Below are 53,790 nucleotides of genomic sequence, written 5' to 3'. Positions count from 1 at the left end.
ACATTCCTGAAGGGCCTTATACGTCGCGCCGGTAGCGGCGCCCATGCGACGCCGCACGCTCATCGCGGCCGCGAGCGCGACGGGCGCCGCCCTCGCCGGCTGTACCGGCGAGGGACGGCTCTCCGACGGGACGCCGACCGGAACGACCGAGCCCTGCGAACGCGACCGGGAGCCACCGAACGACCCCGGCGGCGAACTCGACCCCCGCGAGTTGCCCGAGCGCCCCGACGAGTGGACCGAGGAGTCGGTCGAGCGGTTCGTCCGCGAGTACGAGGCCGCCTACCGGCAGCGTCGGGTACTGACCGAGGACACGACCTCGTTCGGCCACAGCGAGACGGTCGAGGTGCTACGCGAGGTCGACCGCGGCTACCGCGTCGAGATGCGAACGAACTTCTACTACAACGAGGCGACCGACGACGGCGAGGTTCACGCCGACAGCCCCGACTACGGGGTAGTCTACCTGGTCGCCGACGACCGGCTTCGTCGGGCGGCTGAAGGGGGATACGATGCCGACCCCAGTCTCGAGAACGCCCGGACGATGGAGTGCTGGTAGCCGGCGTCGGGCGAGGCGGGCGCCCGACCCGTCGTCAGGCGCCCGTCTCGAGGTCGCCGCCCTCCCGTTCCCACTCGGTGAGGCTGCCCTCGTAGAACGCGAGGTCGGGGTAGCCGAGGTGCCGGAGGACGGTGTAGGTGTGGCTGATGCGACGGGCGGTGTTGCAGTACAGCAGCACCCGCCGGTCGGGGGTGATGCCGCGCTCCTCCAGCAGCCGTCGCAGCTCCGGTTCGGGGTCGAGCCCCCGCGTATCGTCGTCGACGAGTTCCCGCCAGTCCAGCCGGACCGATCCGGGGATGTGGCCCTCCTCGTACTCCCACTCCTCGCGGGTGTCGACGATGACCGTGTCGGGGTCGTCGATGGCCGCCTCGACGGTATCGAGTTCGACGAGCGGGCCGTCGCGCTGGAACGACGCCTCGTAGTCGGCCGGTTCCGGGTCGGGCGTCTCGTCGCTCGTCTCGTGGGCCAGTTTCCAGGCCGAGAAGTCCCCGTCCAGCAGGTGGAGTTTCGCGGGGTCGTGACCGTACAGTTCCGCGGTGACGAGCAGGCGGGCCGCGAAGACGCCGTGGGTGTCGTCGTAGGCGACGAGTTCGTCGTCGGTGCCGACGCCCGCCTCGGCCATCAGTTCGGCGAAGCGGTCCGCGCCGGGGAGCATCCCCGCCTCGCCTTCGTCCTCGGCGCGGAAGCTGTCGAAGGGCACGTTCACCGCGCCGGGGACGTGCCCGATGCCGTCGTACTCCCAGGCGTCGCGGACGTCGACGACCCGGACCGCCCCGAGCCGCTCTGCCAGCCACGACGCCGGGACCACTACCTCGCTCATACGGGCCACTCGGCGCGGGGCGGCTTGAAGCTTGTAATCCGGCGCGGTCGCAGTTACCGGAGCTTATTGCCCCTTCCGGGCTCGAACGGCGGTCGTCACGCCGCCGATTCGACCCGTTTCGGCGGGGTCGGAGGTCGAAACCCGCCGACGGACTGCGACCAGTTACCGGTAACATTATCCGTAGCTCGTGAGGGCTGGCCGAACGTGCCGAGAGTCGTAGTACTATATGGGTAGTGGAGGTATACCTACCCGAACCATGAGCGACTACGCGAAAGAGGACGTACTCGTATCGGCGGACTGGGTGGAGGACCACCTGGACCACTTCCAGAGCGACGCCCCGGACTATCGACTGCTGGAGGTCGACGTCGACACCGAGGTCTACGACGAGGAGGGCCACGCACCCGGCGCCATCGGTCTCGACTGGGAGAAGGACCTCCGCGACCAGGTCCAGCGCGACCTGCTCTCGAAGGACGCCTTCGAGGCGCTGATGGAGGACCTCGGCATCACCGAGGACACCACCGTCGTCCTGTACGGCGACAACGCAAACTGGTTTGCGGCCTACACCTACTGGGAGTTCAAGTACTACGGCCACGACGACGTCCGACTGCTGGACGGCGGCCGCGACTACTGGGTGGCCAACGACTACCCGCTGACCGACGAGGTGCCGGAGTTCCCCTCGACGGAGTACGAGGCCAGCGGTCCCCACGAGTCCATCCGCGCCTACCGCGAGGACGTCGAGAAGGCCATCGACCGCGGCCTGCCGCTCGTGGACGTCCGCTCGCCCGAGGAGTTCAGCGGCGAGATCCTCGCCCCGCCGGGACTCCAGGAGACCGCCCAGCGCGGCGGCCACGTCCCCGGCGCCAAGAACATCTCGTGGGCCGACGTGACCAACGACGACGGCACGTTCAAGACCCGCGACGAACTCGAGGAGCTGTACGCCGGACACGGCATCGAGGGCGAGGAGACCACCATCGCCTACTGCCGCATCGCCGAGCGCTCCTCGGTCGCGTGGTTCGCGCTCCACGAACTGCTTGGCTACGAGGACACCTCCAACTACGACGGCTCCTGGACGGAGTGGGGCAACCTCGTCGGCGCGCCCATCGAACGCGGCAGCGGCGACTGACCACTCTCCACCGATAACTTCTCCGTTCTTTCGACCGGGCAGCGTTGCCGCCGACCGCTGGTTACAAGCGCGCGGCGGGCCTACCGACGCCCATGACACCCGAGGAGTTCCTCGAAGAGGTTCGCGAGGCGAACAAGACCGCTCTCTCGCGGCTCGGGTCCTCGAAGGCGCTGTACGCCGACACGATGGGCGAGATGGACGCCGGGGAGGTGCTGACCGCGGCTGCGACGGCCGAACACCACGCTGCCGAGACCTACGCGGCGTGGGCCGGATTCTCGGAGGACGAGGTCGCGGCGGCCTTCGAGACGACCGCCGACGAGGAGCGGGACCACTACGAGACGGTCGCCGGCGAACTCGACGACCACGACCCGGGCGAGGTGCCGGCCATCCAGGCGTACCTGCGGGACCTGGAGGGCGACGTCGAGCGCGTCGGCGGGTTCGTCGGCCGGACGCTGGCTGCCGAGAAGTCCAAGGAACAGGTGACAGGCTTCTTCGTCGGCGATGCCGACCCACAGACCGCACGGCTGTTCCGCGGGATGGGCGACGACCTCGACGCCCAGCTCGAACGCGCGACCGACCTGCTCGAGTCGCTGTGCGGGGACAACGACGAGTGCTGGGAGCGAGCGGAGACGGCCGCAAGCGGCGCCATCCAGGCCGCCTACGCGGAGTACACCGAACGGCTCGAGGGGATGGGCGTCAACCCGAAGCCGGTCTGTTGAGGAAGGTTCGAACCGCTGGCCTCGAACCGGAAGACGGATCGAGGCACGATCTCGGAGGGTCGTTTCTCGTCCGCCGATCCGAATGGTTTCCGGAATCGTCCCCGGGATCCTGCCGCTGTACCACTACCGGCTCGATCCGGACGTCCGATCGTTCAGTCGATCCGTGAGCGTGCCGACGATGTCGGTGAGGTAGGCGGTCCCCCAGACGGCGACGATGACCGCGCCCACGGTGTCGAACACCAGGTCCATCATCGTGTCGCCGAGTCCGTACTGTGTCAGGACGGCCCGGCTGCCGGTGAGTGCAGCCACCTCGCCGATAGCGAACTCGATGACCTCCCAGAACACACCGAACGCCAGCACGACGACGAGGATGAAGACGAACATGAACCGCGGCGGGAGGCGGACGGCATCGGAGTGTTCGTCGAACGCGCGGGCGGTGGTGTAGCCCGCCGCGGCGACGATACTCGACGAGAGGGTGTGTGTGAGGTTGTCCCACCACGGAATGGAGTTGTAGAAGGTGCCCTCGGTGCCCGGAATCCCGACCGTCCCGAGCGCGTGGAGGAAGACGGCGGTCGTGATCCACAGCGTCAGGCCGGTGTCCAGCGGGATGTCGTAGTCCCGCTCGAGGAGGGCGGGAAGCAGCGAGACGCCGAACGCGACCGCCGTGTTGACGAGGATGCCGGTGTTGCCGCGGACGAAACCGACGACGAACAGCCCGACCATAGCGACCTGCATCCCGCGTGTGAGTCGGAGCTGCCACCGTCTGCCGAGCGCGAGGCGGTCCCGGAGGCTCACGGGAACTCCTCCAGTTCGACGTCGTCGGTGATGCGGTCGTCCAGCGGGGCGTGCCGGCGGAAGTAAAACTGGAAGACGATGCCGGCGCCGACGCCGGCGACGGTCGAGGCCACGAAGTCCAGCATCAGGTTGTGCTCGATGACGGACTCCTCGACGCCCGGTTTGAGGAGAAGCGTCGTCCCGAGCAGGACGTCGGGAATCCAGCGGGCGACGGCCCAGACGCCGGCGGCCGCCATCGTCGTGAGAACGACGAACACGACGGCGAAGCGGTGGTCCATCCGGACCGGCGTGAAGACGTGCAGTTCGACGGCCACGATGAGCGCGATAGCCGCGACCGCGACGTAGTTGGCGATTCGGCCGGTTCCCAGCCCGGCGAGGACGACGAACGCCCGGCTCAGGACCGGCAGCGACGCGACCGCCAGTACCTCCCAGGGCAGCATCGCACGGACGGTCCGCAAGCCGACGGGCGGCACGAGCGCCAGGGCGACGATGGCGACCGCGAAGCCGGCAGACAGCAGTTCGCCCTCCAGGGCGCTGCCGGCGGCCAGCAGCGCGACCAGGCCCACCAGGAACCACGCGATGATCGCGTTCAGCCGCGTGTCGGTGAGTATCTGCGCGAGTACCGACTCCTCCATACCGTCTCCTTCGGGCGGCAACGTGAAGTGCTTCGGGGTCAAGTGGTTCGAGAATCGAAGATTCTCGTCATCACGAGAGAGCTCCGCTCTCTCGAACGACCCCGAGGCTTCCTGTTTCCACGACGCACTTTGCAGATTCCACGGCGGAATCCACAGGGAGCGCAGTCTCCGCAAGCGTGGATTCGGCCTCTCCCAGACCTACTTGGTGGCGACGGCGGCGCGTCCGACCGTCCGTGTTTTTGGACTTGAAGCCGGAGGCACGTTGTGCCGTCACACTCCATCATTCAGCATCTTGCAACTTAATGGCTTGTGCCATTACGTGTCGGCTTCATCCACGGGGTCAAGCCCCGTGGCATTCGCCTTGCAATTCTGTAAAAACCTACAGCCAGGTATACAGCGTCCCGTACGCCAGGAGTGCGGCCGACAGCGCGGCAAGGCCGGTCAACGCGACGCCGAGCGGCGTCAGCGGGCGACGGTCGGCGTCGGGGGTCAGCAGCCGCCACCAGTTCCGGGGGTGGACGCCGACGCCGGAGACCATCCCGACGCCAAGCGCGCCGAAGACGAAGCGGTACGGCGCCTCCAGCGACGGCGGCGGCAACAGGAGGACGGCGCCGGCGAACCCGACCCCAAGCGTCGCGTGCGGTCGGACGTGGTCGGTCAGTCGCCGGTCGGTGACGTGGAGGTACACCAGTGCGGCCGCCCACATCGTCGCTATCTCGAGGCCGAAGGCGCCGAGCAGGTGCATCGTCGGATCCGGGTGGAGGAGGAGTCGCTCGGCGACGAGCGTGACGTCGAAGGGGTACAGAAGCTCCGGCGGCGCCCCGGTGAACAGGTCGCCGAAGGGGTGAGCCAGCAGGCCGACCACGGCGGCGGCCCCGACGTGCGGCGCGTCGATTCCCCACCGGGTGCCGGCACTGGCGACGCCGAAGACGACGACGACGAAGGCGGCCATGACGACCGCCGACAGCGCGCCGTCGGTCGCGCCTACCGCGACGAGCCCGGTACCGACGGTGACTGCGAGTGCCCTGGTCGCCTTCGTCCGGGCGGCCCACAGCGCCGCCCCGACCGCTCCGAGTGCCCCGACGACGAGCGAGTGGGTCACCGCCCGGTGGACGACGTTGCCGGCGGCCCAGAAGGCTGCTTCCGCCTCCAGAAGGCCGTCGACGCCGACGAGTCCCACGGGAGCGTAGAGGATGTCCACGTCCGGCGAGAGGCCGAAGGCGCCGGCCAGCAGGCCCACAGCCAGCGCTCGCTCCCTGTCCCAGCCTGCGAGGGCGGCGAGACCGGCGACGATGGCGAACGCGACGAGGCCGTGACCGACGAACATTCGACGGTAGTTCGCGCTCGGCGGAGATAAGTCGCTCGGCCAGTCTCGGTCGATCCGGCGATTCCCAGCGATCTGGAACCGACCACAGATTACATTCTCGCGTCGAGCGACGTGAGATTATGCGTACCCTGCAGACGCTTCTGGTCGTGTCACTGGTCCTCCTTGCCGGCTGTTCGTTCGGTGCGCCAGCGACCGACGACCAGACGCCGACGACGACGTCGACACCGACCCCGACGTCAGCAACGACCTCGACGCCGACCGCGACGCCCGGCACTGGGACGGAACTCGCACCCGGCATCACCCGCGAGGGTATCACCAATCCCGTCGCGCTGATGAACGCCCACCAGCGGGTCCTACTGGAGGACGGCTTCGCCGTCGACCAGCGGGTCGTGACCACCTACGAGGGTACGGTCGAAAGCCGGCTGGCCCTGCGGACCGTCGTCGGCCCCGGCGGCGAGGTCGCTTTCCGGAACGGCACGTCGACGGCGGCCGACGCCAACGGCACCGAGGTCGTCACCAGCAACGACATCTGGCTGAACACGACCGCCCAGGTCTCCCGACACTTCGAGGGCGGAGAGGTCACCTACGACGTCCACGAGCGGCTGTCCCCACCGGAGTCGCTGGTCTGGTTCGGGACCGTCCAGCGCGACATCCAGTTCGCCGCCGACGCCTACGAGGTGACGGCCGTCGAGCGCCGCGACGGCGTCCGGTTCGTGACCCTCGCGGTCAGTTACGACCGAGTCGGCAACGACGGCGTCGACGACGCCGTCGGGACGCTGCTCGTCGACGAGCGGGGCGTCATCCACCGTGCGGAGATGAACGTCAGCTACGACGAGGGCACCGTCTACAGCACGACCTACGAGGTGATCGAACTCGGCGCCGAGCCCGAGCCTCCGGACTGGCTCGACGGCGTTCCGCCCAGCGCCGCCCTCGACGTGGGACTCGACATCTTCGAGTTCGACGCATCGAGCATCGAACTGGTCCACACCCACGGCGACGCCGCTCCGGCGGGTTCTCTCGTGACCGTCGTCTCGAACGGCACACTGTACGAGACGACTCTCGAGGCGCCGTTCGGCGACGGCAGCCGCTACCTCTGGGTCGACGCCGACGGGCGGCTCCGGGCGACCGCCGAACGGCCGGCCGACGACGCGCGGCCACTCGACACCGAGGTCACCGTCACTGTCCGCGCACCGGACGGCGGCGTGCTGTTCTCGACGAGCATCGGACGGTTGTAACCGACCCCGCCCTACTTCGCTCGGTCTTGCGACCTCGCTCGTTGAGGGAGGGGCTTTGATGTGGGACTCGCCGTCAATTGTCGCCGGGGAGGAAGGTCGTTCCTCACCCGTACCGAACGACCGTCGGGGTCAACATCCCCACCATTCGGGGGCCGGGCTACTGCGGCCCGTGATACCGGCGACGTGTGCGCAGCGGTATCACTAGGCACTGGTATGGTTGCCCCCGGAAAAAGTGTATCGGGTGGCGAGTCGAACAGCAGCAACAACGGTACCTGCTTCCCAGCGTGTCGGCTTCCTCCCCGGCCTACTCGCGTCGTCCTTCCGACTGGCGTCGGAAGTCCTCGCTTCTTGAGACCGGAGGCTCCGCCTCGAAACCGCTGAGGCCCCCACCCTCACAGCAACGCCGCCGAGAAGGAGTGTTCTCGTGGGACGTCTGGACGGTCCGCGGTCACCGGAATCTGACGTCGCATGCGGCAGGCGTCCTGGCACTACTGAACGAGGCCGGCGACGTCGTCCACGGGGAACGGCAGCCGCACCAGCGGACGCCATCGGGACTTATACACCTCCGGCGGGAAATCCGAGTATCGATGGACTCCAGTGACGCGGGCTGGTTCGCCGGGACCGACCGCGACGACATCGGCGCAGCAGCCGACGCCATCAGGAGCGGCGAGAGCGACGACCCTCGTGACTGGCCGTCCCTCGCGGTCGAGTCCGGCTTCGCCGACACCGAGGACGACTACTACGAGGCGCTCCACGCGGCGACGATGGCCGCGACCCGGCAGGCGGTCCGCGAGCGGGAACGGGCCGACGACCAGCAGTTGATTCACGCCGTGCGCGCGATGGACGACTGCCTGCGCGTCGCCAACGAACTGGCCGAACGGGTCGCCGAGTGGGCCGGCAGCAGCCGCGAGGACGCCGGCACGGGCGTCGAGTACGCCCGGGAACTGGCCGAGGCGGACGACGACGGGCCGCTGGTCTCGCTGGCCGGCCGGGTCCGGGACCTCGACGACGAGGCCGCCGACCTCCGGAGCCACGTCGAGCGGACGACCCCGGAGGTGGCGCCGAACCTCGCCGCGATGGCGGGGCCAGTACTGGCGGCGCGACTCGTCGCGCTGGCGGGCGGACTGGAGGAGTTGGCCCGCAAGCCGGCGGGGACGGTGCAGGTGCTCGGCGCCGAGGAGGCGCTGTTCGCGCACCTGCGGGGCCACGCTCCCTCCCCGAAACACGGCGTCATCTACGCCCACGAGGCGGTTCGAGGGACCCACCCCGACCACCGGGGGTCGGCCGCGCGGGCGCTGGCGGGCAAACTGACCATCGCGGTGCGAGTCGACCACTACTCCGGCGAGCGGAAGCCGGAACTGGACGCCGAACTCGAAGACCGCATCGAGCGCATCCAGGAGCGTGATGTCGAGTGAGCCTGCCCGACGGCGTCCAGCGCCGCGCCATCGACGGCGAGGAGGCGCTTGCGACCCGCGGCGAACCGGTGTACGGCGAGGGAACCGACGGCGAGTGGCGGCGGTGGGATCTCCGGCGGTCGAAGCTCGGTGCGATGCTCGAGATGGACGTCGACACCGGCCTGGCGGGCGGCGAGACGGTGCTGTACCTCGGTGCCGCGGCCGGGACGACGGTCAGCCATGTCGCCGATTTCGCGGGACCGACCTACGCCGTCGAGTTCGCCGCACGGCCGGCGCGGGACCTGCTCGACGCGGCGGAACCGCGAGGGAACCTCTTTCCGCTCCTGAAGGACGCCCGCAAGCCGGAGACGTACGCCCACGTCGTCGAGCCGGTCGACGTCGTGGTGCAGGACGTCGCCACGCGGGGCCAGGCGCGGGTGGCGCTGGCCAACCGACGGTTCCTCCGGGACGACGGCCGACTGCTGCTGTCGGTGAAGGCCAGAAGCGAGGACGTCACCGGCGACCCCGACGCGGTGTTCGACGAGGTCCTCGATTCGCTCGCCGAGGGGTACGAGGTGCTGTCGGCGCGGGGACTGGAGCCGTTCCACGACGACCACCTGGCCGTGGTCGCACGGCCGAAGTAGCGACGGCAGTGTCGGCGCCCGTCCCGGGCGGGTGTGGCGGCCCCGGACGCGTCCGCGCCCGATTCAAGTCCCTCCGCCACGAGGCCACGGACGTGACGACGACCGGAGGACCGCCGGCCCCGTCCGGCGGACACCCGCTGCTCGGCCAGACGCTCCCGTTCCTCTCGGACCCGCTCGGGTCGCTCCGTCGGTGGGGCCGGGCCGACGAGGACGTTCTCCAGGCCAGGGTAGGGGGACGGACGTTCTGTCTGGTCTCGGCGCCCGGGCCGACCGAGCGGGTGCTCACGACGGACGCCGACGCCTACCGGAAGGCCGACATCGTCCGCGAGAACCTCGAGACGCTACAGGGGGGCAGTCTGGTCCTGCTGGAGGGCGAGGAGTGGCGCGAGCGGCGACGGCTCCTCCGGTCGGGGTTCGGGGACAAGCAGGCGCGGGCCGCGGGGTCGGTGACGGCCCGGTACGCGGCGGACGCGGTCGATAGCTGGCCGGACGAGGTACGGGTCGACGAGCGGATGCGGTCGCTGTCGCTTTCGGTGCTGGCTCGCGTCCTGTTCGGACTCGACCTCCGCGGTGGCCGGACGCCGATAGACGAGGCGGCCGACGACGTCCTCGCACGGATGGACCCGCGTAGCCTCTCGGCATTCCTCCCGGAGTGGGTCCCGACACCGACGAACTACCGGTTTCGAGCCGCGGTGCGGACGCTGCACGACCGCATCGACGGCCTCGTCGCCGGGGCCGACCCCGCTCGCGACGACCTGCTCGGAACGATGCTCTCGGCCGGCGTGGCACCGGAGCGAATCCGTGACGAACTGATAGCGCTGCTGTTCGCGGGCTACGATTCCACCGCGACGGCGCTGGCGGTGACGCTCGCGCTCGTCGGTGACCACCCGGACGTGCAGGCGCGCCTCCGGGAGGAACTGGCCGAGGCGCCCGACGAGGGTGGCCCCGAGTCGATCGGTGCGGGGGACCGCCCGTATCTCGACGCCGTCGTCCGGGAGAGTCTCCGCCTGTACCCGCCGCAGTACCTCCTGTTCCGGGAACCGAGCGAGGCCGTCACGCTGGGCGGCTACCGCGTCGAGGCGGGCACGACGGTCGTGCTCTCGCCGTGGCTGTGCGGGCGGGACGGGGCCCACTGGGATGCGCCGGCGCAGTTCCGGCCGGAGCGGTGGCTCTCCGAACGGGACCGACCGAGGTTCGCGTACTTCCCGTACGGCGGCGGTCCACGGTACTGCCTCGGTCGACGGCTGGCCGAGCGGACGATTCGAACCGTGGTGTCGGTCGTCTGTCGGCGACGGGCGTTGCGACTGCCGGGCGACCTGTCGGTGAGCGCCGGGCCGACGCTCTCGCTGGACCCGCTCGAACTGCAGGCACGTCCCGACCCCGTATGACATCCTCCCCGGCGTGAACGCCGGGGTTTCCTCCGTGGGAGTCTCGGCCGGTCTACGACTCGCCGGAGGCAACATTCCTGCCACGAGGGACGGTACTCGGGTCTGTGCGCCGTTCTTTGGGACGGTGAGAGCGTGGTGACTCCGACCAGTTGTGGTCGTCCCACTCGAACCGCACGGGCCGTGCCATCGGCCTGACTGCCTTCTCTGTGTGCCGTCTCAGGAACGTTTCTGACGCCGTGAGGTCGGCGTGGCCCTCGAACCCACACGGACAGGTGAGCGTGTCCTGCTGCCGGGTGGTTCGCTCTGTTGACCCGCACTGCGGGCACTCTTGACTCGTCCACGCCTCTGACCGGACTTCGACCGAGATACCGTATTCCTCTGCCGTACAGACCAGTCGTTCGGTGAATTTCTTGAACGCCCAGAAGTTGTGCGTCTTCGCGTTGGTTTCGACCGACCAGTGCGTGTCCAGCACGTCGGTCAACCCACCGACATACACCGTATCCACGCCGTCCTCGTAAAGTCGTTCGAGCAAGTCACGACACAGTGCTTCTTGGGCGTGGTCGCGGCGACGGGTTCGCCTCCGGTACAGCCGCCGGATACGCTCGCTACTGTATCGGCCTTCTTCGAGTTTCGACTGCAACCGGGCAATTTCTCGCGTCGTCTCACGGAAGTGGTCGAACAACTCTCAGCCTTCGTACAGATATTGCTCGCCGGTCGTCGTGGTACAGGCAACGAGATTGTTCGCACCAATATCCAGAGCGGCCTTCTCGTCGGCCAGTGGAGTGTCCCGTGCATCATCAGAAACAGTCACGGGTTGCGAAGCTCGGAAGGTGCTATCAGTCTCGTCGTACCACAGGTCTAACCGGCCCTGTTTCTCGTAGTCGGGCCAATTCGGGTCGCCAGCGATTTCCAGCCGGAGACGCCCGGTGTGGTCGTATCGGTCTTTCAACTCGCGCCCGACCAGTATCTCAAGCCGGGAGCAGTCGCCCCATTCGACGGTGTACGACGTGTTGCGAATGACGGTCTTGAGTTGTCGCCCATCGTCCTCGTTGCCACGGAAGTCCGGTGGGTCCGGGTGGTCCGTAACCGACGTGTCCGACTCGTCGTAGTACTGGTCTTTCAGGCGGAAGAACGCCCGCCACGCTTCGCTGTTTTTCCGGATTACCTGCTGGGCGGTAGACGCCCCGAGGACGCCTTTGTATCGACCTTCCAGATCGCCGGTATCGGCGTCCCAGACGTCGCCCTCGAAGCCGTCTTCGTCGTTGTACCGCATGAGGCGCTGGAAGTTGACTTCGTTCCAGAGAGCGGCGGAAGCGTCCAACAGGTCCCGTAGCACCCGCTCATCGGTGTCGGTGAGCGGCCGCACGGCGAACGTGTTGGCACGCTTCATCCGAAGTATAATGAGTCTCGCTGTCTAATAAGTCTGTTGATGAGGCCAAACATCGATATTGACTGGGCAATCCACGGGCGAATCAAGGACTACGCAGAAGCAAACGGCGTGACCCTCTCGGAAGCATATTCAGAGGTGTTGGAAGCCGGTCTGGAAGCGTTGGAGACTCAAGATCAGTGATAAGGCGACGGTGCTGTTACCGGGCTTACACGATTCACGCCCGCCGTAAACGGCGGGACTCTCTCGCTGTTGAAAGGTAGCACCGGCCGAGGCGAGCGACGGGGCCGGCCTCGGTGGCGGTGTGCGTCCGGGCCGCAACAGGTCACATGCTATTTATCCACCCCCGGCCAACGTGACGGCGATGGAGTTGGGCTCCCGCGAGGCCTTCGACCGGATGGGCACGCTCGGCATCGAAGAGGAGTTCTTCGTCGTCGACGAGACCGGGCGCCCGACGGCGGGAACCGACGAACTGGTCTACGACTCGGAGCCGCCCGCGATTCTGGCGGACCGCCTGGACCACGAACTGTTCAAGTGCGTCATCGAGACGCAGACACCCACCGTCGAGTCGCTGGGGGAAGCCGAGGACGCGCTGGAGTCAGTCCGGACTGCGCTGGTCGAGCACGCCCGCGAGCACGGCTTCGACGTGGCGGCGGCGGGGCTGCACCCGGCAGCGGAGTGGCGACGGCTCGAACACGCCGAGAAGCCGCGGTACCGGGCCCAGCTGGACCGCATCCGGTACCCACAGCACCGCAACACGACGGCGGGCCTGCACGTCCACGTCGGGGTCGACGACGCCGACAAGGCGGTGTGGGTCGCCAACGAACTGCGGTGGTACCTGCCGGTCATGCTCGCGCTGTCGGCGAACTCGCCGTTCTGGAACGGCTTCGACACGGGGCTGGCCTCCGCGCGGGCCAAGATATTCGAGGGGCTGCCGAACACGGGGATGCCGACGGCCTTCGAGGACTTCGAGGCGTTCCAGCATTTCGAGCGGACGATGGTCGAGACGGACTCGATCAACGACCGCGGCGAGCTGTGGTACGACGTGCGGCCCCACTCCGAGCACGGCACCGTCGAGGTGCGGACGCCGGACGGGCAGGCCGACCCCGAGCGGGTGCTGGCGTTCGTCGAGTACACGGCCGCGCTGGTCGAGGACCTGGCGGCCCGCTACGAGGACGGCGAGACGGGCCGCGAGCACCGCCGGGAGCCGCTCGACGAGAACAAGTGGCGGGCGCTGCGGTACGGGCACGACGCCGAGCTACTGACCCCCGAGTGGGACGGGACGGTCGGGCTGGGTGAGGTCGTCGACCGGGAGGCCAGTCGCCTCGGCGTGTCGGGGATTCGGTCGCTGTACGAGGCCGAGAGCGGGACGCGACGGCAGCGCCGCCTCCTCGAGGAAGAGGGCCTGGAGGCGCTGTGTGCGGCGCTGCTGGTGGGCAGCGAGGTGCCGTGAGTTTTATTTGCCGGTATTCCATGTGTCCGGCTGAAGAGCACCTATGTCTACGGACGAAAAGGCGGACGACGGGTCGGGAGAGCCCGTCGACACGGAGGAGGGGAGCGTACGGGGCAAACTGGAACAGGAGGCGGGAAAGGCAGCCGAGCAGTTCGACGAGAGCATCGTCGACCTGCTCTCGTGGGTGCTGGACACCGAGACGCGGGCCAGAATCTACGTCTATCTGCGACAGAACCCCGGCAGCACGAGCGAGGAGATAGCCGAGGGGACGGGGCTGTACCCCAGCACCGTCCGGGAGGCGCTGGCCGAGTTGAACGACGAGGAGAAGGTCGGGCGCCGCAAGCGGGAGGCCAGCGGTGCCGGCAACAACCCCTACGAGTACACCGCGATGGCGCCCAGCGACCTCGTCGGCGACATCGTCGGCGAGGTGCAGGACGAACTGAACACCGTCTTCAACCTGGATTCGCACCTCGGCGTCCGGTCGGACGACGAACGGGAGCCGGTGAATATCACGGTCGGGACCGACAACTCCGACGACGGCGACGAGTGACACGGCAGCGTCCCGCATCACAGGAGCTAAATCGGGGCCCCGCCTTTCGGCCCGCATGAACGTCGTACTGGGCGGGACCTTCGACCCGGTCCACGACGGCCACCGGGCGCTGTTCGAGCGTGCCTTCGAGCTGGGGGACCTGACCGTCGGCCTGACCAGCGACGACCTCGCCCCGAAGACCCGCAACGTGGACCGCTACGTCCGCCCGTTCGACGAGCGGAAGGCCGACCTCGAGCGGGAGCTCGCGGCGCTGGCGGCCGACCACGACCGCGAGTTCGAGGTGCGGCGACTCGAGGAACCGACCGGCGTCGCCGACGAACCGGGCTTCGACGTACTCATCGCCTCTCCCGAGACCGTCGAGGGCGCCGAGCAGGTCAACGAGAAACGCGAGCGGAAGGGACTCGATCCGCTGGAAATCGAGGTCGTCGACCACGTCTACGCCGAGGACGGCGACGTGATCTCCTCGACCCGCATCGTCGCCGGCGAAATCGACGACCACGGCAACCTCACGCCCGAACGGGACGGCCGGCCGGCCAGCCGGGACTGACCCTCACCACGCCGGCGGCTCCAGCCCCGCCTCCTCCATCAGGTCCTTCCAGCGCTTCTGGACGGTCAGCCGGGCGACGCCGACCGCATCGGCGACCGCCGACTGCGAGCGGCGCTCGCCGGCGATGAGCGCGCCCGCGTAGAGACTGGCGGCCACCGTCGCCCGCTTCGAGCGCTCGGAATCGGGCACCGTCGACAGGAAGAGGTCGACCGCCCGCGACTTCGCGTCGCTGCCCAAATCGAGCCGCTCGGCCGCGTCGTCGATGGCGGCCAGCCACTCCTCGTTTTCGACCTGATCGGTGGCCCGGTACACGCCACAGGGTCGGTGGGCCAGAAACTTAAACAGTCGGCAGCGGAGCTAAACCGCCGGCGCCCCCAGGGACGGTATGCGCCTGGAAGCCATCTTCGTCGCCGAGGCCGGCGGCGAGCCGATGGAGACCCGCGAGTCCGTCGAGGCCGTCCACGGCGGACTGGCGGGGGACCGTTACTGCACCGGCCGCGGCTACTACTCGCCGTTCGACGTCTGCGAGACCACGTTCGTGCAGGCTGAGGCCATCGAGGAGATACGCGAGACGACCGGCATCGACCTCGCGGACGGTCGCCACCGCCGCAACCTCGTCGTCCGGGGCGGCGACGTCCACGACCTCTTGAACTGCCGGTTCGAACTCGGGGCGGCGACGTTCGAGGGGACCCGTCCCCGGCCGCCCTGCCGGCACGTCGAGGAGGTGGCGGGCGAGGACGGCGTCGCCCGCGCGCTCGGGGACGGCCGCGGCGGCATCTGTGCCCGGGTGGCCGACCCCGGCGAGTTGCGCGTCGGCGACGAGGTTGGCGACGTCGAGGAGATGGGGAACTTCGAGGGGCTGGTCGCCAGCATCCGGGACCGGGTCGGTCGGTAGCGACAGGTATTTTTTGGCGACGGCGGTACGACTCGGTGCGCGCGGGTTGCCGAGCCAGGCCAAAGGCGCAGCGCTTAGGACGCTGTCCCGTAGGGGTCCGCCGGTTCGAATCCGGTCCCGCGCACTGACTGAGTTTTCGAGCGAAGCGAGAAAACGAAGGAAGGAGCAGGACCGATTCGAACCCTGGAAGACGAGCGGTAGCGAGTCTTCCTCCGGTTCGAATCCGGTCCCGCGCACGAGCGACCGAGGCCGCCCGGTTCGAATCCGGTCCCGCACATGAGCAAGCGTAGCGAGCGAAGAGCAGGACCGGATTCGAGCCCTACCAGACGCGCGCAGCGGAGCGAGCACGTCTGGGTCCGGTTCGAATCCGACCCCGCGCACCGATTCTCCAGCAGTGCCAAAACTGAACAGGGCGGGAGCCGTCCCCGAGAACGATGACGGACGTCGACGAGGGGGAGGTACCGACGCTCTCGCTGCGGGCGTACGACGAGCGGGACGCCGGGGCGGTGTGGCGGTTGCACGAACTGGCGTTCCGTGACATCGAGACGGACCCGGCGGACATCCCGGGGACCGACGACCTCCGGGACGTGCGGGGGACCTACATCGAGTCGGGCGGTGGCTTCCTGGTAGGCACAGTCCCGTCGGCGCCCCCGGAGGTGCCGCGGGTCCACGACGGCGCGCTGGTGGCGATGGGCGGGTTCCTGCCGAGCGGGGCGGGTCACGACGACGAGCGGCACGTCGAGGGGGCGGCGGAACTGCACCGGATGCGGGTCGCGCCCGCCTGTCAGCGCCGCGGCTACGGCCGGCGGTTGCTCGGGGCGCTGGAGGCGGCCGTCGAGGCGGCCGGCTACGACCCGGTGCTGGCGACGACCGCCCGCAGACAGCGAGCGGCCGTCGAGTTCTACGCCGACGCGGGCTACACGGTGGTCGGCGAGTCGACGGCGGTCGAGTACGAGCTCGTACACTTCGAGAAACGGCTGGGCTGAGACGGGTGGCGCTCGACGCCGCCGGTGCGGGTGCGGTCGAACTCGCGGAACGCCAGCGGTTTCAGTGCAGGTCGACCCTCCCGGCGGCCGGACCCGGTGGGGTCGACGGCGACCGGCGGGACGCTCAGTAGGGGCCGATCACGGCCGTTCGACGCCGGTGATCTCGAATCGGGCGCCGCCGTCGGCGCTCTCCGTCGCGGTCACGCTCCAGCCGTGGGCGGTGGCTATCTCCTCGACGATGGCGAGGCCGAACCCGGTTCCCGACTCGGCGGTGGTGAACCCGCTCTCGAAGACGGCCTCGCCGTCGTCGGCGGGGATGCCGGGACCGTCGTCTTCGACGTAGAAGCCGCGGTCGAGGTCACCGACGGTGATGGTCACGTCCTCGCCGGCGTGCTCAACCGCGTTCCGAAAGAGGTTCTCGAGCAGTTGCTTCAGGCGGCCGGCGTCGGCCCGGAGCGCGCTCGTCTCCCCGACGACCAGTTCGGCGTCGGCGGTTTCGACGGTTTCGAAGCAGTCGGTACTGACCCGTGCGAGGTCGACGGCCTCGATTTCGGCGGCCGACTCGCCGTCCCGTGCCAGGGCGAGCAGGTCGTCGACGAGCGCCTCCATGCGTTCCAGCGCCTCGGCGACCGCCGCGAGGTCCTCGCTGTCGGCTTCCTCGCGGGCCAACTCGAGGTGGCCGTCGGCGACCGTCAGGGGGTTCCGGAGGTCGTGGGAGACGACGCTTGCGAACTCCTCGAGGCGCTCGTTGGTCCGCTTTAGCTCCGCCGTCCGCTGGGTTCGCTCCAGTTCGTAGCTCATCCACTTGCTCGTCACGCGAACCAGCATCCGGGCGGCGTCGCTGAACGGCTCCTCGCGGGGCTCGGTCGCGGCGAAGCAGAGCGTCCCGTAGAGGTCACCGTCGACGACGACCTTCCCGCCGATGTAGGCGCCGAGTTCGAACGTCCGATAGGCGGGGTCGTCCTCGAAGCCGGCGGCGACGGCGTCCTGGATGGCCAGCAGACCGTCGGTCTCGATGGCGCGACGGCAGTACGCCTCCGAGAGCGGGCAGGACTCCTCGGACTGGAGCAGCGGGTGGTCGCCGCAGGCGTGGACGATGGTCTGTCGCCCGTCGCCGGTCTCGTCGGTATCGACGCGAGAGAGGAAGCCGTAGGGCAGTTCGAGCCGTTCGCAGCCGAGTTCCAGCGTGCGGTCGATCTTCTCCTCGAAGGCCAGTTCCGGATCGGTCGTCACGTCGTACAGTTCCCGGAGGCTCTCGAGGGTGGCCTCCCGGCGCCGCTCGCGTCGCTTCCGGTCGCTGATGTCCCGAACCGTGGCGGTGAACCGATGGGCGCCGCCGACCTCGGCCTCGCCGAAGGAGATGCCCAGCGGTACCTCGTGGCCGTCCCTGTGGAGGCCGGGCAGTTCGATCCAGTCCCACTCGAGGCTTCGCTCGCCCGTCTCCAGGTAGCGGTCGATGGCCGCCTCGTGGGCGTCGTGGAACCGCTCGGGGACGAGCGTCAGCAGCGACCGACCGACGAGTTCGTCGGGCGCGTAGCCGAACACCGCTTCTGTCGCCTCGTTTGCGTACCGGACGACGCTGTCGTCGTCGATGGTGAGGACGACCTGATCGGTGTTGCTCGTCAGGGCGCTGAACCGGGCTCGCGTGGCCTCGAGTGCCCGGGTTCGCTCCCGGCGGTCGGTGACGTCCCGGAGGTACATCGAGAGGCCACCGTCGTCGGGATACGCCCGAAGTTCGAACCACGCGTCCCGGTCGGGGAGGGGCGCCTCCCGGGAGACCGCCTCGCTGTCGGCCATCGCACGCCGGAGCGCCTCGGCGAACGGTGTCCCCTCGATTTCGGGGAAGGCTTCCCAGAGCCGGCTGCCGGACAGTTCCGCAGCCGGTCGGTCGAGCAGGCGGGCGGCGGCGTTGCTCCGCGTGAGACGCCACTCGTCGTCCACCGCGAGATACGCCTCGTTCGTCGCGTAATCGGACTCCTCGCTCATCGTGAACCCACGCCGGCCGCCGCCGGTCGGCCGTCGCCGCCCCGGGTCGAACGGGACGGGAGGACGGCGGCCGTCGAGGAACGAGTCGACGCGCCGTCGCCGGCGAACGGGTGCATACGCGTCGTAGTGTCTCCCGAGGTATAAATGGGGGTTTCGGAACGGCCGCCGGAACGGCGGCTTCCGGCCCGCTCGTCGGGAACCGTGCGGGTTATCTTCTCGAATCCCCTAGCTCGGTCGTGAGCGATTCGACGCCGGAATCAGTCCGTGACGGCGCCGGTCTGACCAGCAGCGGCTACCGCATCTCCGTCGACGAGGGGCGCGACTCGTTTTACGCGCTCTGCATCGAGGACCCCGACGACGAGGACCGGTGGCTCATGTCCGACACCGTCCGGTCGCTGCGGGACGCCAGGTAACGCCCCCGAAATTGGGTGAGAGTCCGAACCAGGTCTGAAAAACCTACTTCAGCGGTTTCGAGGCGGAGCCTCCGGCCTCAAGAAGCGAGGACTTCCGACACCAGTCGGAAGGACGACGCGAGTAGGCCGGGGAGGAAGCCGACACGCTGGGAAGCAGGTGCCGTTGTTGCTGCTGTTCGACTCGCCACCCGATACACTTTTTCGGGGGGCAACCATACCAGTGCCTAGTGATACCGCTGCGCACACGTCGCCGGTATCACGGGCCGCAGTAGCCCGGCCCCCGAATGGTGGGGATGTTGACCCCGACGGTCGTTCGGTACGGGTGAGGAACGACCTTCCTCCCCGGCGACAACTGACGGCGAGTCCCACATCAAAGCCCCTCCCTCAACGAGCGAGGTCGCAAGACCGAGCGAAGTAGGGCGGGGTCGGTTACTGGGTAGCGACACCTAACGGTATGTCACGGGCGAACCGCTCCATCGACGCCGACGGCGCACGGTCGGCCCCGCTGGCCGCCGTCGTCGGCCGCGGGCTCAGACGACTCCTCGAAGGCGCGGGCTTCTGGAGTGCGGTCGTCCTGCCGTTCGTCGCGGTTCTCCTGCTCATCGTCCAGCCCACCGGCTGGGTGCCGCTCGCGGGCGGCGTCTTCCTGGCCAACGTCCTCGGGATACTCGCCGGGCACTGCTACGGCCGGGAGTGCTGACGGCGACGAACTGTCGGTGTCGTCGACGAGCGCCTCGACGTCGTCGACGCCTCGGAGTGAGGCTGCCGGACGACGCCCCCTCGCCACCGAACGAGCTATTCTTCGGTTTCGTCAGCGTCGTCGGCTTTCGTGGAAATCGTCACGGTCTCGAAATCGGCTGCCGCCTCCGCGGGACCGAACAGGGTCCTGAAGAGGAGGTTCGCGGGACTGCCGGGGTGATCGCGGTCGGTCGCCCGCGTCAGGTCGGTCAGGTCGACGGGCTCCGTCGCACCCAGTTCCGAGAGCCCCAAGAGCGGCCCGACGAACCGGCGCTCGAACTCGCCGAGGCTCGAGGGATCCGTGGCGTCGGTGGCGACGTACCCCTCGAGGTGGGCCGCGAGCGGCGAGAAATCGAACGCCTCGGCGCCGGGCCAGCCGAGTTCCTCCCGGACCAGGTCGGTCGCCTCCTCGATGGCGCCGACGGACCCGAGGTGGCCGGCGCCGATGACGGCCTTGACGGCCTTCGCGAGGTCGCCGCTGACGACGGCTGGCCCGACCTCGGCGACGGCGCCGTTGCCGACGCTGACGACCCAGCCGGCCTCCTCGTACCGGTAGGCGTCGAATCGCGGGTCCTCGTCGGTCTCGTCGGTGACGCGGGCGGCGTTGACCACGCGCAGCAGGTTCGAGGCGGCGGTCCTGGCCTCCCGGACGGCCGTCTGTGCGCTGGCGGGGACCTCGGCGCCGGCCTCGTCGACGACGGCCGCGGCGTCGCCGACGACGAAGGTGGCCTCGCCGACCCGGAGGTCGCCGCCGGTCCGCTGTCGTTCGCCGTCCAGCGCCGCCGGCCCGCGGATGCCCCCCGCCCACACGAACACGTCGTGGGGGAACGTCCGACCGTCCCCGAGGGTGACCGCCTCGTCGTCGGCTGACTCGACGGTCGCGCCCGTCTCGACGGCCACCTCTCTGGCCTCGAGTTCCTCACGGATCGCCCCGGCGAACGTCCCGTCGAACCCCGGCGCGATGCGGTCGGCCATCTCCAGCACCGTCACCCCGAGATCGAGGTCCTCCGCCGCGGAGAGTTCGGCCAGTTCGCCGGCGACTTGGACCCCAGAGAGACCCGCCCCGCCGACGACGGCGTCGCCACCGGGGGCGGCCATCGCATCGGCCCGAATCGCCTCGGCGTGGGGGAGTCGCTTCAGCGGCGTGGCGTGTTCCTCGACGCCGGGCAGGTCGTAGAAGGCCGTCTCGGCGCCCAGACAGACCGCCGCCGCGTCGTAGTCCAGTTCCTCGGTTCCGGCGCCATCGACGGGCGAAAGCGTCGCAACGCCGGCCTCGGCGTCGACGTCCGTGACCCGTGCTTGCCTGAGGTCCGCACGCGAGAGCACCTCCGAGAGCGGGACCGTGATGGTCTCGGCGAGGTCGGGAAACCGGACGACGCGGTGGAGTTCGTGCTGGACGAGGTGGTCCTCGGACTCGTCGACGACGACCAACTCGACGTCGTCGGGGAGTCGCCGTTCGAGACGGCGGGCGACCGTCAGTCCGGCGTAACCGGCACCGAGTACTGCGACGCGCATACACGTCCTTCGGTCGGTGTTCGTATAGTCCCTCCGGGGCGGTCGAACGGAGGTCCGGGCCGCGAGAAGCGACACCGGGACACCGTCGACTCTTTTTCCGATTCGGTGGGGGTTTAATACGAGGAGAGGCCCAGGGGAGTTCAGACTATGGGTGGGCGCGACCGGGGGCAGTCGCAGGTGCTGGGGAGGGTCCTCCTCATCGGACTCGTCTTGAGCGGCGCCTCGGCCGTCGTCCTCGTTGGCGGGCCCGCGCTGTCGGGTGTTCAGGGTGACGCCGAAACCTCCCGGATAGAGGCCGAGTTGACGTACATCGATTCGCAGGCGGCACACGTCGCGCTGGGCGATAGCGACTCGCAGGTCGTGAACCTCGAGGAGACCTACAGTGGGGACATGAGCGTGACCGACGCCGGACAGGTCTGGCTCGTCACGGACGACGGAACGGAGATACTGAACGAGTCGCTCGGTGCCGTCGTCTACGAGGGCGACCGGACCACCATCGCCTACCAGGGCGGCGGCGTCTGGCGAGGGACGGGCACCGAGACACGGGCCGTCTCCCGGCCGGAGATCCACTTCCGGGAGGGCACGCTCACGTTCCCCCTGATAACGGTCGTCGACGGCGGCGAGTCGGCGTCGCCCGGCAAGATTCGGCTGGAGACGGGGAACAGGGAGTTCGACCTCGGTCCGGGGTTCGTCGAGGGCACCCAGGTGTCGCTGGTCGTCCACAGCGAGTTCTACCAGGGGTGGGCCGACTACATGGAGTCCCGTGCCGAGGGGTCGGTGACCGAACTGGACCACGACGAAAACGTCGCCGTCATCGACCTCGGCCAGCTCACCATCGACGGGGACTTCGACACCGGCATCGTCGCACAGGGGGACGTCGACGCCAGCCACCCGGCGGCGACCACCGACACCGACGTCCTGACGAGCGGTACGGCGTCGGGCGACTTCGACGACGTCGAGGAGAACGCGGACATCGACCTGAACGAACTCGACAGCGGGCTCGAGCGACTCGTGAACAACTCCGAGGACGACGACCCCCACGTCGACCTCACGACCGGTGGGACGCTCGGTCCGGGGAGCTACTACGCCGAGAAGATACACCTGGACGGCGGCACCCTGACCGTCGATGTCAGCGGGGGGAACGTGACCATCTTCGTCGAGGGGAACATCGGCATCGAGGGCAACGGCGGCATCGAGGTCGTCGGCGACGCCAGCGGGAACGCCCTGCAGATATACACCCTCGGGGACTTCGCGCTGGCGAACGGCAACGGCGAGATCTCGACGTCCGACGACGCGACCGGCGTCCAGATTTACGGCACCTCGGAGATGCACTTCGGTATCGGCCAGGGCGACTTCACCGGCGGCGTCTACGCGCCCCGCGACGAACCCGCCGAGGGCGACAACGAGGCCGTCGACATGATAAGCGCCAGCAGCATCAACTGTGCCGCCGACGTCGACGTCTGTCTCGGAACCGGCAACCCGTCGATAACGGGCGCCATCATCGCCGGACCGGTCGAGGTCGCCCAGAGCGCCGACTTTTCGTACGATGCGGACCTCGCGGCCGTCGACCCGTCGCTGCCCCCGGAGGTCGACCTCCCGCCGCCGCTGACGTATCTCCACGTCTCCGTGAACGAACTGCGGGTGAGCGGCCCCCCGGCCAGCGAGAGCTCGACGACCGATGTCGACGTGGACGACTACGTGAGCGGCAGTACCGGAACCCCGACCCCGACGCCGACCGGCCCGACACCGACGCCCACGACGCCGACACCGACCCCGGGGGGACCGACGGCAACGCCGACGTCGTCGGTGTCGGCCTCCCTCACGATCACGAAAAGCGACGCAGGCGGCGGGAAGACCGAATACACCTTCGATGCCTCCGGGTCGACCCCCGACGGGGACATCGACGAGTACAGGTGGGACTTCGACGACGACGGGACGATAGACGAAACCACGCCGGCCGACACCACGAGCTTCACATGCAAGGGCAACCCCTCCGACCCGAGCTACTGTGGCGCGAGCGAGGGGAGCGTGACGGCGGTCGATACCGACGCCGGCGAGTCCGACGAGGCGACGGCGACCTGGCCCTAGTACACGTCCCCGAGGAACGCCCGGATGGCCTCGTTGACCGGCTCGGGGTTCTCGAGGTTCGATGAGTGGCCCGCGTCGGAAACCATCTCCCGGCGGGCGTCCAGTTCCGCGACGAGCGAGTCCGAGCGCTCGGGCTCCAGGGCGACGTCCTCCTCGCCGTGGACGACGAGGGCGGGAACGTCGATGCCCGCGAGTTCGTCGGTGAAGTCCGGGCGCTCCAGCCAGGAGTCGACCTCGTAGTAGACGGCGTCGCCGGGGTAGGTGAGCCACCGGTCGACCCACGAGTCGACGAGGTCGGGCCGCTGTTCGATGGTGGTCTCGCCGAAGAGGATGTGCTTGACGACGCCGGCCAGCTGTTCGGGGACCTCCCCCTCGGCGCGGGTCGTCTCTATCATCTCGCCGTAGCGTTCGATTTCGGCCTCCTGGTGGGGGCCAGCGGTCGTGTCGACGAGTACGAGACCGTCGACGCGGTCGGGGTACCGTTCGGCGAACCGGAGCGCCATGAACCCGCCCATCGACATCCCGCCGAGGACGCAGGAGTCGATGCCCTTCGCGTCCAGAAGCGCCGCACAGTCGTCGGCGAGGTTGTAGAGGTCGTAGGGCCCGACGTAGCGGTCGGTCCGTGCCCGGGTGTCGTAGGCGACGACGCGGTAGTCGTCGGCCAGGGCCTCGACCTGCGGGGCGAACATCGTCCGGTCCATCAGCGTCCCGTGACAGAGGACCAGCGGCGGGCCCGACCCCCGGTCGGTCGCCACGGTGTCGGGCCGAGCACGGTACCGCTGCACCGAGCGATCGTCGGATGGTGCCATGCCACGTCCGGGGGACCCCAGCGACTTATAGCTGCGGCCCTGGAGAGACGTGTCCGATACGTGATAGTCGTCAGTCGCCCGTACGACCCTCCACAAACCTTTTTCGTGTCTGTTGTGATAGACGAACGATGAGCGAACTCGGGGACCTCCTGGACGACATCGTCGCCGACGTCGATAGCGTGTTTCTCTTCTCCCCGAGCGCCTCGCTTCACGAGTCGTTCGCAGAGGCCGACGTGCCGGTCGTCGTCGTCGCGCCCGAAAACTCCGTCGACGCCGAGCAGTACGTGGAGTTGCCCCTGGAGTTCCAGAGCCTCCGGGAGCGCATCCGGTTCGGGGTCGAGGGCGGTCTCGACAGCGACTACCTCGAGGAGGGCGACCAGGTCGCCTGTGCGGCGAAACTGTTCGCCGACGACATCGACACGGTGACGCGGGTCCGGGCCGGCGACTTCGACCGCTCCGGCGTCTACGACCTCTTCGTCAACAGCCGCGCCGAACCGGAGGTCATCCGGAACGTCCTCGAGGTGGCCATCGAACTCGGCAAGAAGGGTCAGAAGGGCAAGCGCGTCGGCGCGCTGTTCGTCGTCGGTGACGCCGGCAAGGTGATGAACAAGTCCCGGCCGCTGTCGTACAACCCCTTCGAGAAGAGCCACGTCCACGTCGGCGACCCCATCGTGAACGTGATGCTCAAGGAGTTCTCCCGGCTGGACGGCGCCTTCGTCATCAGCGACTCGGGGAAGATCGTCTCCGCCTACCGGTACCTCGAACCCTCCGCGGAGGGCGTCGACATCCCGAAGGGGCTGGGCACCCGCCACATGGCCGCCGGCGCCATCACGCGGGACACGAACGCCGTCGCGGTGGTGCTGTCCGAGTCCGACGGACTCATCCGGGCGTTCTCGGGCGGTGAGATAGTCCTCGAACTCGACCCGGAGGAGTACTGAGATGCAGGTAATCCGGGAGTGGTTCGACGGTCTCGCAGCGGGCGAGCAGAACTTCGTCGTCGCCGTCGCCCTCGTCGTCGTCGGGCTGATACTCGGCGGCGTCACCGCCTGGCTCATCCGCCGGGTCCTGCTGGCCTTCGACGTCAACGAGGTAGTAGAGGGGACGGCCTTCGAACGCACCGCACGGAGCCTCGGCACGTCGACGGTCGGACTCCTCTCGCAGCTTTTCGGGTTCTTCGTCTTCCTCATCGCGGCGCTGTACGCCTTCGAGACCCTGGAGTTCGTCCCCTCCGAGCAGGTCGTCCGCGGGATAAGCGAGTTCCTCCCCCAGCTTTTCGTCGCGGTGCTCGTCGTCATCGTCGGCGTCCTCCTCGGCGACAAAGCCGAGATCGTCGTCGGCGAGCGCCTCCGGAGCATCAAACTCCCCGAGGTGACCGTGATTCCGCGGCTCGTGAAGTACTCGATCCTCTACGTGGCGACCCTGATCGCGCTGTCGCAACTGGGTGTGGCGACCGGCGCGCTCCTGATCCTGCTTGCGGCGTACGCCTTCGGGCTCTTCTTTCTCGGCGGGCTGGCGTTCAAGGACCTCCTCTCGTCGGCCGCCGGTGGTATCTACCTCCTGTTGACCGAGCCGTACAGCATCGGCGACGAAGTCGAAATCGACGGCAAACGCGGTATCGTTCAGGAGATGGACGTCTTCGTCACGCACGTCGAGAGCGACGGCGAGGAGTACGTGATCCCGAACCGGATCGTCCTCCGGGACGGCGCGATGCGAGTCCGGAACTGACCGCCTGGAAGCGTGAAATGTCGTCGGAGCATACAGTCTTATGAGCGTCCGGTCGCACATGGTCGTATGACCGAGCCAGACAACACTGTCGAGGAGCTGATGACCGCTCCCGTGGAGACTGTGTCGCCGGACGCGACGCTGGCGGCGGCCGCTCGAACCCTCAACGCGAAGGGTATCGGCTCGCTCGTCGTCGGAGAGGACCGCCTGGACGGCATCATCACCGAGTCCGACGTCGTCGCCGCGGTCGGCGAGGAACTGGACCCCTCGACACCGGTCTCGGCGCTCATGACCGATCCGGTCGTGACGATTCGCCGAACCGAGACGCTCCGGGCGGCCGCAGAACGGATGGGCCACAACGGCGTCAAGAAGCTCCCCGTCGTCGAGGACGGCGCCGCAATCGGTATCATCACGACCACCGACCTCGCGCTGCACCTGCCGAACTTCCAGGTCAACATGGCCCATCAGGCCGAACCCGACATCGTCGACGGCGAGTGGGAGTGACACCTCGACACCGGGGGGACACACGAGCCACGCCGCGGGAACGTCTCCCGAGCGCCGGGGCTATCGCAGGTACCGCCACGCGGTGTACGCCAGCACGCCGAAGAGCGCGACGAGAGCGGCGAGAAGGAGTTGCTGGACGACCAAGGCGCCGTAGAGGAGGACGCCGACGACGAATACGGCGGTGAGAGCGAGCGCGATTCGGTCGCTCGTCCCGTCGGAAGGCATACTTCACCTTCGCTTTTTATATTACAACTGCTCTTCGAAATCTCGCACGTCGCATCCCACACGCCGAGCTAGCCGTTCGGTACGGTTTCGACGGGGCCGCGAGCGGACGCCAGCCCCACGAGGGCGCCGAGCGGACGCCGTCTGACCGCGAGGGGCGGTCCGAAGCACACCCTTTAGGCTGCGCCGGCGTCTACCCCCGTCGATGCGAACGCTCGTACAGGACGACGTCACGCGGGCGGCGTCGTTCTTCGTCCTCGCCTTCGGCGTCTCGACGGTCGGGGGGTTCGTGCTGGGCGACCTCCGCCTTGGCATCCAGTGGGGGGTCCCGCTCGGAGTCGCGTTCGGCGTCTTCGCGTACTTCTTTCTCGTCCCGACGGCCGGAGCAGACGGCGGGGACCCGCCGTCCGACGGGGAGTGAACCCCCACCGGAACGTCGGACGGTCGCCTATCCCTGCAACAGGTTCATCACCTCGTCGACGACGTCGGGTTCGACGGCGACGAGATACCGGCTTCCGGCCGCGAGTTCGGTGTCCGGCCGGGAGATGCTGTTGCCCTCCTCGTCGGAGATGACGAGCGTTCCGGCGGGGAACCGCACCTCGGTGAGTTGCTTCCCGGCGGCCGGCGCGCCCTCGGCGACCCGGACGAGCATGATGTCGAGGTCGCCCGTCGTGTCCGCCAGGGTCTGGACGTCGCTGCCGATTATCTGGTTTGCGGCCAGGCGCGCGCCGGCGCGCTCGGGGAACAGGACCGCATCGACGAACCGCGTGTACGCCTCGTCCGACGCGCTGTCGATTCGGGCGACCGTCCGTATCTCGGGGTTCAGTTCCGCGGCCGCCAGACACACCGCGAGGTTCAGGCCGCTCTCGCCGGTGAGCGCCGCGACCACGTCGGCCCGCTCGATGCCCGCCTGTTCGACGATGCCGGGGTCGGTCGCGTCGCCCTCGATGACCGTCGCGACCCACTCGTCGGCTATCCCGTCGACGACCCGCTCGTCGCGCTCGACGATGGTCACGTCGTGGCCCCGGTCCGCCAGTATCGTCGCCGTCTGGAAGCCGACTCGCCCGCCGCCAGCGATGATTACGTCGAGATCACTGGGCATGGGTCAGTCTTCACCCCCTGGCGTCATTTCGCTACCGGTCGACGGCCCCGGCTCGGGGCGGTTGCCCGCGCGGTCCAGCAGGAGGTAGGCGACGCCGCCGAGCAGTATCCAGCCGACGCTGAGTCCCAGCGCCAGCGGGTCCGTCCGAATCAGGTACTCGACGAGTACCACCGTCAGGACGAGGTTCAGCCCGATGCCGACCAGCGGCGGGACGGGGTACAGCGGCATCTCGTAGGGGCGATTCATGTCCGGCCGCTCCCGGCGGAGGCGGATGACGGCCACGTTGACGATGACGAACGACAGGAGGAAGAACAGACTCGACATGTTGCCGGCGCTCTGGGTCGGTAGCGCCACGGAGCCGAGCATGACGACGGCGCTGGCGAGAATCGCGACGAACGGCGTCCCGTAGCGGTGGTGTAGCTGTCCAAAGGAGGGCAGCAACTGCTCCTCGCGGCCCATCGAGAACGCGACGCGCGAGGAGGCGATGACCACGGCGTTGAGCGCGGTCAGCGTCGAGAAGACGGCGCCGAAGACGATGAGTGCGCCGCCGTTCCGGATGACGGGGAGCCCGGTCGGCATGAAGGAGGTTGCCGCGGCGGCGATGCCCGCCTCGCCGGCGTCGGCCAGGCCCTCGGCGCCGAGGGTGCCGATGGCGACGGTGACCACCGCCAGGTAGACGACCACCGTCGCGGCGAGGCTGATGAAGATGGCCTTCGGGATGTTCTCGCGGGGGTTCTGGACCTCCTCGGTGACCGTCGTGATGAGGTCGTACCCCTCGAAGGCGATGAACGTGAGTCCCATCGCCGGGAGCACCGCCGCGGCGCCGCCGGCCTCGGAGAACAGCGGCTGGAACTCCGCACCGGAGAACATCGGCGACGTCAGCCCGAAAGCGACGAACACGACCAGGATGGACACCTTGACGATGGTGAACACCGTCTCGGCGCTGCCGCTCGCGGCCGTCGACACCGCGTTGAGCGCCACCAGCGCGAGCACGGCGACGAACGCGAGGAGGAACGCGACCGGCACGGCGGCGTCGACGACCGGCACGGCGAGCGCGCCCACCTGGTCCGGCGGGGCGACGACCCCGTAGACGTGGAGCAACTCCAGGAAGTTCGGCGCGAAGCCCAGCGCGTACAGCGCGCCGGCTATCATGTAGGCGAACCAGAGCATCCACCCCATGATGAACGACGAGAGGTCGTCGAATATCTCGCGGACGAAGGCGTAGCCGCCCCCGCTCTTGGGAATCGAGGCGGCGAGTTCGGCGTACGACAGCCCCGTGAAGGCGGTGACGACGCCGTTCAACGCGAAGACGACGATGGCCGCCGGGCCGGCGATCTGGGCCGCCAGCCCCGTCAGCACGAAGATGCCGGCCCCTATCATCGCGCCCATGCCGATCATCGTCGCGTCCAGCAGTCCGAGTTCGGCGTTCGGAGAACGGGTCTGGCTGCTCACGCTATCGGTTGAGGGAGGGTTCCCAATTAGTTCCACCCCCCTCGTGTAAACTGACTGTCCGGCCGGCCGCCGGTTGCCCACCGTATAAGCCCCCGCGGTGCGAACGCCGGCACATGAAGATATACACCGGCCGCGGCGACGAGGGGAGGACCGACCTGCGGGACATGTCGCGCGTCTCGAAGACCAGCCCGCGAATCGAGGCCTACGGGACCGTCGACGAGGTCAACAGCCTCGTCGGGCGGGTCCGGCCGTCGGGCTACGACGACGTCGACGAGAAACTGGCCGCCGTCCAGAACCACCTCCACATCATCCAGGCGGACTTCGCCAATCCCGACAAAGACGACGAGGACAGCCCCCACGTCCGGGCGGAACACGTCGAACGGCTCGAGGAGTGGATGGACGCCTTCGACGACGAACTCGACCCGCTGGAGAACTTCATCCTGCCCGGCGGCAGCGACGTCGGGTCGAAACTCCACCACGCCCGGTCGGTCTGCCGGCGGGCCGAGCGCCGCGCGGTCGCGCTGGCCTCCGACGAACCAGTCAACGACGCCGCCGTCGCCTACCTGAACCGCCTGTCGGACGCGCTGTTCGTGTGGGCCCGCGTCGTCAACAAGCGCGAGGGCGTCCGCGAGGAACCCCCGGAGTACTGACGCGGCGCGGGCGACGGCGACTGCCGTCGGACGCGGCGACCGGAACGGGTCAACCGATTTAAGCCCCGCGGGGTCCCGAACGCCTGTATGCAACAGGTAGACGTCGCCATCGTCGGTGGCGGGCCGGCCGGCGCCTCGGCCGGTCACGCGGCCGCCAGCGAGGGTGCCGACGCCGTCGTCGTCGAGAAGGGCGTCCCGCGGGCCGACCGGGAGGAACTCGGCCCGGACTCGACGGATGCCGCCGGAATCCTCGACTACTGGGTCGACCTGATGAACCTCGACGAACCCATCCCCGAGCGGGTCAAACATCAGGAACTGGACGCCGCCGAGTTCGTCAGTCCAAACGCGACCCTGGAGTTGACGAACACGAACATGGAGTCGTCGTACCCGAACTTCGGGTTCACCGTCCACCGGGCCCGCTTCGACGACTGGCTCCGGGAACGCGCCGAGCGAGCGGGTGCCGAGTATCGCGTCGGCACCGCCGTCGCCGACGTCGAGACGGACCTGACGGGCGCGCCGACGCACGTCCTCACCCTCCGTGACGGCACCGAAATCGAGACCGACCACCTGGTGCTGGCCGACGGTCCCCAGCGCACCGTCACCGGAACCGTCCTCGAGAACTGGCTGCCCGAGGAGGCGATGGACCGCCTCGCCTCCCGCCGGGCCAACCACATCGCCTACCAGGAGTACCGCCGGATGCCAGAGGAACTGTTCGAGGGCGACCGCATCAAGTTCTGGTGGGGGTACATGCCCGGCCACACCGCCTACCCGTGGGTGTTCCCGAACGACGACCCCGTCGCCCGGATCGGGCTGACGATGCCCATCGGGATGGATCTGGAGGCGGTCGAGAACCGCGATGCCTACGGCCTGCTCCGCCCGGAGGACGAGCGGGTCCCCCAGGGGTCGACCTACATCCGGCGGCTCCTCGAGGAGGTCTACGACGGCTACGACCTCGCGGACTTCCCCCTGCTCGAGGACCGCGGCAAGTCCGGCGGCACCGAGACGTACCCCATCTCCTCGACGCGCCCCATCGAGTCGCCGACGGCCGCAAACGTCGCCGTCGTCGGCGGCGCGATGGGCGCGACGTCGGCGTTCCACGAGGGCGGCGACCACGTCGCGATCCGGACGGGCCAGATCGCCGGCCGGTTGGCGGCCCGCGACCGCCTCTCCGCGTACAACGCCGAGTGGCAGGCCGCCGTCGGCGACGAGATCCGACGGAACTGCGTCTTCGCCGACGTCGTCCGCGGCTACGAACCGGACGACTGGGACACCGTCTTCGGGCTGGTCAACCGCGTCAAGGGCCGGGACGGATTCGAACCGTACCAGACCGTCTACGCCGGACTCACCGGCGCGAAGTTGTTCGGCGAGTACCTCTGGCGGAAGTTCGGCTACCGGAACGGCGGCTACGCGCAGGTCCGGGAATCCGAGTACGCGGACCTCGCCCGCTGACCCCCGGGGCGAGCCGAAAGAGGATTAGCCGTCGCCGCCCTACCACCGCCCACGCACCTTCAGTCCCCGCCCGAGTCGCCCGTCAGGGCAGCGATGACCGCGCGGAGAACCCGGGTGCGTCAGACATCGGTTCGACGGCTCGCGCCGTCTCGGCACTCGGGGCCGCACGACGGCCCCCGCCCGGCACGAGGGTTAGCCGACCGACCACGGCACGCCGCCTGGAGTGAGGTCGGACGTTAGTGTTCCGGGCGCCCATTCCGACTCATCGCAGATACGTCTCCACTACCCCGTCGACGGACGGCCGGTGACTCGACCCCGCGACGGGGCGAGCGAATCGACCGGGAAGGACGACTGCTCCCCGATTCCCCGACTCCGGGAACTGCCCTCCTCGTTTTAGGGAGGTCGGTGCGTCTCACCCGGTATGAGCGAACTCGAAACCGAAGCCGAGAAGACCCGGGCCGAAGTCGCCACGTACCTGCGCGGACTGGCCGACCAGCTGGACGGCGACGGGGAGGTGACGCTCGACCTCGCGGGTCGGGAGGTGCGGCTGACCCCGACCGACCCGGTGACGTTGAAACTGGAGGGCGAGTCCGACTGGTCGGAGGGGGACACCGAGGCCAAACAGAGCATCGAACTCGAGTTGGTGTGGCGGCGCGAGGCCGAGACCCCGGAGGAGGGACGACTGGACGTCGGTCCCGAGGGAGCGTAACGGCCCCGTTCGCCCGTGCTCCGCATGTACGACAGCATCCTCTTTCCCACCGACGGGAGTGAGCCGGCGGGGTCAGTCCTCGAGTACGCCGTCGACGTGGCGTCGGAACACGGGGCGACGCTCCACGTCCTCAGCGTCGCGGACGCGAGTCGGGAGGACGTCGGACGGGCCGGTGAGGAGGCGATGGACGCGCCGAGACTGGCAGCCCAGGAGATCGTCGACGATGCCGCCAGTCGTGCGAGAGAGGGCGGCGTCTCCGTCGTCTCTGCGGTGCGGGAGGGCGACCCGTCGGCCGCTATCGTCGAGTACGGCGACGCCTCCGGCGTCGAGTTGGTCGTGATGCCGACCCACGGCCGACACGGCCTGAAGCGGTTCCTGCTCGGCAGCGTCACCGAGCGCGTCATCAACACCGCCGACGTGCCGGTCGTCGCGGTCAACCCCGACCGGGAGCGCCCGCTGCGGTACCCGCCGGCGAACGTCCTCGTGCCGACCGACGGCAGCGCGGGCGCCGAGCGCGCGCTGTCGGAAGCCATCGCGGTGACGAGGGCGACCGGGGCGACGCTGCACCTGCTGCACGTCGTCGAGACGGGGCGACTCGGACCCGACGCCCGCGCCGTCCTGGACGAAGCGGCACTCACGGAACGGGCCGACGAGATCGTGGCCGGAGCGGTCGAAGCGGCGCGGGCCGAATCGCTCGACGCCGTCGAGAGCGCCGTCGAGTTCGGCGTGCCCTCGAAGGAGATACGGCGCTACAGCGAGGCCAACGCCATCGACCTCGCCGTCCTCGGGACGCAGGGAGAGACCGATTTCAGCCGCTACGTGATGGGCGGCGTGAGCGCGAAGATCGTCCGAACGTCGCCGGTGCCGGTGATGTGGGTTCGTTGAAAGGTTCCGACGGCCGCGCCCCTGGCTGTCGACTCACTCCGATTGCCGAACCGTCATCACGGGGACCGGCGACGTCCGAACCGTCTTCTCAGCGACGCTGCCGAGGAGGTACCGCTCGATACCGCTCCGGCCGTGGGTGCCCATCACGACCAGGTCCACGCCGTGGTCCTCGACGTAGGAGCGGATCGCTCGATAGGGGCTTCCGTGCTCTATCGCGGTTTCGACGCCGGGAACGGACGCCTCGGTCGCGCGCTCGTCGACGAGTTCCACCGCCGCCCGTGCCGACTCCTCGAGCGCGTCGAGGATGGCGCTGGAACGAACGTCCACGCCCATCGACATCGTGTCGATGACCGAGAGTGCGTGCACGCGGGCGCCGTACGCGCTGGCGACGGCGACGGCCGGGGCGACGGCCGCCTCCGCGCCCGCGCTGCCGTCGGTCGGCACCAGGACGTCGTCGTAGGGGTACGTGACCCCGCCGTCGTCCGTCGCCTTCACCGTCAGGACCGGCACGTCCGACAGTCGGACGACCTTCTCGGTGACGCTGCCGAGGAGATACCGTTCGACGCCGGTCCGCCCGTGGGTGCCCATCACGACCAGATCGATTCCGTGTTCGGTCGCGTACTGCAGGATCGCCTCGTGGGGAACGTCGGTCCTGACAGCCGATTCGGCCGCGATACCCTCGGCGAGTTCCTCGCAGGTTCGCTCGACCAGTTCCGTGCGGTCCGCTTTGAGTTGGTCGTACCGTGGGGCGTTCTCCAGGGACCTGGAATCGACGACACACAGCGCGTGTACCCTCGCGTCGAATCGGGAGGCCAGGTTCTCGGCGTAGTCGACGGCCGCCCGTGCGGACTCGCTGTCGTCGGTCGGGACGAGGATATCGTCGAACATCTGGCGTAGAGATTCGTCGCGCAGTCACATCAAGGTGGGCGCCGATTCCCGCCCGGCAGTAGCCCGGTGCCGTCTCGCTGCCGTCCCGGGGAGGACGCCGACCGTCCTCGCGCGTCGGTCCGACGGCGATACCGCGGCAGAACGGGGGATGGAATCGCGGAACGACGTGGCCGGCGATGCGTAGCACAACATTCAATTGGGTGTGTGTTTCACCTTTGCATGCAATGGTCGACAAAGAAGACCTCCGCGAGCAGTTCACCGAAGCGTTCGAAGGCGCCGACTACCCCGTCAACAGCCCGATGGACCTGGTCCCGGCGCTGCCGCAGGGTCCCGGCACGACGTTCGAGTCGGGTGACTTCTCGATGACCGCGATGGAGCTCAACACCAAGGCCGGCGGGGAGCAGGAGTTCCCCTACGAGGACGTCGACGACCTCGTCGACGACATCATGAACGGCCTCGAGGACCAGGACTACATCTAGTCGGTCCCGGAAACACGCTTTTATTCGCGGGGGACGGAGCGACCAGCGACGGCTGATGCGACGAAACACCTTCGGCAAACTCGCCGTGCTCGCGCTGGGGCTGGTACTCTTCAGCTTCGTGCTCATGGGGCTGTCGCGGCTGGTCGTGTCGGCGGATACGGCGCGGCTCCTCTCGGCGCCGACGATGCTGACCGCCGGCGTGCTCGTCGTCTTCCTCACCGGGCAGTCGGTGCTGGCCGTCACCGGCGTCCGCCCGCTCGAAGAGTAAAACCGGCGTTTCACATTACACAACGGCTATCGTGTGGGGCCCGCTACCGACGGGTAATGAGTCTGTTACCGAGCCGTCTGGACGTGTCGCCGTCGCCCGACGAACCGCGCGTCCTCGACATCGACGGGGAGGACGCCGACGCCGCATTCGACGCGCTCGGCTCCGACACCGCCCGCCACGTCCTCGGCGCCACCTACGAGGAGCCCCGGACGCCCGCCGAGATACGCGAGGAGGTCGGCACCTCCCTGCAGAACGTCCACTACCACCTCGACAACCTCGAGAGCGCGGGCCTCATCGAACCGGCCGGCACCGGCTACTCGGAGAAGGGCAACGAGGTGACCGTCTACGCGCCCGCGAGCGAGGCCGTCGTGCTCTTCGCCGGCGAGGAGGGCGACGGGTCGCGGCTGCGCGAACGGCTGAAGAGTCTCTTCGGACTCGCCCTCGTCGTCGGACTGGCGACGGCCGTCTTCTCGGTCGTGACCGACTGGCTGGCACCCTCGTCCGGGCCGGAGACGACCGACGACGTCGGAATGCGGACGGCCGACGCGCCCGCCCAGAGCGCCGCCGACGCCGCGGCCGCAGTCGACCCCGTGGTCGCGTTCTTCCTCGGGGGCTGTGCGGTGGTGGCGGTACTGGCCGTCTGGTGGCTGCTCAGGCCTCGGCTTCGGTCGCTGGCGCCGTCTCGATGATACCGGCTATCTCCTCGGGCAGGCCCTGTTCGCCGGCCGGCGTCTCGACGGTCACCAGACCGAACGGCGCTATCTCCAGCACCTCCAGTTCGACGCCGGGTTCGATGCCCGCCTTCGAGAGGTAGCGTAGCTCCTCGTCGCCCTGGTGGCGGATGCGCTGGACGACCACGCGGTCGCCCTCCTCGGCCATCGAGAGCCGCGCCGTCGACCCCGAGTCCGGCAACTCCAGGTCGGCGTCCGGGATCGGGTCGCCGTGCGGGTCGACGCCGGGGTTGTCCAGCGTCTCCGCGATGCGCTCGGTGAGTTCCTCGGAGACGTGGTGTTCGAGGCGGTCGGCCTCCTCGTGGACGTCGGCCCAGTCGTAGTCGAGATGTTCCGTCAGAAACGCCTCCAAGAGTCGGTGGTGCCGCAGAATCTCGAGGGCGACGACCTCGCCCTCCTCGGTGAGGGTGACGCCGCGGTACTCCTCGCGGTCGATGAGGCCGCGCTCCTCGAGTTTGTTCAGCATGCTCGAAACCGTCGGGGAGGTCACGTCCAGGTAGTCGGCCAGTTCCGAGGTGGCCACTCGCTCGTCGCCCTCGTCCTGAATGGAGTATATCGCCTTGATGTAATCCTCCATGACGGCGCTCAGCATCGTTCGAAGCAAGGCGTCCCCCGGGCATATGGTTTTCCGTCGGAGGTCCCCCCGGATGTCGTGTCCCGAGACCCGTTCAGATGGCGTCGTCGGGCGCGTGCCGCTCGGCCGTCCGCCGGGCGGCGTCGGCGTAGTACTCCCGGTCGCTCTCGGGCGTCCGGCCGAGGTCACCGGGGTCAACGTCGAGGGCCGCCGTCGTCTCGCGGGCCGGGCCGGTGAAACTCGTCAGGGCCCGCTCCTTCCGGAAGTACCGTTCGCCGTCGAGCGTCGCGTACGTGATGATGACGAGGTTGAGTTCGTCGTCGCCGTACGTCCGCTCGACGAGCCACACGCGGACCTCGTCGGCGTCGGAGTCGTCCATACGGCGACCAGGCCGCGCCGGGGGATGAGCGTGTCGCCGATGGAAACCGCTTTTGTCGACGCGACCGACACCCGAGACATGAACGTCAGCACCGTCGCGGACCTCACGCCCGACGAGCGGGCCGCGCTGTTCGAGCGGGACGCCGGCGTCGGCGCGGTCCGCGAGGACGTCGCGGACATCGTCGACCGGGTCCGCACCGAGGGCGACGTCGCGCTCCGGGACTTCGCCAGCGAGTTCGACGACGTCGAGGTCGGCAACCTCGACATCACCGACGAGGCCGAGCGGGCGTACGGGACCGTCGACGACGACGTTCGAGAGGCCATCGAGACGGCCGCCGAGAACGTCCGCGCCTTCCACGAGCGGCAGGTCCCCGACGACTGGCGCGAGCGCTTCGACGGGCGAGAACTCGGTCGCCGGTTCCGCCCGCTGGAGCGGGTCGGCGTCTACGCGCCCGGCGGGACCGCGGCGTACCCCTCCAGTGCGCTGATGGGCGTCGTCCCGGCGAAGGTCGCGGGCGTCGACCACGTCGCCGTCGCCACGCCGCCAGCCGAGGAGTTGAACGAGGCAACGCTCGCGGCCATCCACGTCGCGGGCGCCGACGCCGTCTACCAGGTCGGCGGTGCCCAGGCGGTCGCGGCGCTCGCCTACGGCACCGAGACGGTCTCGGCGGTCCAGAAGGTGGTCGGCCCCGGCAACCGCTGGGTCACCGCGGCGAAGGCGGCGGTCCGCGGCGACGTGGAGATCGACTTCCTGGCCGGACCGTCGGAGTTGCTCGTCGTCTGTGACGACACCGCCGACCCCGAACTCGTCGCCGCCGACATGGTCGCCCAGGCCGAACACGACACGAACGCGGCCGTCGCCTGCGTCACCGACGACGAGGCGACCGCCGAGGCGGTCGCCGACGCCTGCGACCGCCAGGCGGGAAAGCGAGAACGGGAGGACATCATCCGGGCGGCGCTCGATCAGGACGCCTCCGGCGTCTTCCTCGCGCGCTCGATTTCGGAGGCCGTCCTGTTCGCCGAGGAGTACGCCGCAGAGCACCTCTCCATCGTCACCGACGACGACGAGGCCGTCCTGGACCGCATCGACTCGGCGGGCAGCGTCTTCCTTGGCGCGCACTCGCCGGTCGCCGCCGGCGACTACGCCAGCGGCCCGAACCACGTCCTGCCGACGGGCGGGCTGGCACGGGTCGCCGGCGGCCTCTCGGTGGACCACTTCCTCCGGTCGAGTACGGTCCAGCGACTCGACGCCGGGGCGCTGGCTGACCTCCGGGAGACGGTGACGACGCTGGCCCGCGCGGAGGGGCTGGAGGCCCACGCCGAGAGCGTCGAGCGCCGCTTCGACGACGGCGAGTGATCGTCCGAGTCACCCGGGCTTAATAGCTCCCGCCACGTCGCCGGAGCTATGTCCGATTACCGTACCATCGACGTGCGTCGGGAGGGTTCCGTCGCTCGACTCGCCTTCGATCGGCCCGACGCGCACAACGCGCTGAACGAGCGGATGGCCGAGGAGATCGCCACAGCGGCCCAGAAACTGGCCAGCGACGACGACGTGCGGTGCATCGCGGTCACAGCCAACGGCCCAGTCTTCAACAGCGGCGCGGATCTGACCGCGCTTGCGGGCGACGGCAGCGACGAACCTCGGTTGCGTTCGCTCACCGCCGACCTCCACGAGTTCGTGAGCCAGCTCGTGCGCGCGCCGAAGCCGGTCGTCACGGGTGTCAACGGCGTCGCCGCCGGCGGCGGGCTCGGACCCGCGATCTGTGGCGACATCGTACTCGTCGCCGAGTCGGCCCGCTTCGAGTTCGCCTACCCGCGGATCGGGCTATCGGGCGACGGCGGGTCGACGTACCTCTTGCCCCGACTGGTCGGCCTCCGGCGCGCCCAGGAGCTGACCTTCCGCGACGAGCCGGTCGACGCCGAGGCGGCCGTCGAGATGGGCCTGGCGACCGAAGTCGTCGACGACGACGCCCTCGACGAGCGACTCACCGCGGAGGCCGAGCGGCTGGCAGACGGGCCGACGCGAGCCTACGCCGCGACCAAACGGCTCCTCGTCGAGAGCTTCGACAACTCGCTGGACGGCCACCTCGGCGCCGAGGCGGAGGCCATCTCCGAGCTGACGAACAGCGAGGACTTCGCGCGCGGCCACGCGGCCTTCGGCGGCGGCGACGAGCCCGACTTCGTCGGCGAGTGAGTGACGCTCACCCCTCGATGACGACCCGCATCCGCTCGGTGTCGTAGGTCTCGACGAGCCCCCACGCGACCAGCCCCGCCGCGAGGAACCCGACGAGACTCGCGGCCGCGAAGGCGAGTTCGTAGCTGGTCAGCGTCGCCAGCCCGCCAACGGCCGCCGGTCCCACGACACCGCCGACGCCCTTGGCCGTCTCCCGGATGCCCATCAGCTCCGACTCGCGGTCGGCCGGCGCCACGTCGCTTATGAACGCCAGGCCGCCGATGGTCATCGCCGAGAACGAGCCCCCGAGCACGACGAAGGTGGCGACGCCGAAGCCGAGGCGGAGCGGCCCCGGTGGGGCGACCGTGAGGCCGGCGGCCATCACCGCGAAGATGGCGCTGCCGACCATCCCGACGACGACGAGCGGCTTGCGGCCGACCCGGTCGGCGACGACGCCGAGGGCGTACATGAAAACGACCTGCGAACCGTGGTTGAAAGCGAGCAACACGCCCATGAGGAGTTGCGTGACGCCGACGACCGAAACAAGGAACGGCGCCATGATGGCCATGATGCCGAGTACCGCCACGTTGCGGAGCGCGACGGCGACGTAGAGCCACAGCAGACCGTTCGTCGTGAGGTGACCTCGGTCGTCGGGCGCCGGAAACAGCCGCCGGCGGGTCTCCGCCAGCACCTCCCGGACGGTCGGCTCGCTGTCGGGCGTCGGCGTCGGGTCGGCGACGGCGACGACCGCGACCGTCGAGAGGAAGGTCAGCCCCGCGACGGCCCAGTAGATGTCGACAGGGGTGACGTACTCGAGTAGCCCGCCCGCGACGACGTAGCCGACCGCGAACCCGCCGGAGCGGGCGCTGTTGAAGATGCCGATGGAGCGACCACGGCCCGTGGTTCCGCCGTGGTGGCTGGCGATGGCGAGCGCGACCGGCGCGAACCCGGCGAGGAAGGCGGCGTACAGCCCCCGAGACCCGACGGCGACCGGGACCGTGTCGGCGACGACAAGCGGCAGCGCCGCCAGCACGCCGCCGATACCCGTCACGAGCAACACCAGACGCCGACGGCCGGTGATGTCGGCGAGTGCGCCCCAGAACGGTGAGAGGAACATCAGCCCGGCGTAGTAGGCCGTGCCGACCACGCCGGCCGCGAAGGCCGAGGTCCGCGACTCGACGACGACCGCCAGCGCCGTCCCCATGAGGATGGCGCCGGCGAACCGCGTGAAGGTCGCGAGACTCAGGGCAGCCCACTGCCGACGACTCGTCATACCGGACGGTCGGTAGCGTCGTCCGTAAGGGCCGCGGTTCGGCCCGGCCACGGGGCTGCCCTGATCGGCGCCAGCCCGGTGGCGTGAGAGTGCCACACACACGACGGTTGAATAGCCCCCGCATCGAAGGGCGGACATGGAACTGCTCGTCTTGCGGGACGGAGTCCACAGACTTCCCACGGCGGAATACGCCGACGCTTTGCGGGAACGACTCCCCGAACACACGGTCGTCCACGCCCGCACGCCGGCCGAGGAGCGCGAACACGTCCGCACCGCCGACGTGGTCACCGGGCCACGGATCGACGCCTCGCTACTGGAGGACGCAGAGGAAATCCGGCTGTTCGCCTGCGCGTACGCCGGTTACGGACACCTCCCGGTGGACGAACTGGCGGAGGCCGACATCGCCGTGACGAGCGCGACGGGCGTCCACGCGCCGAACGCCGCCGAACACGCCGTCGGTGCTATCCTGTCGTTTTCGCGGCGGTTCCACGAGGCCGCACGCGCCGACCGATGGCAGCCCGTCGACCCCGGAGAGCTCGCCGGGTCGACCGTCACGGTGGTCGGCCTCGGTGCCATCGGAACGGCGATAGCCGAACGGCTGGAGCCGTTCGACGTGACGACGCTCGGCGTTCGACGGCACCCCTCCGAAGGCGGGCCGACCGACGAGGTGTTCGGGCCCGAGGAGTTCCACGACGCGCTCGCACGCACGGACTTTCTCGTCCTCTGTTGTCCGCTGACCGAGGACACGCGCGGACTCGTCGGGGACCGCGAGTTCGGCACTTTACCCCCGGAGGCCGTCCTCGTCAACGTCGCTCGCGGGGCCGTGGTCGACACCGACGCACTCGTCCGGACGCTCCGGCGTGGACGGCTCGGCGGGGCGGTGCTGGACGTCACCGACCCGGAACCGCTACCGGACGACCACCCCATCTGGGGCCTTGACGACGTGGTCGTGACGCCACACACCGCGGGTGCGACCCCCGAATACTACGAACGGCTCGCCGACATCGTCGCGGACAACGTCCGTCGGCTCGCCGACGACCGACCGCTCAGGAACCTGGCAGTCCCGGCCGAAAGCGATTAACCACAGGTCGCCAATGGCGAGACGATGACCCGGTATCTCGTGGCGACGGCCTCGGCCGCGACGACCGAGGCGGCCTGCGAGTACCTCAACGAGAAGCTCGACGACGACGATTCGGTCTACGTGCTGACCGTGGACGTCCCCGACGAGCGCGACGACAGCCAGGCCGCACTGGACACCGCACAGGTCAGCCTCGCCGACGTGGGAGAGGTACGGACCATCCGCCGGTCGGGGACGCCGGGGCGGGAGATCGTCGCGTTCGTCCGGGAGAACGAAATCGAGGAGATAATCATGGGACCGGCCAGAGGCGGTGGTATCTCGACCATCGGTTCGACCACCAGGGAGGTCCTCACCAACGTCGACAAGCCGGTGTTCGTGCTACCGGCGGACCGGCCCTGAGCGAGGTGGCGCGGCGGCTCCGCGACGGGGGTCGGCGCTCGTACCGCTCAGATGAGCATCGCTACCGCGAGACAGCCGGCACCGACGACGAGGGAGGCGACGACGAGTCCGAGCGACGACGCCTGCGACGGTGGCGGCGGCAACTCGGCCGTGCGGGCGTCCCGGCGATGCTTCTCCGTGGCGGCGAGGAAGCCGAGTCCGCCGACCAGGAACCCGACGCCAGCGGTCCCGACAGCGCCGGCGAACACGTCGGGGACCGACCCTTCGATGACCCTCGCACCGAACCGTCCGGCAGCGGGAATCGTCCCCGTCGTCCAGGCGGCGACGAGGCTCCCGTTGAGGTAGGCGACCACGTACGCAAGGAGGAGTCCCCCGAGGAGGCCGATCCCGGCGTAGCCCGCGAAGACGGCGGGCGACAGCGGGCCGACGAGCCGAACGCGGGCCGCCTCGACGCCGACGGCGAGTAGCGACAGCCCGACGGCCAAACCCGCAACGTAGGCCGTGAACCTGGGGCGCCGGCCGAGGAGATGTTCGCGCATACGCCCAGGTTCGCGTCGGTACATACGTGGCTTGTGGTGTGGCACGCGCCGCTGGTGGTATGGCGAGCAGGCGGCACGCCACGCAGTCGACGGTCCGTCTGCCGCGCACCCGCCTCGGCGGACCGCCGGCGTCGCTCAGCGCACACGACCGGTGGTCCCGTTCCGGTACTTGAACCCTCGGACACGCCTCAGATGTAGCCTTCTTCGAGCAGCAACTCGCCGTTGAGGACGCTCGCGCCGGCGGCCCCGCGGATGGTGTTGTGCGCGAGACAGTTGTACTGAACGCCGTTCGGCGTCGACTCGATGCCGCCCGCCGCGACGGCCATCCCGTCGCCCAGCATCCGGTCCATCCGCGGCTGTGGGCGGTCCGGCGCCTCGAACACCTCGATGAGCGGGTCCGGCGAGGAGTGTAGATCGAGGCTCGGGAACTCCCCCATTGCGGCCGCGACCTCCTCGGGCGTGGGGTCGTCGGCCAGGTCAGCCCAGACGTTCTCGAGGTGGCCGTCCAGGGTCGGCACCCGGTTGCAGGACGCCGAGACCTCGGCGCCGTGGTCGTGGACCTCGGCCCCGTCGAAGGTGCCCAGTAGCTTCCGGGACTCGGTCTCCATCTTCTCGGTCTCGCCGCCGATGTGGGGCAGCACGTTGTCGAGTATCTCCATCGATGTGACGCCGGAGTAGCCGGCCCCGGAGACGGCCTGCAGCGTCGAGACGTTGACCCGCTCGACACCGAACCCGTCGAGCGCGGCCAGCGTCGGCACCATCGTTATCGTCGAGCAGTTGGGGTTCTTCACGAGGGCGCCGTCCCAGCCACGCTCCTCGCGCTGGACCTCGATGAGGCCGAGGTGGTCGGGATTGACCTCCGGGATGGTCAGCGGGACGTCGTCGTCCATCCGGGCGTTCGAGGAGTTCGAGGAGACGACGTAGCCGGCCTCGACGAACCCGGGTTCGACCGCCGCGCCGACGCTGGAGGGTAGCGACGAGAAACACAGGTCGACGTCCTCGGGGACGGCACCGGGGTCGGTCTCGGTGACGGTGACGTCGGCGACCCCCTCGGGAATCGGCGTGTCGACGCGCCACTTGGCGGCCTCCCGGTAGGGTCGGCCGGCACTGTTCGAGGAGGCGGTCAGCGCCGCGATCTCGAAGTCCGGGTGCGGGTCGAGGAGCTGGATGAGTCGCTGTCCGACGGCGCCGGTCGCGCCCAGGACGGCTACGCGAGTTGACATTGTCCCCGGGTACGGCGAGCCGGTGGAAAACGGTTGTGAATGGTGCAGGCGTGGCCGACGGCGGTGTTCGGTTGCGGCGAGGCTGCGGCGTCGTCGAGAACGAGCGCAGAAATCCGGTCAGGCAGGCTGGACTGGGCGCTGCTTGCGGGTGATGTAGCCGGCGATTCGGTTCCGGACGCCCTTCGACTCGACGTTCGTCAGCTCCGTGACCAGCTCCTTGTTGTGCTCGAAGTCGTCGCCGAAGGCGTCCGGATACCGTTCCATGAGGAGTTTCGCGGTCTTCTTGACGTAGGCGGGCTTGATGGCCATTGGTACCCGTCTCTACTGGAGTGGCCCTGAAAAAAGGTTCGAAAGGCCGGTCGCCCCGGGATTCGGCTACAGGTCGGCGTGCTCCCGGAGTCGTCGGAACGCCTCCCGTTCCCGTTCGCCGCCACAGCGCTCGGCCACGTCCGCGAAGTAGGCGATCCGCTCGCGGAGTTCCTCGGCGTCGTAGCCGGGCACGTCGAGCCGCGAAGCCGCGACGGTGGCCTCGACGACGGCGTTGTACCCCCGGTTCGTCGTCGGGACGACCCGGCGCTCGACGGCCGACTCGACGGCCGTCAGTTCCCAGTCCACCCAGCCGGTCCCGCCCTCGGTGCCCTCGGCCGTGGCCTCGACGTCGACGCGCACCCAGGCGTCGGCGCCGTCGAGGACGGGGTCGTCCCGTTCACGGACCGAGCAGGCTGCGTCGACGAACTCGACGGGATCGCGGGTGAACTGGACGTAGCCGCCGCCGCGCTCGCGGAAGTTCCGCCGGGTCCGGGTCCGGCCCCAGGTCCGGGCGGTGACGGGGTCGCCCGCGAACAGCCCCAGGGCGGCGACGTTCCAGCGGTCGTTCGGGCCGAGCGTCGTCACGACCGATTCCGTGACGCCGCGCAACTCGACGGGCCAGCCGTCCGTCACGATTACACCTCCAGCCCCCGCTGGAGGGCGACGAACAGCGCCGCCGCCGTCAGGTCCGCGGTCGTTCCGGGGTTGATGTCGCGGGCGACGAACTCCTCGGCCAGCGCCTCGGCGTCCTCCTCGCCGTCCAGCACCGCCCGCGCCCGCCGGGTCGCCTCGGCGGCCGCCTCGGGACCGTTCCGCGTGACGACGAAGGTGTCCTCCTCGTCGGCCAGCAGTCGCAGGAAGACCCGCGAGGCGCGACGGTAGACCGGTCCCTCGTCGGCCAGGAGCCACTCGGCGGCCTCGAAGCTCCGGGCTAACCCGTTCGTCCACTCGGCGGCGACGCCGTCCCGGTCGGCCGACAGTTCCATCACGTCGTACAGCGTCGTCCCCCGCGCCTCGAGCGCGTCGGTGGCGTCGCTTCCCCGGCGGACGTCGAGGGCGTCGAGGTCATCGGGCGGGGCCTCGACCGCCACGTCGACGTGGTCGAAGGCCCGGTAGAAATCGCAGGCGTCCTCGACGGTCGTCGCCTCGACGAGTTCGGTGACCCCCTCCGGCGAGAGGCGGTCGGTCCCGGCGGCCGCCACCAGCGGCGTCAGCAGCAACAGCGCGCCGAACTGGGTGTTGCCGCCGGACTGCTGGCTCATGCCGGCGACGGCGCGCTCGAAGGCCCGACCGACGGGTGCGCCCTCGGCGGCCAGCCGGAGCCCCGAAAGCGCGCCGACCGCGCCCGCGGCGAAGTGTTCGAACCGCAACCCCTCGTAGTCGCGGTGCCGGTCGACGTTGCCCGGTTTCGGCGTGCCGGTCACCTCCAAGAGCAGGGCCAACTGCCCGTTCTCGGCGGCGTCACGCATCCGTGACCGCCTCCTCCCGGGCGAACCACTCCGAGACCGCCCGCTCGACCCGGTCGAGGACCGCCGGGTCGTCGGAGGGGCGGCCGACCGAGACGGCGTCGGCGCCGAACTCGAGGTACTCGACGGCCGTCTCGCGGTCCCGGACGCCGTTGTTGGCGACGACGAAGGCGCCGGGCGCGGCCTCGACGACCTCGCCGACGACGCCCTCGCTGTCCATGGCGTCGACGTGGAGGGCGTCGGCCCCCGCCGAATCGAGGCGACCGGCCAGCGCCGGCAGGTCGACACCGTCGACCTCGGTGCGGACCTTGACGCTGACGGCCGCACCGCTCTCGGCGGCCGCCTCGACCTGCTCGCAGAGCCGCTCCGGTTCCCGGAGGAGGCGCTGGCCCGCGCCGGCCGCACACATTTCGTCCTGCCGGCAGTGTGCGTTGATCTCCAGCACCGCACCGCGGGCCGCACAGACGGCCCCGACCTCGGAGATGGGCGGAAGCGTCCGGCTCCGGACGTTGACCGCCGGCCGGACGTCGACCGACTCCAGGGCCGCGAACTGGGCGTCGACGAAGGCGACGGGGTCGGGCGGCAGGAACTCCTCGCGGTCGCGGGCGACCATCTCGCGGGCCGCGTTCCGGGTTGCTCCGTCGATTGCGATGCCGCCGAGGAAGGCACACCCGACGTACGGCGCGGCGCGCGTGGCCCACTCCGCGCCGGCTTCGCCGGACAGCGACGCTACCGCGAGTCGCGGGGCGAACATCCTCACGGCACCTCCGCACCGGCCCGAACGAGGGCCTCCCGGACCGCCCGACAGACGCGACGCCCGTCCTCGCGGCGCCCCAGTTCGGTGTCGGTCCGGACGACCGGTCGGTCGAGGTCGGTGCCGTCGGCCGCATCGAGGACGAACGCGTCCGCGAAGGGGTACGACGCGGCGACGCCGGCCGTCGAGGCCTCGCGGTCGGTCGCCGCCATCAGCTTCGCGGCCGGCCCGGAGAAGACGCGGTCCTCGACGAACGGCGAGACGGCGACGACCGTCGTCGTCTCGAGGGCGTCCCGAAAGGCGTCCATCCCGAGCATCGGCCCGAGGCTCGTGACGGGGTTGGAGGGCCCGATCACGACCGGCTCTTCCAGCGCGGTCAGCACCGCGTCGGTCGGACTCGCGCGCTCGACGCCGCGGAACTCGACGCCCTCAATGGCGGGTTCGGCGCGGCGGTGGACCCAGAACGCCTGGAAGTGCATCGGCCCCTCGTCGGTGTGGACGATGGTCGCCACGGGGTCGTCGCTCATCGGCAGGACGGGCCGCTCGACGCCGAGGGCGTCGGCCAGCGTCCGGGTCGCCTCGGTCAGCGTCTGGCCCTCGTCGAGCAGCCCCGTCCGGGTGACGTGGACGGCGCGGTCGCGGTCGCCCAGTTCCATGAACTCCGCCACGCCCGAGAAGCGCCGCCAGCGGGCGATGTCGCGGCCCGCGGTCTGGGCGTCGTCTGGCAGATAGCGCGGTCCCGATTCGAGATCGGCGGCGTCGGCCAGCGCGTGGACGGCGTCGTGCGTCTCCGTCGTGTCCCCCTCGATGCCCCACCACCGCTCGCGGTCCAGCCGGTCGGCCTCGGAGAACAGCACCGTATCGACGTCTGGAGAGACGAACAGCCCGCCCATCTCGACGTCGTCGCCGGTGTTGCAGACGACGGGCGTCTCCGCCGGGGCGAAGACCGACTCCCCCCCGTAGAGGAGCTTCGGCGTCCCCGTCCCGCCGGCGAGGAACGTGACCATGGACGGGGTTTCGCGCCGACGGGTTTGAATCTGACGAGGGGGACGCCGACACCGGGCACCCGTCCGGGGGAGCCCCGGCAGGGCTATCCTGTCACCTGGATATACATGTCATTCGTCGAACGTACCAGAACCCACTTACTCCGATCGGTCGCCGTACACGTCGACGCATGAACACGAACCTGCAGCCCTCGGCCGACGAGAGCACGGGTCCAAGCCGCTCGCGTCGAAGCGTGATCAAGGGATCGCTGGGAGTCGCGGCCGCGACGGTCGGACTACCGGCGCTGGGCGGCGTCGCCTCGGCGCACTTCCCGACACAACTGGACATCGGGATTCAGCCGGCGAACGCAGAGACCTTCATCGACCTGCAGCGACACGAGACCGTGCCGGTCGCCGTCTATCCGACGACCTTCCTGGACGGCGACGGCGAACGGACGACGTTCGACCCGACCGAGCGGGCGGTCCGTTACCGGTTCGGCTCCCGCCACGCCCTGGCCGACGGCGCCGGCGCCCGTCCCCTCGAGGACGGCGAGGTGACCGAGGTCGACGACGGCCACGGGGAACAGCGGGAGGCCCTCCGCCTGGAGTTCCCGGTTGGGGAGGCTGGATTCGACGGCCACGAGGAGACCGGCTGGCTCTACTGGGAACGGGACGACTCCGGCGAACACGGTTATTCGGGTGTCGGACCGCTCAGGCTCTACGGCGCGGAACCGACCGATTCGGACATCCTCGAACTCTTCGAGCGACTACTGTTTCGGACCTGACGGCCGCTACGTGCCCTCGGAGAGGCCGAGACAGTCGAGTACTGCCTCGGCGTCACGTACGTGGCGGAGCGTCAGCGGAACGTCCCGATCGGCGATATCGCCGGTCTCGACCTCCTCCGGGTCCGGGACGAACAGCTTCGTCTCCGGCGGTTCGGGCGGGTCGATCACCTCGAAATCGAGCGTCTCGGTTCCGAGGCGGGTGTCGATCCGGTCGTGTCCGACGGTTACGTCGGTCACTGCGTCGGTCGCCATTTTCGCCTGCGGCTCCCCGAGGAGCCGATCGAACGCGACGAGCCGATCGGTATAACAGTGGTACTCGACCGTCCCGTAGCGGAGATACCGCGTCACCGACCGGACGCCACCCAGCAGGACGGCCAGGCCCACGGCGGCGAGAACGATGCCGCGGTTACCGGCGATGAGACCGATGCCGACGAGCAAAGCCACCATCGCCGTCGGGGCGCCGTTCCAGCAGACGTATCGCAGACCCGCACGGAGGGCGTCGGCGACTGCGGCCGATCGATCCGCCGAGAAGCGCGCGCTCGGCGAGGTGGTCGGCGTGGGGACCGGCTCCGGCTCGATTTCCGTCGCCCGACTGCCGTACAGTTTCGCGGTCCAGCTTCGGCGTTCGGGGTCCCGGTCGATCCGAAGCGCCCGAACGTCGTATCCCAGTTTGGCCACCGCGATCCCGACGACGGCAGTGCGCGGATCGACGAGCGGTCCGCCACCGATCCCCGATTCGAGACCCAGAAAGACGACGAAGAGCACACCCAGGACCAGGAGATACCTGAACGGCGTCAGGAGGATCGACCGGGCCGAGTGGTCCCGGTAGCCACCGTCCCGGAAGAACCGACCCAAGACTGTTATCGAACGTCCGACGAACACGGCGCCGCCGCCGAGCAGGAACGACGACGCGACCGACCGCGTGATAGTCGGCCGGGTGAGCGCGACGAGAACGAACCCGATGCCGACGACCAGCGGCGCGATTACGACCGCGGCGAGAAACGTGGGCACGTTCCGCAGATACACGGGCGGGAGGGGTCCGGGGAGCGCGCTCGCACCGCGCTTCGTCTGCAGCGGGCCGACCAGTTCGAACCGTCGTCGGTCGCCGGCTACCGCTCGCCTGAGGTAGTTGTTCGGGCGCTTTCGGGCGAACAGCGTCTGCACGGCGGCCCACAGACAGATAGCAGCGAGCTCCGCGAGATACACCAGCAGGACGACTGCCGGCTGCCACCCGGCAGCGACGACGCCGACGACCGGAACGAGGTTGGTAGCGACGACGGCGACTACCCCACCTCGCAGAACGGACACAGGGAGGGGCACGCCGAACCATCGGCCCAGACGGCTATTAAATCGAACTACTCGTCCCGGTGGTCGCGTCGAGAGAGTGGATCGTCGCGGTGGACCGAGCGGCTACCGGCGGGCCGGAGCCCGGGCCGTTTTTCCCGTCGACCGCCGAAGCGCCGGCATGAACGCGATCAAGGACTCCGTCCACGACTGGATACCGCTGGGGCCGGTCGCCGCCGACCTGGTGGACACGCCGGCGCTCCAGCGACTCCGGCACATCAAGCAGCTCTCGACGGTCCGGCTGGTCTACCCCTCCGCTTCCCACACCCGCTTCGAGCACTCGCTTGGCGTCTATCACCTGGCCCGCGAGGCGCTGCGGTTCCTCGGGGTCGACGGCGACCGCGCCGACCACGTCCGGGCGGCCGCACTCCTGCACGACGTCGGTCACGGCCCCTACGGCCACCAGACCGAGGACGTCATCCGGAGACGGACCGGCCGCGACCACGACGAGATCGGGCAGTTGCTCCACGAGACGGAGCTGGCCGGTGTCCTCGAATCGCACGGACTCGACCCCGACCGCGTCGCCGACCTCGTGGCCGGCGAGGGCGAACTCGGCCAACTCGTCTCCGGCGAACTCGACGTCGACCGCATGGACTACCTCGTCCGGGATGCCCACCACACCGGCGTCCCCTACGGCACCATCGACCACGGCCGCCTGCTGCGAGCGCTGCGGTACCGGGACGGCCGGCTCGTGCTGGCGGAGGGCAACGTCCCGACCGCCGAGTCGCTGCTGCTGGCGCGGGCGCTGATGGACGGGACGGTCTACCGCCACCACGTCTCCCGCATCGCGGGGTCGATGCTGGAGCGGGCCTGCGAGCGACTGCTCGACGGCGACGTTTCCGTCGAGCGGTTCCGCCGGATGGCCGACCACGACCTGCTGGTCGCGCTCGACGAGTCGGTGCCGGCCCTCGGCGAGCGCCTCGAGCGCCGCGACCTCTACAAGCGGGCGGTGTGGGCCGACCTCGGTCGCGTTCCCGAGGCGGTGACCCGGATGGACCGCGACGACGAGCGGGCGGCGGCCCGCGAGATCGCCGACGCCGCCGGGGTCGCCCGCCAGTCGGTGCTGGTCGACATCCCGCCGCGGCCGGCGCTGAAGGAGTCCCGGACCCGGGTCGTCGTCGACGACGTCGTCCAGCGCCTCGAGGGAGCCTCCGAACTGGTCGCGGCCCTCCGGCGGGCCCGGCGCGCCCAGTGGTGCCTGGGCGTCTACTGTCCCGAATCGGCGCTGGAAGCGGTCGAGACGGCCGCCGAGGACGTTCTGGGCGTTGCCTGACGCTGTCGGGGGTCGCGTGCCGGCGGCGGAGGCGTATCAATCACCCGTCCGCCGAGCCGTTCGACCCGAACGGACCGGAGGAGGTGGCACGCTCTGTGTCCAACGTGTCCGCTTAAGCGGCCCGAAGACGTAGCACCGGCATGGGGGAGGAGTTGTACCGCGGGATAGTCGAGGAATCGCCAGACATAGCTACGATCATCGACGCCGAGGGGACGATTACCTACATGAGTCCGTCGGTCCGACGGACGCTCGGCTACGAGCCCGAGGAACTCGTCGGCGAGGACGGATTCGAACTCCAGCATCCGGACCACCGGGAGAACGTCGCCGATGCGATAGCGGAAGTCACGACGAACCCCGAGGAGACGACGATAGTCGAAACACGGTTTCGTCGCGCCGACGGTTCGTGGTGCTGGATCGAGTCGACGCTGAAGAACCGGCTCGACGACGAGGACATCGGCGGAATCCTCGTGAGCAGTCGCGACATCTCCGAACGGAAGCGACAGGAACGGCGATACCAGGAGGTCGCCAGGGAGTACGAGACGCTCCTCGAGACCGTCGAGGACGGTATCTTCTTCCTCGACGTCGAGTCCTCCGAGGCGGGCCACACCTTCCGGTTCGAGCGCGTAAACAGGGCCTACGAGGAACAGACCGGCATCGATGCCGAGGACATGGAGGGGAGAACCCCGGTCGAGGTGTTCGGCGAGGACCTCGGGGGAGAACTGCAATCGAACTATCACCGGTGCGCCGTGGCCCGCGAGCCGATCACCTACCAGGAGGAGGTCCCCGTCGAGACGGGCGCGCGGTTCTGGCAGACGAACCTCGCACCGGTCCTCACGGACGGGGAGGTGACCCGAATCGTCGGCATCACGCGGAACGTCACCGAGCGCGTCGAGCGGGAACGACGGCTCGAAAACCAGACGGAACGGCTCGAGGAGTTCGCAAGCGTCGTCTCCCACGACCTGCGGAGCCCGCTCACCGTCGCGCAGGGACGGACGGAGCTTCTGGCCGAGGAGTACGACAGCGAGCACCTGCCAGCCATCAGGCAGTCCCTCGACCGGATGGCGGAGATCATCTCGGACACGCTCACCCTCGCCAGACAGGGCGAGGTCGTCGCGGACACCGAGCCGATAGCGCTCGTCAACATCGTCGGGTCGTGCTGGAAGGGCGTGTCGACGGACGAGGCGACCATCGAAATCGAGGACGAGGTCACCATCCACGGCGACCGGAGCCGGCTCCAGAACGTCTTCGAGAACCTCTTTCGGAACGCCGTCGAACACGGCGGACCCGACGTGACCGTCCGCGTCGGACGCATCGGCGACCGGGGCATCTACGTCGAGGACACCGGACCGGGAATCCCGGAGGGCGACAGGGAGACGGTCTTCGAACCCGGCCACTCGTCGGCGGAGGACGGCACCGGGTTCGGGCTGACGATAGTCAGGCGAATCGCGGAGGCGCACGGCTGGAACGTCGAAATCGTCGACGGGGAAGACGGCGGCGCACGCTTCGAGTTCACCGGCGTCGATATCGCCAGGGAGTGAACGGAGGCTCCGGGTCGGCGCCGGGACCTCCGACCGGCCGCCCTCGGTCCGGGGATTCCGGCGACGGTTTTTATTCGAGGCCGCCGAACGCGGGGGCAATGGCGACCATAAAGGACAGCGTTCACGACCACATCGCGGTCGAGGGGGTCGCCGAGGACCTGCTCGACACCCCGGCGGTCCAGCGACTCCGGCGCATCAAGCAACTCGGCACCGCCGAACTCGTCTACCCCAGCGCCAACCACACCCGCTTCGAGCACTCGCTGGGCGTCTACCACCTCGCGACGCGGGCCCTGGAGCATCTCGGCATCGGAGGCCAGCAGGCCGAGCGGGTCCGGGCCGCCGCCATCCTCCACGACATCGGTCACAGCCCGTTCAGCCACAACATCGAGGGGCTGGTCGCCCGCCGGACCGGCAGGATGCACGACGAGGTCGGCGACCTGCTGGAGAGCGGCGAGGTCGCACGCGCCCTGGCGCTGCACGACATCGACCCCGGCAGGGTCGCCGGCCTCGTCGCCGGCGAGGGCGAACTCGGCCAACTGGTCTCCGGCGAACTCGACGTCGACCGCATGGACTACCTGGTGCGGGACGCCCACCACACCGGCGTCCCCTACGGCACCATCGACACCGGACGGTTCGTCCGGGCGCTGCGGTTCGTGGGCGGCGACCTCGTGCTGGCGGAGGGCAACGTCCAGACCGCCGAGTCGCTGCTCTTGGCGCGCGGCCTGATGAACCCCGTCGTCTACAACCACCACGTCGCCCGCATCTCGAAGGCGATGCTGCGGCGGGCGACCGAGACGCTGCTGGAGGCGTCGGCGGCGACGGCCGAGGAGGTCCGCCGGATGGACGACCGCGATTTGACCGTCGCGCTCCGGGAGTGTGCGGCCACCGCCGAGTTCGCCCGCGCGCTGGACACCCGCGACCTCTACAAGCGGGCGGTGTGGGCCGAGTTGGCCGACGTGCCCGACGACATCGTCGACGCCGACCACGAGACGGTTCGGGAGTTCGAGCGCGACATCGCCGACCACGCCGGCGTCGACGCCGACGACGTCATCCTCGACGTCCCCTCCCGGCCGAAGATGCGCGAATCGACCAGCCGCGTCGTCGTCAACGGCGAGGTGCGGAAACTGGGCTCGCAGTCGACGCTCGTGAAGGCGCTGCGGCGGGCGGGCCGCGAGCAGTGGCGCCTCGGCGTCTACGCGCCCGACCCTCTCACAGATCGGGTCGGCGGCGCCGCCGAGAACGTCCTCGGACTCGACCTCGATGCGCTGGTCGTCGACGTCCAGCAGGGCATCAACACGACGCTGGACGAGTTTTGAGAGCCGTCTGAACCCGTTCGGTCGTCGTTCGGGCTCCGCCCGGGCCGTCGCAGGACCCGGAGCGGACCAGGCCGTGCTGGAAGGTAAACGCGTTTGGGGCCGGAGCGCCTCGGGACGGGCATGGAACTCACCGGTACCGTGCTGGCCGGCCCGGAGTACGAGCCGCTGGAGGGCCGCGTCGTCGTCGAGGACGGCGAGATAGCGGCCGTCGAGGAGACCGAAACCGAGTCGACCGACATCGTCTGTCCGGCGTTCGTCAACGCCCACACGCACGTCGGCGACTCCATCGCCAAGGAGGCGGGTCGCGGTCTCACGCTGGAGGAACTGGTCGGGCCCCCCGACGGCCTGAAGCACCGCCTGCTCCGGGAGACCAGCCGCGAGGAGAAGGTCGAAGCGATGGCCCGCTCTTTGTCGTTCATGGAGTCGGCCGGGACCGCCGCCTTCCTCGAGTTCCGCGAGGGCGGCGTCGAGGGCGTCGAGGCGCTGGACGACGCCGCCGCGGGGCTGGACGTCGAACCCGTCGTCTTCGGTCGGGAGACGGTCGACGTCCTCGAGGTTGCCGACGGGTTCGGCGCCAGCGGCGCCCACGACGACGACTTCACGGCCGAACGCGTCGCCGCGCGGGAGGCCGGCAAGCCGTTCGCCATCCACGCCGGGGAGGTCGGTCCCGACGACATCGACCCGGCGCTGGATCTGGACCCGGCGTTTCTCGTCCACATGGTCCACGCCGAGTCGATGCACCTCGACCGGGTCGCCGACAGCGACACGCCGGTCGTCGTCTGCCCGCGGTCGAACCTCGTCACCGGCGTCGGCCTGCCGCCCGTCGAGGCGCTCGCGGAGCGGACGACGGTCGCGCTGGGGACGGACAACGTCTTCCTCAACAGTCCCTCGATGTTCCGCGAGATGGAGTTCGCGGCGAAACTGTTCGACGTCGAGGCCCCCGAGGTGCTCCGGATGGCGACGGCGGCCGGCGCCGAGATAGCGGGGCTGGACTGCGGCGTCGTCGAACCCGGACGGCCGGCCCGACTGGTCGTGCTGGACGGCGACTCCGACAACCTGGCCGGCGTCCGGGACCCAGTCCGGGCCGTCGTTCGACGGGCCGGCGTCGACGACGTAAAACGGGTCCTGCTGCCGTAACCGCCGTGAACCGTCGAAAGGGGTTTGTAGGAGTACCGGCAACGTTTTCTGTGACGTGGTGACAATGTACAAGCGAATCCTCGTTCCGACGGACGGTTCGGCGGGCATGACCCGGGTGATCGACCACGCGTCGGACCTCGCGCGGGCCCACGGAGCCGAGTTGCACTTCCTCTACGTCGTCAACACG

General features: G+C 69.4%; 60 protein-coding genes, 1 tRNA gene and 1 pseudogene (1 of these 62 running past the window's edge). 38 read left to right on the top strand and 24 right to left on the bottom strand.

Annotated features, from left to right (window positions below; translation table 11 throughout):
* The first annotated feature begins 43 nt into the window (after window positions 1-43).
* Window positions 44-553, top strand: a complete 510-nt coding sequence (locus NLF94_RS07685) for a hypothetical protein (RefSeq protein WP_254840880.1) — start codon at window positions 44-46, stop codon at window positions 551-553.
* Window positions 554-587: 34 nt separating this feature from the next.
* Here the strand turns inward: NLF94_RS07685 and NLF94_RS07680 are convergent, their stop codons facing one another.
* Window positions 588-1,373 (bottom strand): sulfurtransferase, encoded by a 786-nt coding sequence (locus NLF94_RS07680; protein ID WP_254840879.1) that lies wholly within the window; start codon window positions 1,371-1,373, stop codon window positions 588-590.
* Between the two features lie 256 nt (window positions 1,374-1,629).
* On the opposite strand from NLF94_RS07680, the gene NLF94_RS07675 reads away from it, so the two are divergent.
* Together NLF94_RS07675 and NLF94_RS07670 are read left to right on the top strand one after the other, a co-directional pair.
* On the top strand, window positions 1,630-2,496 hold the full coding sequence (locus NLF94_RS07675; protein WP_254840878.1) for a sulfurtransferase: 867 nt from the start codon (window positions 1,630-1,632) through the stop codon (window positions 2,494-2,496).
* Between the two features lie 92 nt (window positions 2,497-2,588).
* Entirely contained in the window at window positions 2,589-3,215 is a 627-nt protein-coding gene (locus NLF94_RS07670; RefSeq protein ID WP_254840877.1) for a ferritin family protein, read from the top strand.
* A 123-nt stretch (window positions 3,216-3,338) separates the two neighbouring features.
* Here NLF94_RS07670 and NLF94_RS07665 read toward each other — a convergent pair whose 3' ends face one another.
* The 3 genes from NLF94_RS07665 to NLF94_RS07655 form a co-directional block, all read right to left on the bottom strand.
* Window positions 3,339-4,010, bottom strand: coding sequence for a DUF2238 domain-containing protein (locus tag NLF94_RS07665; protein ID WP_254840876.1), 672 nt, complete (start codon window positions 4,008-4,010; stop codon window positions 3,339-3,341).
* The gene (locus NLF94_RS07660; RefSeq protein ID WP_254840875.1) at window positions 4,007-4,645 is read right to left on the bottom strand and encodes a hypothetical protein; all 639 of its coding nucleotides are present in this window, start codon (window positions 4,643-4,645) and stop codon (window positions 4,007-4,009) included. Before NLF94_RS07660 ends, NLF94_RS07665 begins: the two co-directional genes overlap by 4 nt.
* A gap of 379 nt (window positions 4,646-5,024) precedes the next feature.
* Window positions 5,025-5,972, bottom strand: coding sequence for a metal-dependent hydrolase (locus NLF94_RS07655; protein WP_254840874.1), 948 nt, complete (start codon window positions 5,970-5,972; stop codon window positions 5,025-5,027).
* A gap of 119 nt (window positions 5,973-6,091) precedes the next feature.
* Here NLF94_RS07655 and NLF94_RS07650 point away from each other — a divergent pair, with 119 nt between their 5' ends.
* The 4 genes from NLF94_RS07650 (at window position 6,092) to NLF94_RS07635 (ending at window position 10,633) form a co-directional block, all read left to right on the top strand.
* A complete protein-coding gene (locus NLF94_RS07650; protein WP_254840873.1) occupies window positions 6,092-7,207 on the top strand; it encodes a hypothetical protein in 1,116 nt (371 codons plus the stop codon).
* A 587-nt stretch (window positions 7,208-7,794) separates the two neighbouring features.
* The gene (locus NLF94_RS07645) at window positions 7,795-8,622 is read left to right on the top strand and encodes an NOP5/NOP56 family protein (RefSeq protein WP_254840872.1); all 828 of its coding nucleotides are present in this window, start codon (window positions 7,795-7,797) and stop codon (window positions 8,620-8,622) included.
* Window positions 8,619-9,245, top strand: coding sequence for a fibrillarin-like rRNA/tRNA 2'-O-methyltransferase (locus NLF94_RS07640; protein WP_254840871.1), 627 nt, complete (start codon window positions 8,619-8,621; stop codon window positions 9,243-9,245). Before NLF94_RS07645 ends, NLF94_RS07640 begins: the two co-directional genes overlap by 4 nt.
* Window positions 9,246-9,337: 92 nt before the next feature.
* The gene (locus NLF94_RS07635) at window positions 9,338-10,633 is read left to right on the top strand and encodes a cytochrome P450 (RefSeq protein ID WP_254840870.1); all 1,296 of its coding nucleotides are present in this window, start codon (window positions 9,338-9,340) and stop codon (window positions 10,631-10,633) included.
* A 52-nt stretch (window positions 10,634-10,685) separates the two neighbouring features.
* On the opposite strand, the pseudogene NLF94_RS07630 reads toward NLF94_RS07635, so the two are convergent.
* A pseudogene (locus NLF94_RS07630) lies at window positions 10,686-12,023 on the bottom strand (RNA-guided endonuclease InsQ/TnpB family protein).
* Window positions 12,024-12,062: 39 nt separating this feature from the next.
* Between NLF94_RS07630 and NLF94_RS07625 the strand changes: the two are divergent.
* The 4 genes from NLF94_RS07625 (at window position 12,063) to NLF94_RS07610 (ending at window position 14,570) form a co-directional block, all read left to right on the top strand.
* Window positions 12,063-12,203, top strand: a complete 141-nt coding sequence (locus NLF94_RS07625) for a hypothetical protein (protein ID WP_254840869.1) — start codon at window positions 12,063-12,065, stop codon at window positions 12,201-12,203.
* Between the two features lie 181 nt (window positions 12,204-12,384).
* A complete protein-coding gene (locus NLF94_RS07620) occupies window positions 12,385-13,473 on the top strand; it encodes a glutamate--cysteine ligase (protein WP_254840868.1) in 1,089 nt (362 codons plus the stop codon).
* Between the two features lie 43 nt (window positions 13,474-13,516).
* Window positions 13,517-14,023: a winged helix-turn-helix domain-containing protein gene (locus tag NLF94_RS07615; RefSeq protein ID WP_254840867.1), complete on the top strand. Its 507-nt coding sequence runs from the start codon at window positions 13,517-13,519 to the stop codon at window positions 14,021-14,023.
* 55 nt (window positions 14,024-14,078) lie between these two features.
* Window positions 14,079-14,570, top strand: coding sequence for a phosphopantetheine adenylyltransferase (locus NLF94_RS07610; protein WP_254840866.1), 492 nt, complete (start codon window positions 14,079-14,081; stop codon window positions 14,568-14,570).
* Between the two features lie 3 nt (window positions 14,571-14,573).
* Here NLF94_RS07610 and NLF94_RS07605 read toward each other — a convergent pair whose 3' ends face one another.
* Complete coding sequence (locus tag NLF94_RS07605) at window positions 14,574-14,882, bottom strand: transcription initiation factor IIB family protein (RefSeq protein ID WP_254840865.1); 309 nt, start codon at window positions 14,880-14,882, stop codon at window positions 14,574-14,576.
* A 73-nt stretch (window positions 14,883-14,955) separates the two neighbouring features.
* On the opposite strand from NLF94_RS07605, the gene NLF94_RS07600 reads away from it, so the two are divergent.
* The 3 genes from NLF94_RS07600 to NLF94_RS07590 all read left to right on the top strand — a co-directional run bounded on the left by NLF94_RS07600 (window position 14,956) and on the right by NLF94_RS07590 (window position 16,451).
* Window positions 14,956-15,465, top strand: a complete 510-nt coding sequence (locus tag NLF94_RS07600; protein ID WP_254840864.1) for an MOSC domain-containing protein — start codon at window positions 14,956-14,958, stop codon at window positions 15,463-15,465.
* Window positions 15,466-15,504: 39 nt separating this feature from the next.
* A tRNA-Leu gene (locus NLF94_RS07595) sits at window positions 15,505-15,589 on the top strand.
* 310 nt (window positions 15,590-15,899) lie between these two features.
* Window positions 15,900-16,451, top strand: a complete 552-nt coding sequence (locus tag NLF94_RS07590; RefSeq protein ID WP_254840863.1) for a GNAT family N-acetyltransferase — start codon at window positions 15,900-15,902, stop codon at window positions 16,449-16,451.
* Window positions 16,452-16,589: 138 nt separating this feature from the next.
* Here the strand turns inward: NLF94_RS07590 and NLF94_RS07585 are convergent, their stop codons facing one another.
* On the bottom strand, window positions 16,590-18,437 hold the full coding sequence (locus tag NLF94_RS07585) for a PAS domain-containing sensor histidine kinase (protein ID WP_254840862.1): 1,848 nt from the start codon (window positions 18,435-18,437) through the stop codon (window positions 16,590-16,592).
* 236 nt (window positions 18,438-18,673) lie between these two features.
* Here NLF94_RS07585 and NLF94_RS07580 point away from each other — a divergent pair, with 236 nt between their 5' ends.
* Entirely contained in the window at window positions 18,674-18,850 is a 177-nt protein-coding gene (locus NLF94_RS07580; protein ID WP_254840861.1) for a hypothetical protein, read from the top strand.
* A 454-nt stretch (window positions 18,851-19,304) separates the two neighbouring features.
* Complete coding sequence (locus NLF94_RS07575) at window positions 19,305-19,550, top strand: DUF8028 family protein (RefSeq protein ID WP_254840860.1); 246 nt, start codon at window positions 19,305-19,307, stop codon at window positions 19,548-19,550.
* Between the two features lie 95 nt (window positions 19,551-19,645).
* On the opposite strand, the gene NLF94_RS07570 is transcribed toward NLF94_RS07575, so the two are convergent.
* A complete protein-coding gene (locus NLF94_RS07570; RefSeq protein WP_350355849.1) occupies window positions 19,646-21,103 on the bottom strand; it encodes an NAD(P)/FAD-dependent oxidoreductase in 1,458 nt (485 codons plus the stop codon).
* Window positions 21,104-21,250: 147 nt separating this feature from the next.
* Here NLF94_RS07570 and NLF94_RS07565 point away from each other — a divergent pair, with 147 nt between their 5' ends.
* Window positions 21,251-23,191 (top strand): PKD domain-containing protein, encoded by a 1,941-nt coding sequence (locus NLF94_RS07565; protein ID WP_254840859.1) that lies wholly within the window; start codon window positions 21,251-21,253, stop codon window positions 23,189-23,191.
* Here NLF94_RS07565 and NLF94_RS07560 read toward each other — a convergent pair.
* Window positions 23,188-24,000: an alpha/beta fold hydrolase gene (locus NLF94_RS07560; protein ID WP_254840858.1), complete on the bottom strand. Its 813-nt coding sequence runs from the start codon at window positions 23,998-24,000 to the stop codon at window positions 23,188-23,190. The two genes, NLF94_RS07565 and NLF94_RS07560, sit on opposite strands and share 4 nt — an antisense overlap.
* Window positions 24,001-24,128: 128 nt before the next feature.
* Between NLF94_RS07560 and dacZ the strand changes: the two genes are divergently transcribed.
* The 3 genes from dacZ (at window position 24,129) to NLF94_RS07545 (ending at window position 26,226) form a co-directional block, all read left to right on the top strand.
* Window positions 24,129-24,938, top strand: coding sequence for a diadenylate cyclase DacZ (dacZ, locus tag NLF94_RS07555; RefSeq protein WP_254840857.1), 810 nt, complete (start codon window positions 24,129-24,131; stop codon window positions 24,936-24,938).
* A gap of 1 nt (window position 24,939) precedes the next feature.
* On the top strand, window positions 24,940-25,725 hold the full coding sequence (locus tag NLF94_RS07550; protein ID WP_254840856.1) for a mechanosensitive ion channel domain-containing protein: 786 nt from the start codon (window positions 24,940-24,942) through the stop codon (window positions 25,723-25,725).
* 66 nt (window positions 25,726-25,791) lie between these two features.
* Entirely contained in the window at window positions 25,792-26,226 is a 435-nt protein-coding gene (locus NLF94_RS07545; protein WP_254840855.1) for a CBS domain-containing protein, read from the top strand.
* A 60-nt stretch (window positions 26,227-26,286) separates the two neighbouring features.
* On the opposite strand, the gene NLF94_RS07540 is transcribed toward NLF94_RS07545, so the two are convergent.
* Window positions 26,287-26,451 (bottom strand): hypothetical protein, encoded by a 165-nt coding sequence (locus NLF94_RS07540; protein ID WP_254840854.1) that lies wholly within the window; start codon window positions 26,449-26,451, stop codon window positions 26,287-26,289.
* A 202-nt stretch (window positions 26,452-26,653) separates the two neighbouring features.
* Between NLF94_RS07540 and NLF94_RS07535 the strand changes: the two genes are divergently transcribed.
* A complete protein-coding gene (locus NLF94_RS07535; protein ID WP_254840853.1) occupies window positions 26,654-26,869 on the top strand; it encodes a hypothetical protein in 216 nt (71 codons plus the stop codon).
* A 27-nt stretch (window positions 26,870-26,896) separates the two neighbouring features.
* Here NLF94_RS07535 and NLF94_RS07530 read toward each other — a convergent pair whose 3' ends face one another.
* The gene (locus NLF94_RS07530) at window positions 26,897-27,550 is read right to left on the bottom strand and encodes a potassium channel family protein (RefSeq protein ID WP_254840852.1); all 654 of its coding nucleotides are present in this window, start codon (window positions 27,548-27,550) and stop codon (window positions 26,897-26,899) included.
* A 3-nt stretch (window positions 27,551-27,553) separates the two neighbouring features.
* Complete coding sequence (locus tag NLF94_RS07525; RefSeq protein ID WP_254840851.1) at window positions 27,554-29,002, bottom strand: APC family permease; 1,449 nt, start codon at window positions 29,000-29,002, stop codon at window positions 27,554-27,556.
* A gap of 113 nt (window positions 29,003-29,115) precedes the next feature.
* Between NLF94_RS07525 and NLF94_RS07520 the strand changes: the two genes are divergently transcribed.
* From NLF94_RS07520 to NLF94_RS07505, 4 genes are all read left to right on the top strand, one after another.
* The gene (locus NLF94_RS07520) at window positions 29,116-29,652 is read left to right on the top strand and encodes a cob(I)yrinic acid a,c-diamide adenosyltransferase (protein ID WP_254840850.1); all 537 of its coding nucleotides are present in this window, start codon (window positions 29,116-29,118) and stop codon (window positions 29,650-29,652) included.
* 87 nt (window positions 29,653-29,739) lie between these two features.
* A complete protein-coding gene (locus tag NLF94_RS07515; RefSeq protein WP_254840849.1) occupies window positions 29,740-31,101 on the top strand; it encodes an NAD(P)/FAD-dependent oxidoreductase in 1,362 nt (453 codons plus the stop codon).
* A 421-nt stretch (window positions 31,102-31,522) separates the two neighbouring features.
* Entirely contained in the window at window positions 31,523-31,810 is a 288-nt protein-coding gene (locus tag NLF94_RS07510) for an amphi-Trp domain-containing protein (protein ID WP_254840848.1), read from the top strand.
* 24 nt (window positions 31,811-31,834) lie between these two features.
* Window positions 31,835-32,695, top strand: a complete 861-nt coding sequence (locus tag NLF94_RS07505) for a universal stress protein (protein WP_254840847.1) — start codon at window positions 31,835-31,837, stop codon at window positions 32,693-32,695.
* A 33-nt stretch (window positions 32,696-32,728) separates the two neighbouring features.
* Here NLF94_RS07505 and NLF94_RS07500 read toward each other — a convergent pair whose 3' ends face one another.
* On the bottom strand, window positions 32,729-33,583 hold the full coding sequence (locus NLF94_RS07500) for a universal stress protein (protein WP_254840846.1): 855 nt from the start codon (window positions 33,581-33,583) through the stop codon (window positions 32,729-32,731).
* Between the two features lie 224 nt (window positions 33,584-33,807).
* Between NLF94_RS07500 and NLF94_RS07495 the strand changes: the two genes are divergently transcribed.
* From NLF94_RS07495 to NLF94_RS07485, 3 genes are read left to right on the top strand one after another with little or no spacing between them, the layout of a single operon-like run.
* A complete protein-coding gene (locus NLF94_RS07495) occupies window positions 33,808-34,062 on the top strand; it encodes an MTH865 family protein (protein WP_254840845.1) in 255 nt (84 codons plus the stop codon).
* Window positions 34,063-34,117: 55 nt separating this feature from the next.
* Complete coding sequence (locus NLF94_RS07490; RefSeq protein WP_254840844.1) at window positions 34,118-34,330, top strand: hypothetical protein; 213 nt, start codon at window positions 34,118-34,120, stop codon at window positions 34,328-34,330.
* A gap of 56 nt (window positions 34,331-34,386) precedes the next feature.
* Window positions 34,387-35,019, top strand: coding sequence for an ArsR/SmtB family transcription factor (locus NLF94_RS07485; RefSeq protein ID WP_254840843.1), 633 nt, complete (start codon window positions 34,387-34,389; stop codon window positions 35,017-35,019).
* Here the strand turns inward: NLF94_RS07485 and NLF94_RS07480 are convergent.
* Both NLF94_RS07480 and NLF94_RS07475 read right to left on the bottom strand, forming a co-directional pair.
* On the bottom strand, window positions 34,982-35,653 hold the full coding sequence (locus tag NLF94_RS07480) for a metal-dependent transcriptional regulator (RefSeq protein ID WP_254840842.1): 672 nt from the start codon (window positions 35,651-35,653) through the stop codon (window positions 34,982-34,984). The two genes, NLF94_RS07485 and NLF94_RS07480, sit on opposite strands and share 38 nt — an antisense overlap.
* A gap of 76 nt (window positions 35,654-35,729) precedes the next feature.
* Window positions 35,730-36,014: a DUF7967 family protein gene (locus tag NLF94_RS07475; protein WP_254840841.1), complete on the bottom strand. Its 285-nt coding sequence runs from the start codon at window positions 36,012-36,014 to the stop codon at window positions 35,730-35,732.
* 78 nt (window positions 36,015-36,092) lie between these two features.
* Here NLF94_RS07475 and hisD point away from each other — a divergent pair, with 78 nt between their 5' ends.
* Window positions 36,093-37,370, top strand: a complete 1,278-nt coding sequence (hisD, locus tag NLF94_RS07470) for a histidinol dehydrogenase (protein WP_254840840.1) — start codon at window positions 36,093-36,095, stop codon at window positions 37,368-37,370.
* A 48-nt stretch (window positions 37,371-37,418) separates the two neighbouring features.
* Complete coding sequence (locus NLF94_RS07465) at window positions 37,419-38,207, top strand: enoyl-CoA hydratase/isomerase family protein (protein ID WP_254840839.1); 789 nt, start codon at window positions 37,419-37,421, stop codon at window positions 38,205-38,207.
* A 7-nt stretch (window positions 38,208-38,214) separates the two neighbouring features.
* Here NLF94_RS07465 and NLF94_RS07460 read toward each other — a convergent pair whose 3' ends face one another.
* The gene (locus NLF94_RS07460; protein WP_254840838.1) at window positions 38,215-39,459 is read right to left on the bottom strand and encodes an MFS transporter; all 1,245 of its coding nucleotides are present in this window, start codon (window positions 39,457-39,459) and stop codon (window positions 38,215-38,217) included.
* 136 nt (window positions 39,460-39,595) lie between these two features.
* Between NLF94_RS07460 and NLF94_RS07455 the strand changes: the two genes are divergently transcribed.
* Both NLF94_RS07455 and NLF94_RS07450 read left to right on the top strand, forming a co-directional pair.
* Window positions 39,596-40,540 carry a D-2-hydroxyacid dehydrogenase gene (locus NLF94_RS07455; RefSeq protein ID WP_254840837.1) on the top strand — a complete coding sequence of 315 codons (945 nt, stop codon included), beginning with the start codon at window positions 39,596-39,598 and terminating at the stop codon, window positions 40,538-40,540.
* Between the two features lie 24 nt (window positions 40,541-40,564).
* A complete protein-coding gene (locus tag NLF94_RS07450; RefSeq protein ID WP_254840836.1) occupies window positions 40,565-40,936 on the top strand; it encodes a universal stress protein in 372 nt (123 codons plus the stop codon).
* Between the two features lie 47 nt (window positions 40,937-40,983).
* Here the strand turns inward: NLF94_RS07450 and NLF94_RS07445 are convergent, their stop codons facing one another.
* The 7 genes from NLF94_RS07445 to cofD form a co-directional block, all read right to left on the bottom strand.
* Window positions 40,984-41,475 (bottom strand): hypothetical protein, encoded by a 492-nt coding sequence (locus NLF94_RS07445; protein ID WP_254840835.1) that lies wholly within the window; start codon window positions 41,473-41,475, stop codon window positions 40,984-40,986.
* A 188-nt stretch (window positions 41,476-41,663) separates the two neighbouring features.
* Complete coding sequence (gene asd / locus NLF94_RS07440; RefSeq protein ID WP_254840834.1) at window positions 41,664-42,698, bottom strand: aspartate-semialdehyde dehydrogenase; 1,035 nt, start codon at window positions 42,696-42,698, stop codon at window positions 41,664-41,666.
* A gap of 117 nt (window positions 42,699-42,815) precedes the next feature.
* The gene (locus NLF94_RS07435) at window positions 42,816-43,007 is read right to left on the bottom strand and encodes a 30S ribosomal protein S17e (protein ID WP_254840833.1); all 192 of its coding nucleotides are present in this window, start codon (window positions 43,005-43,007) and stop codon (window positions 42,816-42,818) included.
* A gap of 66 nt (window positions 43,008-43,073) precedes the next feature.
* The gene (locus tag NLF94_RS07430; protein WP_254840832.1) at window positions 43,074-43,640 is read right to left on the bottom strand and encodes a DUF447 domain-containing protein; all 567 of its coding nucleotides are present in this window, start codon (window positions 43,638-43,640) and stop codon (window positions 43,074-43,076) included.
* Between the two features lie 2 nt (window positions 43,641-43,642).
* Window positions 43,643-44,476, bottom strand: a complete 834-nt coding sequence (locus NLF94_RS07425) for a triphosphoribosyl-dephospho-CoA synthase (RefSeq protein WP_254840831.1) — start codon at window positions 44,474-44,476, stop codon at window positions 43,643-43,645.
* Window positions 44,469-45,227 carry a tRNA-dihydrouridine synthase gene (locus NLF94_RS07420; protein WP_254840830.1) on the bottom strand — a complete coding sequence of 253 codons (759 nt, stop codon included), beginning with the start codon at window positions 45,225-45,227 and terminating at the stop codon, window positions 44,469-44,471. Before NLF94_RS07420 ends, NLF94_RS07425 begins: the two co-directional genes overlap by 8 nt.
* A gap of 2 nt (window positions 45,228-45,229) precedes the next feature.
* A complete protein-coding gene (cofD, locus tag NLF94_RS07415) occupies window positions 45,230-46,234 on the bottom strand; it encodes a 2-phospho-L-lactate transferase (protein ID WP_254840829.1) in 1,005 nt (334 codons plus the stop codon).
* A gap of 167 nt (window positions 46,235-46,401) precedes the next feature.
* Between cofD and NLF94_RS07410 the strand changes: the two genes are divergently transcribed.
* Window positions 46,402-46,995, top strand: a complete 594-nt coding sequence (locus NLF94_RS07410; protein ID WP_254840828.1) for a twin-arginine translocation signal domain-containing protein — start codon at window positions 46,402-46,404, stop codon at window positions 46,993-46,995.
* Between the two features lie 6 nt (window positions 46,996-47,001).
* Here NLF94_RS07410 and NLF94_RS07405 read toward each other — a convergent pair whose 3' ends face one another.
* Entirely contained in the window at window positions 47,002-48,315 is a 1,314-nt protein-coding gene (locus NLF94_RS07405) for a DUF6498-containing protein (RefSeq protein ID WP_254840827.1), read from the bottom strand.
* 145 nt (window positions 48,316-48,460) lie between these two features.
* Here NLF94_RS07405 and NLF94_RS07400 point away from each other — a divergent pair, with 145 nt between their 5' ends.
* The 5 genes from NLF94_RS07400 to NLF94_RS07380 form a co-directional block, all read left to right on the top strand.
* Window positions 48,461-49,612: an HD domain-containing protein gene (locus NLF94_RS07400; RefSeq protein ID WP_254840826.1), complete on the top strand. Its 1,152-nt coding sequence runs from the start codon at window positions 48,461-48,463 to the stop codon at window positions 49,610-49,612.
* Window positions 49,613-49,752: 140 nt separating this feature from the next.
* The gene (locus tag NLF94_RS07395; RefSeq protein WP_254840825.1) at window positions 49,753-51,150 is read left to right on the top strand and encodes a PAS domain S-box protein; all 1,398 of its coding nucleotides are present in this window, start codon (window positions 49,753-49,755) and stop codon (window positions 51,148-51,150) included.
* A 98-nt stretch (window positions 51,151-51,248) separates the two neighbouring features.
* Window positions 51,249-52,466, top strand: a complete 1,218-nt coding sequence (locus NLF94_RS07390) for an HD domain-containing protein (RefSeq protein WP_254840824.1) — start codon at window positions 51,249-51,251, stop codon at window positions 52,464-52,466.
* A gap of 120 nt (window positions 52,467-52,586) precedes the next feature.
* Window positions 52,587-53,603, top strand: coding sequence for an amidohydrolase family protein (locus tag NLF94_RS07385; protein ID WP_254840823.1), 1,017 nt, complete (start codon window positions 52,587-52,589; stop codon window positions 53,601-53,603).
* A 64-nt stretch (window positions 53,604-53,667) separates the two neighbouring features.
* Window positions 53,668-53,790, top strand: the beginning of a protein-coding gene (locus tag NLF94_RS07380) for a universal stress protein (protein ID WP_254840822.1). It continues 381 nt past the right edge of the window; 123 of the gene's 504 nt are visible here — the first part of the coding sequence; its start codon is at window positions 53,668-53,670; its stop codon lies off the right edge, out of view.

Source organism: Natronomonas marina (assembly GCF_024298905.1).
Classification (GTDB): domain Archaea; phylum Halobacteriota; class Halobacteria; order Halobacteriales; family Haloarculaceae; genus Natronomonas; species Natronomonas marina.
Note: the sequence above shows the minus strand (reverse complement) of the source record. Positions and strands in the feature narration are given on the sequence as shown.

Coding starts and splice junctions, on each gene's coding strand:
- NLF94_RS07685 (WP_254840880.1), top strand. CDS start 44: ATGCGACGCCGCACGCTCATCGCGGCCGCGAGCGCGACGGGCGCCGCC.
- NLF94_RS07680 (WP_254840879.1), bottom strand. CDS start 1,373: ATGAGCGAGGTAGTGGTCCCGGCGTCGTGGCTGGCAGAGCGGCTCGGG.
- NLF94_RS07675 (WP_254840878.1), top strand. CDS start 1,630: ATGAGCGACTACGCGAAAGAGGACGTACTCGTATCGGCGGACTGGGTG.
- NLF94_RS07670 (WP_254840877.1), top strand. CDS start 2,589: ATGACACCCGAGGAGTTCCTCGAAGAGGTTCGCGAGGCGAACAAGACC.
- NLF94_RS07660 (WP_254840875.1), bottom strand. CDS start 4,645: ATGGAGGAGTCGGTACTCGCGCAGATACTCACCGACACGCGGCTGAAC.
- NLF94_RS07655 (WP_254840874.1), bottom strand. CDS start 5,972: ATGTTCGTCGGTCACGGCCTCGTCGCGTTCGCCATCGTCGCCGGTCTC.
- NLF94_RS07650 (WP_254840873.1), top strand. CDS start 6,092: ATGCGTACCCTGCAGACGCTTCTGGTCGTGTCACTGGTCCTCCTTGCC.
- NLF94_RS07645 (WP_254840872.1), top strand. CDS start 7,795: ATGGACTCCAGTGACGCGGGCTGGTTCGCCGGGACCGACCGCGACGAC.
- NLF94_RS07625 (WP_254840869.1), top strand. CDS start 12,063: ATGAGGCCAAACATCGATATTGACTGGGCAATCCACGGGCGAATCAAG.
- NLF94_RS07620 (WP_254840868.1), top strand. CDS start 12,385: ATGGAGTTGGGCTCCCGCGAGGCCTTCGACCGGATGGGCACGCTCGGC.
- NLF94_RS07615 (WP_254840867.1), top strand. CDS start 13,517: ATGTCTACGGACGAAAAGGCGGACGACGGGTCGGGAGAGCCCGTCGAC.
- NLF94_RS07610 (WP_254840866.1), top strand. CDS start 14,079: ATGAACGTCGTACTGGGCGGGACCTTCGACCCGGTCCACGACGGCCAC.
- NLF94_RS07600 (WP_254840864.1), top strand. CDS start 14,956: ATGCGCCTGGAAGCCATCTTCGTCGCCGAGGCCGGCGGCGAGCCGATG.
- NLF94_RS07590 (WP_254840863.1), top strand. CDS start 15,900: ATGACGGACGTCGACGAGGGGGAGGTACCGACGCTCTCGCTGCGGGCG.
- NLF94_RS07585 (WP_254840862.1), bottom strand. CDS start 18,437: ATGAGCGAGGAGTCCGATTACGCGACGAACGAGGCGTATCTCGCGGTG.
- NLF94_RS07575 (WP_254840860.1), top strand. CDS start 19,305: ATGTCACGGGCGAACCGCTCCATCGACGCCGACGGCGCACGGTCGGCC.
- NLF94_RS07570 (WP_350355849.1), bottom strand. CDS start 21,103: ATGCGCGTCGCAGTACTCGGTGCCGGTTACGCCGGACTGACGGTCGCC.
- NLF94_RS07565 (WP_254840859.1), top strand. CDS start 21,251: ATGGGTGGGCGCGACCGGGGGCAGTCGCAGGTGCTGGGGAGGGTCCTC.
- NLF94_RS07560 (WP_254840858.1), bottom strand. CDS start 24,000: ATGGCACCATCCGACGATCGCTCGGTGCAGCGGTACCGTGCTCGGCCC.
- dacZ (WP_254840857.1), top strand. CDS start 24,129: ATGAGCGAACTCGGGGACCTCCTGGACGACATCGTCGCCGACGTCGAT.
- NLF94_RS07550 (WP_254840856.1), top strand. CDS start 24,940: ATGCAGGTAATCCGGGAGTGGTTCGACGGTCTCGCAGCGGGCGAGCAG.
- NLF94_RS07545 (WP_254840855.1), top strand. CDS start 25,792: ATGACCGAGCCAGACAACACTGTCGAGGAGCTGATGACCGCTCCCGTG.
- NLF94_RS07540 (WP_254840854.1), bottom strand. CDS start 26,451: ATGCCTTCCGACGGGACGAGCGACCGAATCGCGCTCGCTCTCACCGCC.
- NLF94_RS07535 (WP_254840853.1), top strand. CDS start 26,654: ATGCGAACGCTCGTACAGGACGACGTCACGCGGGCGGCGTCGTTCTTC.
- NLF94_RS07530 (WP_254840852.1), bottom strand. CDS start 27,550: ATGCCCAGTGATCTCGACGTAATCATCGCTGGCGGCGGGCGAGTCGGC.
- NLF94_RS07520 (WP_254840850.1), top strand. CDS start 29,116: ATGAAGATATACACCGGCCGCGGCGACGAGGGGAGGACCGACCTGCGG.
- NLF94_RS07515 (WP_254840849.1), top strand. CDS start 29,740: ATGCAACAGGTAGACGTCGCCATCGTCGGTGGCGGGCCGGCCGGCGCC.
- NLF94_RS07510 (WP_254840848.1), top strand. CDS start 31,523: ATGAGCGAACTCGAAACCGAAGCCGAGAAGACCCGGGCCGAAGTCGCC.
- NLF94_RS07505 (WP_254840847.1), top strand. CDS start 31,835: ATGTACGACAGCATCCTCTTTCCCACCGACGGGAGTGAGCCGGCGGGG.
- NLF94_RS07500 (WP_254840846.1), bottom strand. CDS start 33,583: ATGTTCGACGATATCCTCGTCCCGACCGACGACAGCGAGTCCGCACGG.
- NLF94_RS07495 (WP_254840845.1), top strand. CDS start 33,808: ATGGTCGACAAAGAAGACCTCCGCGAGCAGTTCACCGAAGCGTTCGAA.
- NLF94_RS07490 (WP_254840844.1), top strand. CDS start 34,118: ATGCGACGAAACACCTTCGGCAAACTCGCCGTGCTCGCGCTGGGGCTG.
- NLF94_RS07485 (WP_254840843.1), top strand. CDS start 34,387: ATGAGTCTGTTACCGAGCCGTCTGGACGTGTCGCCGTCGCCCGACGAA.
- NLF94_RS07480 (WP_254840842.1), bottom strand. CDS start 35,653: ATGCTGAGCGCCGTCATGGAGGATTACATCAAGGCGATATACTCCATT.
- NLF94_RS07475 (WP_254840841.1), bottom strand. CDS start 36,014: ATGGACGACTCCGACGCCGACGAGGTCCGCGTGTGGCTCGTCGAGCGG.
- hisD (WP_254840840.1), top strand. CDS start 36,093: ATGAACGTCAGCACCGTCGCGGACCTCACGCCCGACGAGCGGGCCGCG.
- NLF94_RS07465 (WP_254840839.1), top strand. CDS start 37,419: ATGTCCGATTACCGTACCATCGACGTGCGTCGGGAGGGTTCCGTCGCT.
- NLF94_RS07460 (WP_254840838.1), bottom strand. CDS start 39,459: ATGACGAGTCGTCGGCAGTGGGCTGCCCTGAGTCTCGCGACCTTCACG.
- NLF94_RS07455 (WP_254840837.1), top strand. CDS start 39,596: ATGGAACTGCTCGTCTTGCGGGACGGAGTCCACAGACTTCCCACGGCG.
- NLF94_RS07450 (WP_254840836.1), top strand. CDS start 40,565: ATGACCCGGTATCTCGTGGCGACGGCCTCGGCCGCGACGACCGAGGCG.
- NLF94_RS07445 (WP_254840835.1), bottom strand. CDS start 41,475: ATGCGCGAACATCTCCTCGGCCGGCGCCCCAGGTTCACGGCCTACGTT.
- asd (WP_254840834.1), bottom strand. CDS start 42,698: ATGTCAACTCGCGTAGCCGTCCTGGGCGCGACCGGCGCCGTCGGACAG.
- NLF94_RS07435 (WP_254840833.1), bottom strand. CDS start 43,007: ATGGCCATCAAGCCCGCCTACGTCAAGAAGACCGCGAAACTCCTCATG.
- NLF94_RS07425 (WP_254840831.1), bottom strand. CDS start 44,476: ATGCGTGACGCCGCCGAGAACGGGCAGTTGGCCCTGCTCTTGGAGGTG.
- NLF94_RS07420 (WP_254840830.1), bottom strand. CDS start 45,227: ATGTTCGCCCCGCGACTCGCGGTAGCGTCGCTGTCCGGCGAAGCCGGC.
- cofD (WP_254840829.1), bottom strand. CDS start 46,234: ATGGTCACGTTCCTCGCCGGCGGGACGGGGACGCCGAAGCTCCTCTAC.
- NLF94_RS07410 (WP_254840828.1), top strand. CDS start 46,402: ATGAACACGAACCTGCAGCCCTCGGCCGACGAGAGCACGGGTCCAAGC.
- NLF94_RS07400 (WP_254840826.1), top strand. CDS start 48,461: ATGAACGCGATCAAGGACTCCGTCCACGACTGGATACCGCTGGGGCCG.
- NLF94_RS07395 (WP_254840825.1), top strand. CDS start 49,753: ATGGGGGAGGAGTTGTACCGCGGGATAGTCGAGGAATCGCCAGACATA.
- NLF94_RS07390 (WP_254840824.1), top strand. CDS start 51,249: ATGGCGACCATAAAGGACAGCGTTCACGACCACATCGCGGTCGAGGGG.
- NLF94_RS07385 (WP_254840823.1), top strand. CDS start 52,587: ATGGAACTCACCGGTACCGTGCTGGCCGGCCCGGAGTACGAGCCGCTG.